We start from the raw sequence: 57,671 nt of genomic DNA on the forward strand, positions 1-57,671 counted from the left end.
TGGCAGGGTATGAGGCGGACAAGGATACCTATGTCGGCTCGGTGGTGGGACGCTACGGTAACCGCATCAGCAAGGGCACGTTCTCTATCGATGGGCACGAATATCACATTCCGCTGAACAACAATGGCAACGCGTTGCATGGCGGCACCACGGGCTTCGACCGCAAGGTTTGGACGGCCCGCGAAATCCCGGGCGGCGTCGAGTTCACGCTGGTGAGTCCGGATGGCGACATGGGCTTTCCCGGCGAGCTGACGGCCCATGTGAAGTACACGCTCGAAGGCGATGCGCTGAAGATCAACTACAGCGCGACGACGACGAAGCCGACCGTGGTGAACCTGACGAACCATGCCTACTTCAACCTTGCAGGCGAGGGGACCGGCACAATTCTCGACCAGGAGATCATGATCGCCGGGAGCCATTACACGCCTGTCGATGCCGGGCTGATTCCGCTGGGCACGACGCCGACGGTGGTGGGCACGCCGCTGGACTTCCTGAAGTCGACGGCTATCGGTAAGCGCATCAACGATGACAACGAGCAGCTGAAGCTTGCGGGCGGCTACGACCATAACTGGGTGCTGGATGCGAAGGGCACAGGGCTGCATCTGGCGGCGAAGGTCGTCGATCCGTCCAGCGGACGCACGCTGACGGTGACGACGACGCAGCCGGGGGTGCAGTTCTACTCTGGTAACTTCCTTGCCGGGCTGTATACCGGTGTTTCCGGCAAGAAGTATGAGAAGCACTTCGGCTTCTGCCTGGAGACGCAGCACTTTCCAGACAGCCCTAACCATCCGAACTTTCCTTCGACGCTGCTGAAGCCGGGCGAGACGATGCACTCGGAGACGGTGTTTACGTTTGGCGTGCAGAAGTAAGCACCAGCTCAGAACCCAAAGGATAAAAGGCAAAGGCCGCCACGGATTCCGTGGCGGCCTTTGCGTTCTCCTTGGCGTTCTTCGCGTTCAAAGCTGGTGTATGCCGAAGCTAACGCGAGCTCAAGGTTACGGCCTCATGCAGTGGCAGCTCTGCCGATGAGCCGCCGACTTCGAACCGGTAGTCGCCTGCGAGCCGCTGCCAGTCGTTCTTCTCGGTGTCGAAGATCTCCAGGTAGAGCGGATCGATGTCGACGGTGACCGTTTGCTCTGCGCCTGCCGCGAGAGCGAGGCGCTTCCAGCCGACGAGCTTGCGGAAGGGTTCGCCTGCTGCATTGGGCAGCGTCACGTACACCTGCGCGATCTCGACGCCATCGCGCGTGCCGGTGTTCTTGACTGCGAAGGTCGCGCTTTTTGCGGCGCGATCGAGCTTGAGGCCGGAGTAGGCATATGTGGTGTAGCTGAGGCCGTAGCCGAAGGGGAAAAGCGGCTGCTTGTCCTTGGCCTGGAACCACTTGTAGCCGACCATCATGCCTTCGACGTTGTAGTCGACGGGGAAGTCGTGCGGCTGGCGACGGCCTGCGTTGCCGCTCATGCCATTGTTGCGCGTGTCTGCGGTGAGGCCGGGCACCTGCGGATGTGGCAGGTCGGACTCGGTGGCTGCAAAGGTGACGGGTAGTTTGCCGGTGGCGTTCACTGTGCCGAAGAGCACGTTGGCGATGGCCTGCGCGCCGCCGATGCCGGGATACCACGTCTCGACGATGCCCTTGACGTTGTTTGCCCACGGCATGGAGACAGGTCCGCCTGTTTCGAGTACGACGATCGTATTGGGGTTGGCTGCGGCGACGTTTGCGACCAGAACATCCTGATTGTTGGGGAGACTCAGCGTGGCATTGTCCTTGCCCTCGCTCATCCACTGCGTGACGAAAACGATGGCAACCTGCGCCGACTTGGCCAGTTTGGCGGCTGCCTTGGGATCGGTGCCAGCATCGAAGCTGATCTCCGCGGTTGCGCCTGCATGTTCTTTAACGTACTTCAGAGGCGAGGAAGGAAAGTACACTGGCGTTCCCCAGGCAGAGCCGCCGGGACGACCACCCGGAGCATCCACCTGCGCGGAGCCGCCGCCGGAGAGCACGCCGCTGTCGGCATGGTCGCCGATAATCGCGATGCTCTTGATCTGCCCTGGAGCGAGCGGCAGGATGTTGTCTGCGTTCTTGAGGAGGACGATGCTCTCTTCTTCGATGTGCTGCGCATCGTCGCGTCCGCGGAATGGATCGACGACGCGGCGTACGGGCGGCTCGTCCACGACGCCGGTTGCAAACATGCTGCGCACGATGCGGTGAACCATGTCGTCAAGCCGTGTCTGCGGTACGCGGCCTTCGACGACGGCCTTCTTCAGGCCTTCGCCGAACCAGTTGGTTCCGGGTTGCTCCATATCGAGTCCAGCGAGGGCGGCCTTTTCGGTGCTGTGCGTGCCTTCCCAGTCGGAGAGGACGAAGCCTTTGAAGCCCCAGTCGCGCTTCAGGACTTCGTTTAGCGTGTAGTTGTTCTCGCAGGCGTAGTCGCCGTTCACACGGTTGTAGCTGCACATCACGCCGGCGGGCTTGGCCATCTTGATGCCGATCTGGAAGGAGAGCAGATCGGTTTCCTGCATGGAGCGTTTGTCGAGGATGGCGTTGAGGGTGTTGCGGCCGGTCTCCTGGTCGTTGAGGACGTAGTGCTTGATGTCGCCCATGATGTGGTTGTCCTGCACGCCCATGGCGAGCTGGCCGACCATGATGCCGGAGAGGATAGGGTCTTCGCTGGCGTACTCGAAGTTGCGACCGTTGCGAGGTTCGCGGATGAGGTCCATGCCTCCGCCGATGGACATGTTGTATCCCTGATCACGCAACTCTCTGCCGATCACAGACCCGTAGAGCCGCGCTGCTTCGGGGTCCCAGCTGGAGGCCATGCCGATGACGGAAGGGAGCAGCGTGGCATAGCGGCTCTCGCGGGCAGCCATGCGGGCGCCTACTGCGGAGTCAGCGAGGTTGATGTCGGGTAGCCCGAGCCTTGGAATGCCGGGAACGAAGCCTGCGCCTCCGTTATGGCCGGGCGCTACCTCTGCACCAACACGGAGGACGCCCCAGCCGTCGCCGTGGACCAGCTGGATCTTCTCATCGAGCGTCATCTCATGGACGATGAGGTCGGCGCGCTGGTCCGGGTCGAGCGCGGGGTTCAGCCACGGCTGTTTTTTGATGTCGGGCTTCGAGGTGTTCATCTCCGTCGGCCTTACCGAGGCAGCGGTCGGCTTTTGGGCGGGGCTTTGCAGCGTGAGTAAAGCGGCCATGCAAAGCGAGAAAGCGGAGGCGGGGCGGAGGACGTTCATAGGAAGATTCCTTTGGCTGGAATGCTGCGTGGTTAATCGTTTATCTGAGGTGCGAAACGGTTCCGCAAAACTATAGCAGCCCGGCATAAGACTTGCCTAAACCTATCGCCAGGGGCTTCAATACGGGTGACGTAATCCCAATGCAACGGACCCTGATGATGCCTACCCTGCTGCGCCGCTCCTTGCTGTCCCGCTCGATGTTGTTTGCCTTCGCTGCGACCTTTGCCTTCGCTCCGCACTTGCGTTCTCTCGCGCAGCAGCCCGAAGCGCAGCCACCGCTGTACCTGGGCACGGCATGGTACCCGGAGCAGTGGCCTGAGGCCCGTTGGGATGCCGACCTGAAGCTGATGGAGGACGCTCATGTGCGTTTCGTTCGCATCGGCGAGTTTGCATGGAGCCGGATAGAGCCGAGCGAAGGTAAATATGACCTGGACTGGCTGGATCATGCCGTGCGGGCGGCTGAGAAACATCACATTGCCGTGGTGCTGGGCACGCCCAGCGCAGCTCCGCCTGCGTGGCTGACGACCAAGTACCCGGAGACGCTGCGCGTAATGGAAGATGGCCGACGTGATGAGCACGGCAATCGCCAGCAGTTCGACTGGGCCGATCCGAAGTATCGGGTGCTGGCCCGGGCCGTGGCCGAGCAGATGGCGAAGCGCTTTGGCCATGATCCGAATGTCATCGGCTGGCAGATCGACAACGAGTATGCGAATGAGTCGGAGAGTCCGATTGCGAAGAAGCAGTTTCAGGATTGGGTGCATCAGCGCTACGGCACGCTCGATAATTTGAACACTCGATGGACGACGAGTTACTGGAGCGAGACATACTCCGACTGGAGCCAGATTCCGATCGAGACGACGTACGGCAACCCCGGGCTGCTACTCAGCTGGCGCCGGTTTGTGAGCGATACGTGGCGCAGCTACCAGAAGAACCAGCTCGATGTGATTCGAGCGAATGCGGACAAAAGGCAGTTCATTACGACGAATATGATGGGCTTCTTCGACGCCTACGATCACTACACCGTCTCGCAGGACCTCGACCTGGCCTCCTGGGATGACTACGTTGGCACAGGCCAGCTGGATCCTGTTCGCAACGGTGCCGCGCATGACCTGACGCGCGGATTTCTGCGCAAGAACTTCTGGGTGATGGAGACGCAGCCCGGCTTTGTGAACTGGTCGCCTGACAATAACGCGCTAAATAAGGGTGCGGTCCGCGCGATGGCGTGGCACGACATCGGTCACGGTGCCGACGCGGTCAGTTACTGGCAGTGGCGCAGCGCGCTGAACGGGCAGGAGGAGTATCACGGCACGCTCGTAGGTGCCGATGGCACGCCGGTGCCGCTGTATGCGGAGGTCGCGCAGGTGGGCAAGGAGTTCGCCAAGGCGGGGCCGGCGCTGAAGGGCACCTCCGTGCATTCCGAGGTTGCCATTCTGCACAGCTATGACAGCCGCTGGGCGATCAACTGGCAGCGCCACAACAAGGCGTTTGATCCGGTCGCGAACCTCGTCACCTACTACGGAGCTCTCCGTGCGCAGGCGCACTCGGTGGACATCGTCAGCCCGACGGCGCCTCTGTCGCAGTACAAGCTGGTCGTGGCTCCTGCGCTCAACGTCATCACGCCGGAGACCGCAAAGAACCTGCTCGACTATGTGCGGCACGGCGGACATCTCGTCTTCGGTCAGCGGTCGGCGATGAAGAACGAAGATAACGGCCTGCAGCCCGAACGGCAGCCCGGCCCCTTCGCCGCTCTATTGGGTGGGCGCGTAGAGCAGTTTTACGCGCTCGACAAGCCGGTGCCGGTTACGGGCGAGTTCGGATCTGAAGCGACGACCGTGTGGGCGGAGCAGCTTTCCACGACCGATCCCGCGACCAAGGTGCTGATGCGCTACGGCAAGAGCAACGGCTGGCTTGACGGTCAGCCTGCGGTGATCACGCATGATGTGGGCAAGGGAAGCATAACCTACATCGGGGCGGCGCTCGATGGCGAGACGCTGAACTCTGCGGTGCGCTGGATGCTGACCAAGAGCGAGGTGAAGCCGGAGTTTGGGGCGCTGCCCGAGGGCGTCGACCTGTACGTTCGCGACAATGGCGACCACGAGGTGTGGATTCTGATCAACTTTGGAGAGAAGGGTCAGCAGGTCGCTCTGCCCGGTTCGTTTACCGATGTATTGAAGGGCGGCGAGACGCGGTCGGTGTCGCTCGGACAGTACGATGTGACGATCCTGCAACGAAGTTTGCCTGCGCGATAGAAACCCGGCGGCAGCGGCTTTCGCCTGCTGCCAAAGATGGTCGTTTGATAGTACAGTCTCTATGTCAGGTAAACGGTTTCATGCCTGTAACTCTCGAAGCAGCACGCTTTCGAAACATCTCAAGCCGGTGACGCGCACTCTATGAACCCAGCCTCGCTTCTCGCCCTGTTTACCCTCAGCGGACAGCTCACGCATCTCGCTCCGGTCGACATCCTGATCCTCGTTCTCTACTTCGCCGTCGTGATCTTCATCGGCTTTTATGTGAAGGGCTCGACCAACACCAGCGAAGAGTTCTTCCTTGCGGGCCGCGAGATGTCGGCCTGGATTGCAGGCCTCAGCTTCGTCTCGGCGAACCTCGGCTCGCTGGAGCTGATGGGCTGGGCCGGGTCGGCCTACCAGTACGGCATCCTCGCGATGCACTGGTACTGGATCGGCGCGATCCCCGCGATGCTGTTCCTCGGCATTGTGATGATGCCGTTCTATTACATCTCGAAGACTCACTCGGTGCCCGGCTACCTGCAGCTGCGCTTCGGCGAAGCGGCACGCGGGCTTTCGGCCGTCAGCTTTGGCCTGATGACCATCTTGATGTCGGGCGTGAATATGTACGCCATGGCTGTCGTGATGCAGACGGTGCTCGGCTGGAACATGACCTTCTCGATCTGGGTGGGCGCGGCGACGGTCGCGGTCTACGTCATGCTCGGCGGACTGCGTTCGGCCATCATCAACGAGGTGCTGCAGTTCATTCTGATCTGGGCGGGCGCGGCGCTGATCCCGATCCTCGGCCTGATTGAGGCAGGCGGCTGGACAAACCTAAAGGCCAACATTGCCATCAACGTCGGCAACAGCAGCTATACACACCTCTGGTCCACGCTCGGGCATTTTCAGGACAACCCGATGGGCATCAACTGGTTCGGCATCATCTTCGGACTTGGTGCCATTGTCAGCTTCGGTTACTGGACGACCGATTTCCTTGTAGTCCAGCGCGTGCTGTCGGCGAACAACCTGCGTGCAGCGAAGATGGCTCCAGTTATCGGTGCTGCCTTCAAGATGGCGGTGCCGCTGATCGTCATTCTCCCAGGGCTCATCTGCCTCGGCCTGATGCAAGATGGTCATCCGCTGTTCCACCTGGTCCCCGCAGACATTGCGAAGGGCAATCCTGCGCTGCACTCGTACGATCAGGTGTTGCCGCTGATGCTGATTCGCTACTGCGGCCCAGGTCTGCTGGGTCTTGGCATCACGGCGCTGGTGGCGGGCTTCATGTCGGGTATGGCGGGTAACGTCTCGGCGTTCTCGACCGTGTGGACCTACGACATCTACGGTGCCTACATCAAGAAGAACGCTCCGGACAGGCACTACGTTGCGATGGGACGTTGGTCGACAGTAGTTGGTATGCTGGTCTCGATCGCAACTGCCTATCTCGTGATGAACGCGGCGTCCATCATGGACTACGTGCAGGCGCTGTTCAGCTTCTTCATTGCGCCGCTGTTTGGCACGGTCATTCTTGGCATGTTGTGGAAGCGAGCTACGGGCACCGGCGGCTTCCTCGGCCTGCTGGCGGGTACGGTTTCGTCTATCAGCATGTTCATCTACACGAGCACCGGCACCGCTGCGCATAAGGCACAGGCGCTGGCACACATTGCGCTGTCGCCCTACGCGCAGCCGCAGGCGGAGAACATGTTCCGCGCGCTGTGGAGCTGGCTGATCTGTGTGTTTGTCACCGTCATCGTGAGCTATATGACAAAGCCGAAGACCGATGCAGAACTCGATGGGCTCGTCTACGGCGCCACGGTGATTCCGCACGACGGATCAGTTGGACTTTTCCAGAAGCCGGTCTTCTGGGCCTGCGTCGTTGCGGTCGTATTCATCGGATTGAACTTACTCTTCTTCTAAAATCTTCAAACGCTCATGCGCTGGCGTGAGAGGGAGTTTTACCATGGCAGAAGGAACAGGACGCGGAGAGATGCTCTCCATTTGGTTCTTTGTCGGCATCATGACACTCGCGTACGGCGTGGTGCTGCTGCCCTACGGCGCGTGGGAGTGGTTCGCCCACCACGAGGCCAACACCGTGCTCAACCAGCTTCATCCCACGTTTTGGTGGGGAATGCTGCTCACTCTCTTCGGCGGTTTCTATACGCTGCGCTTTCGCCCGCACTCCGGCGATGCAACCAAGCCCTAACCATCACCACAGAAACAGGAGATTCAAATGGCCAGACAAATGACCATGGGAGTAATCGTCGGTAATCGCGGCTTCTTCCCCAGCCACCTTGCCGAGAGCGGTCGCCGCGAGATCATTGCAGCGCTTGAAGCTGCGGGCATCAAGCCGATCGTGCTTACCCCCGAAGAGAGCGCGTACGGCGCGGTTGAGACATACGCCGAGGCGAAGAAGTGCGCCGAGCTCTTCAAGAAGCACGCAAACGAGATCGACGGCATCATCATCACGCTGCCGAACTTCGGCGAAGAGCGCGGTCTGGCCGATGCCATCCGACTCGCGAATTTGAATGTGCCCGTGCTGATCCAGGCAACGCCCGATCACGCCGGCAAGATGGGGATTGCCTTTCGCCGCGACAGCTTCTGCGGCAAGATGTCGATCTGCAATAACCTCAAGCAGTACGGCATTCCGTACACGCTGACCACGCTGCACACCGAGGCGCCGGATTCGGATGAGTTCAAGACCGATCTCGCACAGTTTTCTGCGGTCTGTCGCATCGTGCGAGGGCTGCGCAATGTGCGCTTCGGAGCCATCGGAGCTCGGCCCACGGCGTTCAACACTGTGCGTTATTCCGAGAAGCTACTCGAGCGCAGCGGCATCACTGTCGAGACGCTCGATCTCTCCGAGGTGATGGGCCGCATCGACCGCATGAAGGACAATGACGACGCAGCGCAGGCCAAGCTCGCGGCGATCAAGAAGTACATCCCTGTGGGACAAACGCCAGAAGCGGCGCTGATGAAGATGGCGAAGCTCGGCGCGGTGATCGATGGCTGGATGACGGCGTCAGAGCTGACGGTTTCGGCTGTGCAGTGCTGGACCTCGATTGAAGAGTACCTCGGCATTGTGCCATGCACGGTGATGTCGATGATGAGCGAGCAGCTGATTCCTTCTGCGTGTGAGGTCGATGTGCTTGGGACACTCTCGATGTACGCGCTGACGCTTGCGAGCGAGACGCCGTCGGCGCTGCTGGACTGGAACAACAACTACGGCGACGACCCGAATAAGGCCGTCTGCTTCCACTGCTCGAACCTGCCGAAGCACTTCTTCAACGAAGGCGTGAAGATGGACTACCAATTGATCATCGCGGGCACGGTCGGCAAGGAAAACACGCACGGCACACTCGACGGCACGGTGAAGGCGGGAGCGATGAGTTTTGCGCGCTTCTCAACTGATGACTTTGGCGGCCGCATCACCGGCTATGTCGGCGAAGGGCGCTTTACCAACGACCCGCTGAACACCTTTGGTGGCGCTGGCGTGGTCGAGATTCCCAACATGCAGAAGCTGCTCCGCTACATCTGCGAGAATGGTTTCGAGCACCACGTTGCAGCCAACTTCGCGAACGTGGCTGGCGCTGTCGAAGAGGCCGCGAGCAAGTATCTCGGCTGGTCGATGCATCGCCACGAGTAGAGTAGACAAGCAGGTACGGCGTGTTCGCAGGAGACATCTTGCGAATACGCCGTTTCCTTTTGCGCAGCAAGTAGCGGTCGCGCCTCCACTCCGCGTAGTGAGATGATGGCGAAGGATGACTCTCACCTCCACAGACCGTAATTGGATCGAGCAGCAGTCGCTTGGCGTTGGCTTCGATCTTGCGGGTATTGCTGCTGTGCCGACGGAGGCGAGCGAAGAGCACGCCGCTACCAACGAGCGCTTCTCTGCATGGATTTCCGCTGGTCACGCTGGCGAGATGGAGTATCTCAAGCGTGAGGATGACGCGGGGCAGCTAGTGCGGGGGGATCTCCGCCGCGCGATTCCATGGGCGCGATCTGTCATCACGTGTGCGGTGAACTACAGCTCGAAGACGCCGCTGTCCATCGCGCCAGCCGCGAAGGACACCGGCTGGGTCGCGCGTTATGCGTGGAGTGGTCGTGAGCCGAACGCGAATGGCAACGCAGGCAGCGACTACCACGATGTACTGCTAAAACAGCTGCGCACGCTTGAAGCGCGACTCAAACAGCGCTTCGAGTGTGACACCAACTGCTACGTCGATACTGGCCCTATCCTCGAACGCGGCTATGCCACGCGTGCGGGCATCGGGTGGATTGGCAAGAATACCTGCGTAATCAACCAGCAGCAAGGCTCATGGCTGCTGCTCGGCGTGATTGTGACCTCGCTTGAACTCGAGACTGCATCCGCAAGCTTGCCTGCCGCAGACCGCTGTGGCAGTTGCACCCGTTGCATCGACGCCTGCCCCACGGATGCGTTGATCCCTCCCGGTCTCGACGGTCATCGCCAAATGGACGCCACCCGCTGCATTGCGTACCTGACTATCGAGAAGAAGGGAAGCATTCCCGAAGAACTTCGAGAGCCGATGGGGCGGCAGGTCTTCGGCTGCGATATCTGCCAGGACGTCTGCCCTTGGAACCGCAGGGCGCCGATCAAGACAAGCAGTGCTCTGCCACCGCGGCAGGACCTCATCAATCCGTCACTGGAATGGCTCGCCTCACTTGAAGGCCCAGAGTTTACCCGCGTCTTCCGAGGGTCGCCGGTCGAACGCACGCGGCGCCAAACCTCGCGGCGTAAGTTCTTTCGCCGCAACGTCGCCATTGCCATGGGCAACAGCGGCGAGGCTAAGTTTCTGCCAAAGCTCGATGGCTGGGCCGCTGGCGAGGATCCTACGCTTGCCGAAGCGGCTGCATGGGCGGCTGCGCGCCTTCGCGCCGCCGACAAGTAAACTATCCGTATGTCAGTCGAAGAGAGCCGCCTCTCTCCAAACGATTCTCGCGAAACCGCCGTCGTGGTGACCTCCTCCGTCGAGTCGGGTAAGGAAGCGATATCGCCGAGTCTGGTCGCTTCCCCGGCGCGGCCGGTACCCACCAGCGGCACCTTCGAGCAGGTCAAGGCGCTTGCGCATTACATGGCGCGCACCGAGGTCCACACCTATGCTTTCTCGGTGGCTGCGCAGGTCATTCTTTCGCTGTTCCCGTTTATCGTGCTGCTGCTGACGATTTCGCAGCGTGTGTTCCATTCCACGCGCATGGTTGATGTGGTCGGCCAGATGATGTCGAACTTCCTGCCGAATAATCAGGACTTCGTGATGCGCAACATGCGCGTCCTTGCCTTCGCGCATACGCAGACGCGCATCTTCTCCGTAGTGATGTTGCTAGTGACGACCACGGGTGTTTTCCTTCCGCTGGAGGTCGCACTCAACAGCGTCTGGGGCGTCACTAAGAACCGCTCGTACCTCATGAACCAGATCGTATCGCTCGGACTTGCGCTGGGAGTGGCGTTGCTGGCGATGGCCTCCGTCGCTCTCTCTGCCGCGCAACGCAGCGTGCTGGCGCTGCTGTTCATGGGGCATACGAACAATATCTTCTTCACCTTTATTGGCAACAGCTTCCTGAAGATCTGCGCGGGCATCGCCAGCGTGGGTCTTTTCTTCCTCATCTACTGGGGACTGCCTAATCGGAAGATCCCTGCACGCGCGGTGCTCCCCACGGCGATCGTCATGGGTATCCTGTGGGAGGTCGCGAAGTATCTCTACATCCTCGCGCTGCCGAAGCTCGATTTCCGTTCGGTATACGGGCCGTTCGAGGTGTCTGTAGGGCTCATGATGTGGGCTTTCATCTCCGGCCTGTTGCTGCTCGGAGGTGCCTATGTCTCAGCGACGCGCCAAGCCCTGCGCGAGACGCGCAAGGCTGACCTGGAACGCGAGTCTGAATCCTAATTGTTTGTTCTACCGGCTCGGCAGCTTCGCGTGGAAAGACTTTACGACGATGTCGTTCGGTTGACCGCCGCCCGGCAGCAGCGTGAATAGTGCTGGTCCATTCTGCGCCTGCATGCGTATCACCGACACGTCCGCCGAACCAGAATCTGCCACCAGCAACAGGTGCTCATCGGCAGAGAACGCGAGCGCATCCGGCTTTGATCCCGTGTGAACGCTTGCCTCTGGGCGGCCATCGTCGATGGAGTACAAGGTCGCAGAGTCCGAACCGAAGTCTGTGACCCACACGCTCGAATTGTCCTGGCTGATCACGGCGCGCGACGGCTTGGAGCCGACTACGTAGGTGCCGCTCACGTTGTTGTTCCACGTGTCGATCTCGGAGATGCTGTCGGAATCGAAGTTCGTCGAAAATACTTCGCCGCCGTCGGGCTTCACCGCAAGATGTGTCGGTGTCTTGCCTACGTCCAGCAGGCAGAGCATCTGGTCGTGTTGTAGGGTGGCATCCTGCTTGCCGCGCCACGAGTCTGCTGTCGCCGCCAGCCACACTACCATCACATTGTGCGCGCCGGAGCATGCGACAAAAGCCTTCGAACCCGAGTCGAGGTCCTGCGCCGAGTTCGGAATGACCGAAACATCGGTCGCGCCTTTGCAGCCCGAGAATGCCTCGCGCAGTTCCAGCGGTCGCGCTGAGTCCTCTGCATGAATCGTATAGACCGAGATGCTGCCAGCCACGCGATTGCTCACCACGAGCGTACGGTTGTCCGGGGAGACCCTCACCACGCCCGGTGCCTCGCCCGTTGCGCTGACGCTGATCTCGCGGCGCGTATCCAGATCCAGAACACTGACCGTATTCGAACCCGAGTTTGCCACGTAAGCGCGCTTGCCATCGGGCGCGACATCGATCGAGTAAGGCGTGCGATGGACGCCGATGGTCCGCACGACTTCGTTCTTCTCCGCATCAATCACCGACACGGAATCGCTGCCCATGTTCGCGACGTAGACCTCGTTGCGCACCGGATTCACGGCCATGCCCGTAGGCTGACGACCCACGGGCAATGTGCGGTCGCGGCGCAGATACACCAGGTCTAACACCGTCACGGTGTTATCCGCGCCATCCGAGACGTAAGCGAATTCGTGATAGCTAGCGGGGTACACAGGGAAACGATAGCGGTGACAGCCGCCCAGCAGCGCAGGCAGCAAAAGCGCCGCGCCTGCGAAGGCTCGTGGGCGAGAGACGAAGATAGGAAATGCTTTGGACACGCTTAATGGAGTGTAGGGAGGAACTGTCGCCTATGCAACGTTGTCGTTACTGCTTGGACTTGCGCCACGCGACCATCAGCCATGCCGCGTAGCCAAACTGCAGCACGAACACCGCGACATATGCGTAGACCAGGTGCCGTTGCGAGAGCGTATGGAAGGGAATCATAGTGCCTCCTGCGGTTCGTTGCCCAGAAAGCCGAGCGCGATGGCTGCTGCCTTTTGCTGTCGTCTGCGTTCGATCACATATCGAATGCCAAGCACGAGCCCACCCCACATAGCCCAGGCGAGCATATTCCAAAGAACGGCCGGATACATGCTGGGATCGATGCCCGAATCTGCGCCGCCGCCAAACACCGGCGCTGGATGCTGCGTGCGCCACCAATGGATCGACATGTAGCAGATGGGCACGTCCACCGCAGCAAAGATGCCGAGTACGGCTGAGATGATCGCGGTCTGTCCCGGCGCGGCGAAGCGGCGCAAGAGCACGTAGCTCACGTACAGCAGCCACAGCAGCAGATAGGTGGTCATGCGCGCATCCCACGCCCACCAGATGCCCCACGCTGCACGTCCCCACAGCGAACCGGTGGCCAGGCCAATGCTCGCGTACAGTACGGTGATCTCAGCCGAGGCCAGCGCGAACGCATCTGCGGCCTGTGCCCGCTCGATGTTGCGGCTACGCCAGTAGAGGTAGAGCAGCGACGCGATGCAGTTCAGGTAGGGCGGAATAAAGCTAAGGATCGCGTGCGGCAGGTGGTAGAAGAAGACTCGATACAGGTTGCCCATCGTCGCTTCGGTCGGCGCGGTCATCGCCTTATCAAAGCCAATCGCCATCACCGCCAGCGTCGCTGCGATATAGAGGTAAGCCCATACGGGCAGGGACCCGTTCGGCCGGGCATTCGTACTGGAAGCGTTCATCACGATACCTCGATTTTATCGCTTTAGGTGCGACACCTGCGTCGCAAAAGTCCGCTAATCGGCGTTCAGAATTGTTTCGAAGAGCAGAACGCATATGGTTGTAAACACAACCACATACGCCACCAAAACCTTAAGCCATAGCGTGGGTTCGAAGTCGCCGGTGAGCACCGCCGTCGTCGCTTGGATCATGGCCAGCAGCGAAGGCATCGTAATGGGCAGTAATACCAGCGGCAGCAGTGTCTCGCGATTGCGCGTGCGCAGGCTCAGTGCGGCAAAGAACGTGCCGTTCACTACGAGCGACCATGTGCCCAACGGCAGAATCAGCAGGAGCTTCCAGCTATCGCCCAGCGGGTGCAGGTTGTAAAAGATAATGAACACTGGGGCGAGCACCAGCTCCACCACCATCACTGATAGAAAGTTCGCAATCGCCTTGCCGACGAAAAGTGCCGACGCCGGGGAAGGTGAGAGTCGATGCGCGTCGAGCACATGGTTGTTCAGCTCGCGCGCCCAGCTCTGGTTGAGCGCCGTCATCGAAGCAAACAGTACGGCCACGCACATCAGACCACCGCTGATCTGCCGGGCAATCGTCGGGAACGACGTTGGGTCGAAGGCCAGCGCGAACACCACCACTACGAGCAGGGAAAAGAACAGCATCCCGTTGATGGAGTCCTTGGTGCGTAACTCCAGCCGCAGATCCTTGCGCAGATGCCCCCACACGATGCTCGCGTAGCTCATGCGGTCACCGATTTGGTGATGTCTGCGAGTGTCGCTTCGCCCGCAGAAGAGACTGCGCGGAGATAGTCGGCCGGCGACATGAGCAGCTGCAATCCACGTTGTCCTGCTGAGATCGAGATCACATCGAATAGCTCGATCGTCTCGTCCGCGAAAGCAGGGAAGGGCTTTTTTGCAGCGAGCACCGTCACGCCACCGCGAATGTACCCGGTCAGCGGCTCAACGTCTTTCAGCGATGCCATCTCGACTTTGCGTGCTCCAGCGGCTGCGGCGAGCTTCTTCAGGTCAAGCTCTGCATCGCCCGGCACCACGCCAAATACATGTTCGTTGTCAGAGGTCTTCGTCAGTAGCGTCTTGAAGACCTGTTCCGATGGCAGTCCAATCTTGCGAGCCACGCTAATAGCCGTCAGATCGTCGGGGTCGACCTCGTACGCTCGCAGTTCGTAGGTGATGCCGAGTCCATCCAGCAGTCGCGCCGCGTTCGTCTTGCTTACCTTCGCGTGGCTCATGCCGTTACCTCTGTGCCCGCAACGACGGCATCGTCGCCTTCGATCAAAGATATCTGCCCACCACTTAACGTCACGGTTGTTTTTGCCAGCGGCCGCGCCAGTTCGTGCTGGTGCGTCGTCAGCAGCAGCGTCCGAGCCAAGCCGTCTTCTCCCGGCTCTGACAAGTATGCAATCAATCGCTCGACCATCCCGCGCGCCGAACCGATATCGAGGTTCGAGAACGGCTCGTCCAGCAGCAGCAGTTGGGGCTTCGCCATCAGCACACGAGCGAGTGAGGCGCGCTGCCGCATTCCTTGCGAAAACTCGCTCACGTGGCGCGTCAGTGCAGGGTCAAGCCCAACCTCGCGCATCGCGCTGGCAGCTATATGCTCAAGTTCGCTGCGGCTCTCGCCCAGGCCATTCATCTGCGCGAAGTAGGTAAGGTTCTCCATAGCCGTCAGCTCGTCGTACAGCATCGTTGCATGGCCCATGGTTCCGATGGCGCCACGCTGGCTCTGTGGCCGTTCTCCAAATACGGTCACCCCACCATAGGTGGGTGATGCCAGCCCGGACACCAGCTTCAGCACCGTCGATTTGCCTGCGCCGTTTTCGCCCAGCAACACCACGCTGCTGCCTGCGGGCAAGGTGAGCGAAACATTGCGCAGCGCCACGAAGCTTCCATATAGCTTCGACACACGGTGCAGCCGCACAGCTATCGCCGCATCGGTACCAGCCACCTCTTCGCGCATCTCAGAAACCGTCATCATTCCAAGGACTCTTCCGCAAGTATAGTTCGCGGCCATCCTTCGCGACCCTTTGCGTCACCTCTGCGCCCTCCGCGTTCTGCCTCTGTGTGGCGATGTGCCGGAGGAACGAGCGTAGACGCATCTCGATACCGCTCTCTCTTGCACCCCACCATCAACGGTGCTAGTGTTAATCCATTCCTCTCGCTTCGGCGGGTCGGATTTCATGCAGAGTGGTTGAGGGACGAGCCCTGTGACGCCACGACAACCGGACAAAACACAGTACCGGTGTCAACTCTCTCCTGGAAGTCGCAGGGTACATGAGATTCAGTGGAAGCAGAGCCGTATCTATCCAGGCTAGGCCTCATCCGCGTGACTCTCCGTATCCTGAGACCCCCAGACAACTAGAGAGTGGCTCTCACAGAGCAGGACCCCGCAACCATCGGAGTTGATCGATGGCGTCTTCCGTTTCTGAGAACTTGTCCCAAACCGTGTATGAGCTGCGCTGTAACGAGTGCGGCAAGAGCTTTGGCAACCGCCCCCTTTCGGCGTGCGAGGATTGCCTGGCTCCCCTCGAAGTCCACTACGACCTCGAGTCCGTCCGTGGCCGCTTTACCCGTGAATCCATCGCCGCAGGCCCGGCAAACATCTGGCGTTACAAGGAACTGCTGCCCATTCCGGCCGGCTATCAGCCCGATCTTCCCGTAGGCTTCACGCCGCTCATACGCGCGAAGAACCTCGGCAAGCGCATCGGTGCAAACAATCTCTTCATCAAGAATGACTCCGTGTGCTTCCCCACGCTTTCCTTCAAGGACCGCGTCGTCTCGGTCGCCCTTGCCAACGCGCAGGCCTTCGGATTTGCGACGGTCGGCTGCTCCTCGACTGGCAACCTCGCGAACTCAGTTGCCGCGCAGGCCGCTCGCCTCGGCCTCAAGGCCACGATCCTCGTGCCCGCCGATCTTGAAGCCGCGAAGATCCTCAACACGCAGGTCTACGGCGCGCGCCTCGTGCGCATCGACGGCAACTACGACCACGTCAACCGCCTTTGCACGCAGATCGCCGATGAGTACAACTGGGGCTTCGTCAACGTAAACCTCCGCCCCTACTACGCGGAAGGCTCGAAGACCGTGGGCTATGAGATCGCTGAACAGCTTGGCTGGAAGCTCCCCGACAACATCGTCTGCCCCATGGCCGGCGGCTCGCTGATTCGCAAGATCCGCAAGGCCTTCAAGGAGCTCATCGCGCTCGGCCTCGTCGAGCCAAAAGAAGTGCGCTTCTTCGGAGCGCAGGCTACCGGTTGCTCGCCGATCTCGCAGGCTGTAAAAAATGGCTGGGACTACATTGAGCCGCAGAAGCCCAACACCATCGCCCGCTCGCTCGCTATCGGCAATCCCGCTGATGGCCCGGCTGCAGCCAAGATGATTCAGGAAACAGGCGGCTGGGCTGAGGATGTGTCCGACATCGAAATCGTCTCCGGCATCCAGGAGCTTGCCGAGACCGAAGGCATCTTCACCGAGACTGCTGGCGGCGTCACCACCTCCGTCACTGCGCGGCTCTACGCACACGGCCGCATCTCGCCCGATGAGCTCACCGTAACGGTCATCACCGGCAACGGCCTCAAGACCACGGATGCTCTCGAAGGTCGCTTTATCGCTGAGCCAGCCGTGAAGCCCAAGCTCGCCGCGTTCGACGAATACCTCCGCTCGCTCGACGGCACCCCTGAAATCGCTGCTGAAGAAGAGCTCGCCACGGTTTAGATAGGGCATGGCTTTAGCCATACCCTTGGAATCACCTGAAAGACGGAGGGGCTTTAGCCCCGGAACAAGCAGGAGCAAGACCTTGAGCGTAAAAGTAGTCATCCCCACCGCACTCGCCCGCCACACCGACGGACAGAAGACCTTCCACTCCGAAGCAGCCAATCTCACTGCGCTGCTCACGGAGTTCGACGCAAAGTTCCCCGCACTCTCTGAGAACGTGAAGGATGAGCATGGCAAGTTGCGCAAGTTCATCAACGTCTACGTCAACGATGAAGACATCCGCTTCCTCGGCGGCGACACACACGCCTTTGAAGATGGTGACGAAGTCATGCTGATCCCCTCTATCGCAGGCGGGTCGCGCTAGATCTAGTGCTGCTGAGGTAGCTGCGCGTGCGCGACCCGCGCAGCTACCTGGGCAGGATCGAACACAGGCGAGGAACAAGAGGTCGCCGTACACAGAAACATCGCCGCTCGCGGTAGCTGCGGATACTGCACACTCGTCGGCAGCGGATGCGGATCGCTCGGATCGCGCCACTCGATCACCTCGTGCTGCGTGAATGCTCGCAGCGCAGCTGTATGCAGGCCCATCGCGGCGGCATCGTTCTTCCCGCCGAGAATCGTGACATGCAGCGGTGCCGTCTGCAGATCGTCGTGCGCCAGCAGCGTACCCGCCGATAGCCACTGCTTCGCCACGCTGGGAGCAGCGAGATAGCGCATCGCCTCTTCCGCGAGCTTGCGATCCCCATCATTGCCGTTCGCCGCACTCAGCAGAGACGCAAACTGCACCAGCGCCACATTCTCTTCGCGATCGGCGTGGGGCTTGAACGCCGTATCGGTCGCCGTCGCTGACGTGATGAATCCTGTCCCGGCAGCCAGCGGCTTGAAGTGTCCCGCGATAAAGCTTGCCGCTCCTTGCGCTCGATCCAGGTCGCGCCGGTCGCCATCGACCAGGTACAGTGTGAGGAACGCCTGCCCCATGGATAGCGTGTCAGCGAGATACGGCCCGGCGGGGTCACGATCGTCATGCCGATAGCCTCCGCCCGGAAGGCTGCGATGCATCACGATCCAGTCCGCGGCTCTGCGCGCATCCTTCAACGCAGACGCATCGCCGCTGACTGCATACATTTCAGCTAGCGCCTGAATCGTCCACCCGTTCTCGCGTGCATACACGTGCTTGTCTACGCGCGGCACGCCCTGTGCCATGCGGCCAGCATCATTCAGCGCGAAGTAGGGAGCATTCTCCGTGCCATCGTCATGCAGGTCGGCATCCTGCGATACAAACACCGCGCCTGTCGCCTCATCGGTTAGAAACCTGCGCACGTATTTATGTACAGCCTGCGCCGTCGCCAGCAGGGAAGCATCGTGCGTCTGCCCATAGGCCAGCGCATACGCTCGCAGGTAGGAGTCTTGAATAAAGATCAGCTTCTCAAAATGAGGCTCATTCCAGACCCCATCGACCGAGTATTGATACGCCCCACCCCATGCAGGATCAATGAGCGCCTGCCCCTGCTTTAGGCTCAGCGCCATGCGCTGTTTGTACGTCGCATCACCAGCCGCCGCGAACCTCAGCCCCAGCAGGTAGCTATCCACATCGAGGTACTTATGCCCGAAGGCCCACCCAGCTTCTTGCTTGTCGTACTGCGCTTCGAAGTTCTTCTTCACCACAGCCAGTAGAGCAGGGGAGATCGTAGCATCCGCCGCTGTCTGCAGCCGCGTCTCTCTCTCGATGCTCGGCCCCGGCGATGGGTCCTTGATGATCGCCCGCAGCATCGAAGCCATCTGCTTCGGCTCAATGTATCCCTGCCGCTTCACAATCTCGCTGCCATCCGCAGCAAAGACCACCGTTGCTGGCCAGCCGTAGTCCTGGTAGCGATTGGAGATGTCCGGTCGCGCATCCTGATCTACGCGGATCAACAGGTACTTGTCATTCAACAGCTTGATTACCGCAGGGTTGCTGTAGGTTTCGGCATCCATCACGTGGCACCAGTGGCACCACACGGCTTCAAGATCGAGTAGCACAAACTTGTGCTGCTGCTTTGCCTGCGTAAAGACATCCTGCGACCATGGCTGCCATTTCAACGCCTCGTTCACAGCCGTTTTCTGCGCGAGACACGCAGGGCCCGCAACCGCCAGCGTTATCCACAACCCGAGTCTCTTGAGGTGTCTCATCATAAGGAGTACGAGCCCCTGAGCCTCTCTGGATGTCAGATACGGAAAGCCGCAATCCGTTGCGCTGCCTCGGCCAGTTCTGCGTCCTTCTTCGCGAAGCAGAACCGCAGAAGATCTTCGCCCCGATTCACGCCGCTGGCATCACTCCCAAAGAACGCGGATCCCGCCACGGCAGCTACGCCCGTCTCCTTCAACAAGCGTCTCGCTCGCTCGCGTCCATCCTTACCTGGAATATTCTTCGTATCAGCCAGCACGTAGTACGCGCCAGTCGGAACCGAGGGCGTCAGCCCAGCCGTCCGCAGGGCCCCGCACAACACGTCACGCTTCTTCTGATGATCCGCCGCCACGCTCGTATAGAAGTCCCCCGGTAGCGCGAGCAGCCCCGTCGTCACGCCATGCTGCAGCGGAGCGGGCGCACACACGTACACCAGGTCATGGAAGTAGCTGATCGCTGGCATCCAGCGCTCGCTCGCTGCTAGATACCCGAGCCGCCATCCCGTCACCGAAAACGTCTTCGAAAATCCAGAGATGGTGATCGTCCGTTCCGCCATCCCCGGCAGCCGCGCTATGCTGAAATGCTCCACGCCGTCGTAGACGAAGTATTCGTACATCTCGTCGGTAATCACAAACAGATCATGCTCGATCGCAAACGCCGCAAGTGCTTCCAGTTCATTCTGCGAGAACACCTTACCCGATGGATTCGACGGTGAGTTCAGAATGATCGCCCGTGTCCGCGGCGTAATCGCAGTTCGCAGTCTGTCCGCGTCGAAGGCCCACTCCGGCGCCTCCAGCGGCACAATTACCGGCGTAATTCGCATCGACCGCAGCGTGCTCAGGTGATAGCCGTAGAACGGCTCGAACACGATGCACTCATCCCCTGCGTTCAGCAGCGCCATGCAGGTCGCCTGCATCGCCCCCGTCGCTCCGCTGGTCACCAGCACCTGTGTATCGGGATCTACCTCGAGCTGATTAAAGCGCGCAAACTTCTGCGCAATCGCCTCTCGCAGCGATTCAATCCCATCCGCCCGGGTGTAGATGTTGTGCCCCGCATGGATCGCCTCAATCGCCGCCTCAACAACTGGATGCGGGGTGTCCGTATCGCAGACTCCCTGCGCAAGGTTGATGCCGTTGACCGCGGCACACGCGACGCTCATGGCGCGGATTTCCGACTGCACCTGATTGGGCGCAAGGTCACTCACACGAAGATTACTGGCAATAGCTGTCGTCATAGTCATAAATCAAGGTGCCTATAGCAGAAAACGTCTGTCTGCGCTGTGTCCCATAGTGTATGCGAACAGCCTCAACTCTTGATATTCCAACCTGGGCGCGACATATTTTGAGATCCATACAACGCAGGCAGCCCCGAAGGTCTCTCATGTGATGGTTTACGTATTTCCAATTTTTCGCACAGGTGATCGTTATGTGGCTTTTGCTCGCGTTGATTCTGCTTCTCGTTTGGGGCGGTTCTTTCTTTGCCTTTCACGTCACAGGCTTCCTCATTCACATCCTGATCGTCTTCGCGGTGATCTCGCTGATCATGAATTTCGTCAGCGGCCGCAGAGCTTGATCAGGTCCAATCGACAAAAGGCCGAGCCATTGCTGGCTCGGCCTCGTCGTTTTAATACCCATGTGTCCTTACTGATGGGCTACGTTCGTCGCAGCTGGCTGCGCCACTGGGGGAATCGTCGCGGAAGCTAGAACCTCAGGCGTCTCCTCCGCCAGCTTGGGCAGCTTCCGGACCAGCGCAATCTCCAGCACCTCATCCATCTGCTCCACCCAGTTCAGCTTCATCTCGTTCTTGATCAGGTCGGGAAGATCGGCAAGATCCTTCTTGTTGTCCGCTGGCAGAATCGCCTCGCGGATTCCGGCGCGATGAGCCGCCAGCAGCTTTTCCTTCAAGCCCCCGATCGGTAGCACCTTGCCGCGTAGCGTGATCTCACCCGTCATCGCGATATCGCGACGAACCTCGATGCGCGTCAAAGCACTCGCCAGCGCCGTCGCCATCGTGATGCCAGCAGAAGGTCCGTCCTTCGGGATCGCTCCCTCCGGCACATGGATATGGATGTCGATGTTGCGGTAGAAGTCCTTGGGAAGTCCCAGGTGCTGCGACCGCGAACGAATCCAAGTCAGCGCCGCCTGCGCGCTCTCCTGCATCACATCACCCAGCTGCCCGGTCGGCGTCATCTTGCCCTTGCCGTCCAGCACCTGCACTTCGGTCTGCAGGATCGATCCGCCCATCTCCGTCCAGGCCAGCCCGGTGACGAGGCCGATCTCGCTCTTCTCCTGCACCTGGCTGTCGCGATACCGTGCCACACCCAGAAGTCCTTCAAGCGATTCACTGGTGACGGCTTCAACGTACTTGCCGTCTTTCACCACCTTGCGCGCGATCTTGCGGCAGAGGTTCCCGATCTCGCGCTCGAGGTTACGAACGCCAGCCTCACGCGTGTAGTAGCGGATCACGTCGCGCAGCGCATCGTCGGTAAAGCTGATCTGCTCGCCGTTCAGGCCTGTGCCTTCCAGCTGCTTCTTCACCAGATACTGCTTCGCTATCTCGAGCTTCTCGACTTCGGTATAGCCGGTCAGGCGCAGAATCTCCATGCGGTCCTGCAGGGGGCCGGGGATCGTGTGCAGCACGTTCGCTGTCGCCACAAACAACACCTGACTCAGGTCGTACTCCACATCGAGATAGTGGTCCTGGAAACTGTTATTTTGCTCCGGGTCCAGCACCTCCAACAGCGCGCTCGCAGGGTCGCCACGGAAGTCCGAGGCCATCTTGTCGATCTCGTCCAGCATGATCACCGGATTCTTCGTGCCGGCCTTCTTCATGCTTTGGATAATCTGGCCAGGCAGTGCTCCGATGTATGTACGGCGATGTCCGCGAATCTCAGCCTCGTCACGCACGCCGCCCAGCGACATGCGCACAAACTTGCGGCCCGTCGCCTTCGCGATGCTCATGCCCAGCGAGGTCTTACCAACGCCCGGAGGTCCGACAAAGCAGAGAATCGAACCCTTGGGATTCTTCACGAGCTGGCGCACCGCGAGAAATTCGAGGATGCGGTCCTTGATCTTCTCCAGCCCGTAGTGGTCTTCGTTCAACACCGTTTCGGCGTTCTCGATCGAACGAATCTCCTTCGACTTCTTCTTCCACGGCACGGCCAGCAGCCAGTCGAGGTAGTTGCGGCTCACTGTCGATTCGGCCGACATCGGGGGCATCGCTTCGAGCTTCTTCAGCTCCTGCAAAGCCTTCTCCTTCACCTCGGCCGTCATCCCGGCCTCTTCAATCTTCTTTTTCAGATCGTCGAACTCGCTGCGCTCACCGCGACCAAGCTCCTTCTGGATCGCCTTGATCTTCTCGTTGAGGTAGTACTCCTTCTGCGCGCGCTCCATCTGCCGCTTCACGCGGCTCTGGATGCTGCGGTCCATGTTCAGCTTCTCAATGGCAATGTCCAGCGTGTCCGCAATCCGCGATAGGCGAATCTCGGGATCGAACACTTCGAGTATCTGCTGCTTCTCTTCGATCGACAGTGGCAGGTTGGCGGCGATCACATCGGCCAGCTTCGCCGGGTCATCCGTACGCAAGGCCGCTGCACTCTCCTGATTCAGGCTCTGCTGAAGCTTGCCGTACTGCTCAAATAACTGGTGCACGCGCGCGACCAGCTGGTCGGTCTGTGGCGTCGATACGAGCTCCACCTGCGACACCCGCACCGTAGCGACAAAGAAGCCATCGTCGTCGTTAATGTCGGTCGCACTTGCGCGCTCCACACCTTCCACCAGCACCTTGATGTTGCCGTCGGGCATACGCACAGACTGCACAATGTTGCCGATCACACCGACCGTGTAGATGTCGTCCCCCGTCGGCTCGTCGACAGACGCATCGTGCTGAGCTGCGAGGAAGATCTTGCGGTCGCCGTTCAGCGCCTCTTCCAGCGCGCGGACGCTCGATTCTCGACCCACCACAAACGGGGCCATCATGTGCGGAAAGATCACCATCTCGCGGATGGGCATCATCGGGAGCTTGCGCTGGGCGCCAGTCAGTAGATCGCGTTCGTCGTTGGTCATTATGTCTCCCAAGATTAGACGCGCGTTACAGCTCTACGATGCGCGGTCATGGCTTGAACGAAATTGTACCCGTCGCAGGGCAGGGAAACGCGCCGCAGACTGCACTGTTTTGCGCGCAACGAAAAACGGGTGACCATTTCAGGCCACCCGCTTTACTCTCACTGCTTTGCGCTAACGTTTGTCTTAGCCGGCCTTTTCGAGAACCACCGGAATCGTGATCTCGCGGTTCTTCACCATCTCTTCGGTGATCACCAGTTCCTTCACCTTCTTCGTGTTCCCAGGGATGGTGTACATCAAATCCAGCATCAGCTCTTCCAGAATCATGCGCAGGCCGCGAGCGCCAACCTTGCGCAGCAGAGCCTCACGAGCAATCTCACGAGCCGCGTCATCGGTCCACGTAACCTTAACACCCTCATATTCGAACAGCCGGGCGTACTGCTTCAGCAGCGCATTCTTAGGTCGCGTTAGAATGTCGATCAGCGCAGCCTCATCCAGCTCATCGAGGATACCCAGCACCGGAAGACGTCCCACGAACTCCGGGATCAGACCGTACTTCAGCAGGTCCTGAGGTTCAGCCTTGCGCAGCAGTTCGGTATCGCGCTGGGCACGGATCGGGGTAACGGTCTCGCCCTCCTGCACCTCGCCGATGGCCTTGAAGCCCATCGCCTTCTTGCCGACGCGACGTCCAATTACCTTTTCGAGTCCCACAAACGCTCCGCCACAGATGAACAGAATGTTCGTCGTGTCGACGATCGTGAACTCCTGGTGCGGGTGCTTGCGTCCACCCTGCGGCGGAACATTCGCAATCGTGCCTTCCAGCAGCTTCAGCAGCGCCTGCTGTACGCCTTCACCGCTCACATCGCGGGTAATCGACGGGTTCTCGTCCTTGCGGCCGATCTTGTCGATCTCGTCGATGTAGATAATTCCCGATTGGGCACGTGTCACGTCGCCATCCGCAGCCTGCAGCAGCTTCAGGATGATGTTTTCCACATCTTCGCCTACGTAGCCGGCCTCAGTCAGCGTCGTCGCATCCACAATCGCAAACGGCACATCGAGCATCTTAGCCAGCGTCTGCGCCAACAATGTCTTGCCCGAACCGGTCGGCCCAACGAGCAGGATGTTCGACTTCGCCATCTCCACGTCGTTACCGCGTGTGCGGTTCATCTGGATCCGCTTGTAGTGGTTGTACACCGCCACCGCGAGCTTCTTCTTGGTCTGGTCCTGCCCAATGACGTACTCATCGAGAAACGTCTTTACCTCAGCAGGCTTCGGCAGATGCGCGGGAGCTGCTCCTGGCTGCGAGTCTCCCTTGTCATCTTCAAGGATCGAATTACAGACGGCAACGCACTCGTCGCAGATATACGCGCGTGGGTAATCTGAGGGTGACGAGATCAGCTTCGCGACCGCATCTTGAGACTTGTGGCAGAACGAGCAGCGGAGAGATTCTTCCGGGCCCCTGGAGGTCTTCATAGACAATTGAACTCCTTTGTGGCCGCTGCCGCATAAACGGAGTCATACGGCAGAAACAAGACAAGTTTACACCCGCAGTCAACCCTTACGGATGTACGAAAGTAATGCGGCACAGATCAAGGCAGTACCGTATCGCGGGTGATACCTGGCTCGAAAATGGCAGCAAAAAGCCCTGCACCGATCCGCCAGAGCGGTCGATGCAGGGCCCGTGGGTTACTAAACGCGCGGCCGATCGATAATGTCGTCGATAATGCCGTACTCCTTGGCCTGCGGAGCGGTCATGATGAAATCGCGTTCCACATCGCGCTCTATGCGCTCGAGCGGCTGGCCGGTGCTTTGGCTCATCAACTTGTTGGTCAGCTCACGAATACGCAGAATCTCGCGCGCGTGAATGTCGATGTCCGTCGCCTGTCCGCCAAGGCCGCCCATCGACGGCTGGTGGATCAGGATGCGCGAGTTCGGCAGCGTGAACCGCTTGCCCTTCTTGCCCGCCATCAGCAGGAACGCGCCCATCGACGCCGCCTGTCCGATGCAGAACGTCACCACATCGTTCTTGATGTAGTTCATCGTGTCGTAGATCGCAAGTCCGGCGCTGATCGATCCGCCCGGCGAGTTGATGTACAGCTGGATGTCCTTCTCTGGGTCTTCGCCAGAGAGAAAGAGCATCTGCGCGATGATCAGGTTCGCGACGTTATCGTCGATCGGCGTTCCCAGGAAGATGATGTTGTCGCGCAGCAGACGGCTGTAGATGTCGTACGACCGCTCGCCACGGCTCGTCTGCTCCAGCACCATCGGTATCAGTCCCATTGGCTCTCTCTTTCTTGCAACGCTGTTGCCGTTGTCTTTCTTGTTGTCATTCCCGCAGGGAATCTGCTTTGCACCTGCTTGAAGGGGCACGGCTTCAGCCGTGCCATATATGCCTGCCACAAGAATACGGCTTAAGCCGCTGAGGGCAATTTCTCCGCGGTGGATAAATTGCCCTCAGGTCTTCAGTTTTCGTGTCGTACCTAGCCAGCCAGCTTCTCGTACAGCGCCGCGCCGGTCTTCTCGCGCAGCAGCTGCTCACGAATCCGCGGCAGCGAGCCCTCATCCTTTAGCCGCTTGTACAGCTGCTCCATCGGCTCGCGGGCCTGCAGCGAAATCATCAGCAGCTCCTGCTCGAACTCCTCGTCCGACAGCTCGATGTTCTCGGCCTTCGCCACCTTGTCCAGAATCATCGAGATCTTCACCTCGTTGACGGCCTGATCGCGCTGCGCCTCGCGCAGACGTCCGAAGTCCAACTGACGCATCGCATCCGAGCTCATGCCCTGCTGTGCCAGCGCACGCAGACCGCGCTCCAGGCGAGCATCCACCTGCTGCTGCACAAACGTCTCGGGAACCGGGAAGCTGTACTTCGCCACCAGCTCGTCGAGCATCTTGTCGCGGGCCTGCGACTTGATCGCGTCGGCCTTGCGGCTCTGGGCGCGCTCACGCAGCTTCGTTTCGAAGTCGTTCCAGTCGCTGTACGGTCCAAGCTGCTTGGCAAACTCCTCGTCGCGCTCCGGGAAGCTCTTCGACTTGATCGCCTTCACTGTCACGTCGTAGGCCACGGTCTTGCCAGCCAGGCGGTCATCGCCGAACTCAGCGGGGTAGGTCGCCTCGAAGCTCAGCTCCTGGCCAACCTTCGCTCCGCGCAGAGCTTCCGTGAACGCCTGCAGCGTGTTCTTGCCGCCGACCTGGATCATGACATCCTCGCCGGTGATCTCGTTTTCGGGCTTCGGTGCCTGCTCTTCGCCGACAACCGATGCCAGCTCCTGGAGCTGGCCCTTGAAGCCGATCTCTGCCCAGTCGCCATCGACCAGCGGGCGGTCCTCTTCTACCGTCTCCACTGTCGCGTGGTGGTCGAGCACATTGTTCAACTCGGCTTCAAAATCCTCATCGGTCAGCGCGGTATCCGGCTTCTCGACCGAAATTGTGTCATAGCCCGGAACCTCGAACGTTGGCAGCACTTCGAACGTCGCCGTAAACTTCAGTGGCAGACCCTCTGCCAGTTGCAGCTCGCTCAGCTGGGGCTCGCTCACCGGCTGCACGTTCTGCTCCTGCAGGGCCTTGCGGAACTTCTCGCTCACCAGCGACTCGAGAACCTCCTGGCGAAGCTCGCGCGCAAAGCGGCTCTTGATCAACGTCGGGGGAACCTTGCCAGCGCGGAAACCCGGAATGCGGGCCATCTTCGTATAGCGCTTGGTCACCTGCTGGAAGGCCTTGGCGACCTCTTCCTCGGGAGCCTCGACGCTGATGGTCTTCGTCAGCTCAGGGTTCAGCACTGGTCCATGGTGATGGTGCTCGTGGTCATGCCCGGCGTGGTCGTGATCGTGACCGGCATGGTCATGGTCCTGCGTGTGCTCGGTCGTCGTTGCCAAAGTCTCTTCGTTAACTGTCTCGGTGGGGGTCAATGTGATGCCTTCCAAAGGTCGTGGGCGACTAGGAATTTGCGCCGATCCCTGTCCGCTGAGGCTCTCCTCTTCAGAAGAAGCCAGCCAGGGTCTGCACTGCGCCAACAATAAGGATACGAGGCCATGAGGCATGGGTCAAACGGAGCCCGATGGTGACTAAATGCAGATTCCTCCGCTTCGCTGCAGAATGACAAACTCTAATCTTGTCATTCCGTAGCGAAGCGGAGGAATCTGCATCTTTCGCAGGATGCTTACCTACCGACCACCCTTGATATAAACCCAGCCAGCTTCCTGCTTCTCCACCACCTCAACGATCCCGGCAGGCACCGGAACCATATCAGGCAGCAGGTCCTTCAACTCCAGCTTGTGAGCCCGCATCGCGTTCTGGCAGGCCATGAACTTCACGCCCATCTCCTGCAGCTTCTTGATGTCCTCGGCCACGGCGGAATCGCCCTTGATCATGTTGATCCCCGGCCCAAATGCCACGATCTCCACCTCGGTCGCGTCCGGCTTCACGCCATTGATCAGGTTGCGCGCGTTCCCCAGCGTCAGGTTCCAGTCAGCCACATCCCCGGAGGTCACGCCAAACACCACCTTGTGCGTCTTGCCGGTGCTCTGTGCCTTCAACGAGGGCACCAGGCCGACCACCAACATCATGCAAACCGCGAGCAGCAAACTCCGTCTCTTCATCGTCGTTCTCCTTGGAAACCTTCGGCTGGAATCCCACTAGCCTACATCACGCGACCACACCGCACTCTGGGTGCCCTATGTCCGGATTCTCGGACGTGGATTCGCAGGATGCACCCTCATCCACCGAACCTAGAACTTCGCATACGCCTCATTGAACTTCGGTCGCTGCTGCGCCTTGATAAACGCTGCCACATCCGTAGCCTCCTGCGCGCTCAGCGTTCCCTTGCGCGTCTCCGGCATATTGGCATGAACAAACGCCGCCAGCTTCGGAACCGTATCCATCCCCGCGCCGTCATTGAACGAGTCCGCTCCCCACAGTGGAGGATACGGTCTGCTTGCGCCTTCGCCATTCGCTCCATGGCACCCCGCGCATTGCACGGCATAGATCTCCGCTCCATGCTCCGGATCGGGCGTCAGCACGGGCAGCAACCACAGTCCGCGTCCCGAAAACTTTGCCTCGTCCACATGCGGTTCGGACAGCCAGCGAATATATGCCAGCAACCCCTTCATCTCCGCGCTATCAGCCGGCAGCGGCGTCCCATCCTCGCTCCGCGTCATGCACTCTTCTATGCGATCCTGCAGCGTCACCTTCCGCCCGGCCCGCTTGCTGAACTGCGGATACGCCTGTTCCGATCCCACCACTGGTGCCGCATACGGGGCAGTTCCGCCGCCCAGGTGGCAACTCCCGCAGGCAATCCGCGACTTCGTGTAGGCCGCGCCGTACACCGGTGTCTCATTGAACAGCCGTCGCCCATACTCAACATCCGCACGCTGCCCGTCGTCGAGATCACCCAGTCTGCCCATCCGCCACGCTCGCCCCTTCACCGCGTCCGGTCGCGTCCACGGCAGCGTCTGGTTGCGCAACAGCAGCCCGAGCCCGATCGCTCCCATGTAGATCAGCAGGATCAGCGCAGCAACCGTGATGGGCAAAGCTCGTTTCATTGTCGAAGCAGGGAAGTCTTACCAATTGTAGCGATCTCCGCCCGGATTCACGCGCAGATCCGGTCAGACCGCTCTCAGCACTTGTCATCCATTGCAGCCCGGTGCTATAAGTTGCCGCCAGCAAATTGTTCGAACTTCGAGCAGCCCGATTGCGGCTACCTCCCACGGAGACCCCACCATGGCACCCGAACCAACCAATCGTCGCGAGTTCCTGAAGACCTCCACCGCCGCGCTCGCTGCCACCGCCATCTCTGCCAGCACGCTCTGGACCGCCCGCAGCTACGCCGCCATCCCCGGCGCCAACGATCGCGTCCGCACCGCCGTCGTCGGCTGCGGCGACCGCATGAAGCAGTCCCTCATTCCCGCCTTCGCCGAGCACGCCAAAGCCCAGAACTTCGAGTTCGTCGCCGTCTGCGACATCTGGAACAAGCGCCGCGAAGAAGGCAAGGACTACATCAAGAAGGTCGCGGGCTTTGACGTAGAACCTGTCGAAAACACCGACAAGCTCTACGCACGCAAAGACATCGACGCCGTCGTCATTGCTACTGCCGACTTCCAGCACGCCCGCTGCGGCATCGAAGCCGTCAACGCCGGTCGCGATGCCTACGTTGAAAAGCCGACCGCGCACTTTATGGAAGACGCCCGCAACTTCCGCGCCGCCGTACACAAGACCGGCAAGATCGTGCAGGTGGGCACCCAGCGCCGCTCCACGCCCAGCTACATGAAGGCAGCCGAGTACATCAAGTCCGGCGCGTTCGGCGATATCGTCATGGTCGAGATGTGCTGGAACGTCAACCAGCCCGGCCGCTGGCGTCGCCCCGACGTCGTGCCGCTCCTCAAAGAACAGGATACCGACTGGCACCGTTACTGCATGGGCGTCATCAAGGACAAGTTCGATGCCCGCAAGTACCTAGAGTTCCGCCTCTTCTGGCCCTACTCCTCCGGTATCCCCGACCAGTGGCTCGTCCACCAGATCGACACCGTCCACTGGTTCACTGGCCTGCCACACCCGCGCTCGGTCGTCGCCAACGGCGGCATCTACCACTGGAAGGACGGACGCACCAACTGGGACACGATGACCGCTGTCTTCGACTACGGCCCGCTCGACGATCTCACCAAGGGGTTCCAGGTGCAGTACACCTCGCGCTTCACCAACTCGGCGAACGGCGTCAAGGAGCTCTACTACTCCAACGGCGGCATGATCGACATGGACAAGCAGACCGTCACTGACACAGGTGGCCTCTCCGCCAAGGAAGCCGCCGCCATGGGCATGAAGGAGAACAAACTCAAGAGCATGTCGCTCGGCGAAGCTGCTGCCACCTCCAACGATGCCAACACCGGCAAGGACCCGCAGACCGGCGCCAACATGTTGAACTGGATGGAGTGCGTCCGCAGCCGCAAAACGCCCAACGCCAGCATCGAAGCAGGCTACAGCCACTCCATCGCGCTGTGCATGAACGTGGCTGCCATCCAGACTGGCCAGAAGGTCACCTTCGACGATAAAACGCAGCAGGTGATGGTCGGAGGCAAGGTCTATGCCTGATCTCGCCACGTCCCTCAGCAGTTGTCATCCTGAGCGCAGCGAAGGACCTGCTTCTGAAACTACCCCGCATTTGTCCTCTCGACCGAACCCCGAGCAAGCGAAGCGCCACGAAGCGGCAGGGGAGAGACCCCTGTCTTCGCCTGCTCGTACTCTGAACGAAGCTTCCTTCACGCCCAACCCTGAGCGCAGCCGACGCGAACTGGAACGCGCTGCGCTCTGGCTTTTCGCCGCAGCCACTCTCCTCGTCCTGACTGCGACCATCGCCACAGCTCAGTCCGTCAAGCTCACCGAAGACAAATCTCACCGCCGCGTCGACATCACCGTCGATGGCAAACCTTTCACCAGCTACCTCTGGCCCGATCTCTCCGATCCCAAGGCGCTGAAGAAGCCCGTTCTCTACCCGCTTATCGACTCCGACGGCGTCACCGTCACCCGCGGCTATCCGCTGCAGCCGCGGCCCAACGAGCGCGTCGATCATCCTCACCACGCTGGCCTCTGGTTCAACTACGGCAACGCCAACGGCTTCGACTTCTGGAATAACTCCGACGCCATCCCCGCCGCCAACGTAGAGAAGATGGGCACCGTCATCCCTGACGAGATCGTCTCGGCCAAATCCGGCAAGAAGGGCGACCTTATCGCCACCTCGCACTGGACGACCGGCAAGGGCACCCGCATCCTCGACGAAACAGCGCACTACGTCTTCTCGGCAAATAAGGGTGTCCGTACTATCGACCTTCTCATCACGCTGAAGGCGCTTGAAGATGTCACCTTCAACGACGACAAGGAAGGCCTGCTCGGCATGCGCGTCGCTAGCTGGCTCGAGTCGCCGGAAGAAAAGTCCGGCACCTTCATGGACGCCAACGGCGTTCCCACCAACACCAAGGCCGCCAGCCCCGACGCCACCGGCGTCTACCTCACCAGCGAAGGCATCGAAGGGCCCAAGGTCTGGGCTACCCGAGGCCGTTGGTGCATCCTCTCCGGCCACAATCCCGCGAACCACACCGACACCATCGCCGTCATCGACAACCCAAAGAATCCCGGCTACCCCACCTATTGGCACGCCCGTGGCTACGGCCTCTTTGCAGCCAATCCGCTGGGCCGCAGCATCTTCGACCCCAAGCAGCAGCCCTTCAAACTCTCGATCGCGAAAGGGAACTCCATCACCTTCCGCTACCGCATTGAGATCTTCGACCACACCGTAGACGCCGCCACCATGAACCATGAAGCCGACGCCTTCGCCGCCGAATACAAGTAGCGAAATCTTTCCGCTGTGTGCCCCATCTTCGCCGACAGTTTTATCGTCGGTTAAGGTGGGTATCACGCGTTAAGACGCGCGACCGTTTCAGCCTCTCCGCACCTTTCGGTGGAAATATCTCCTCAATCCCCGCCTCGCTCTGCTACACTCACCATCTTCCCGGGCCCCTGATCACAGTGCGAGGCCCCTATGTCCATCCCCTACACCCCCACCCGCATCGACCTCATCTATCCCTGCCAGCGCGGCAACTTTTTCCCCCTCGGCTACCCCGCGACCGAAGCCGCTCTCTGCGCCGAGATGACCCGCCTCGCCTACTGCCACACCCCGCCCGACTACGCCCTGCCGCAAGCCAGCATCACTCAGATTCTCACCCGCATCGGCTTCTCTCACGTCAGCTTCTTCGAAACCCAGGGGCTGCCCAACAATCGCGGAACCCACTGCTTCCTCGCCATCAAGGACGACCACAGCCTCGCCATCCTGTCCTTCCGTGGCACCGACGCCCTCGACCCCTCCGACATCCTCACCGACATCAAATTCCACCTCACCCCCTGGCCTCGCGGCGGTCACGTCCACAGCGGCTTTTCAGAGGCCCTCGCCAACGTGCGCCCCGCGATTGACGCAGCCCTCGCCAGCGTCAACTGCCGACTCCTCCTCACCGGCCACAGCCTCGGAGCAGGCCTCGCCACCCTGCTCGCCAGCGACCTAGCTGTCACCCGCCCCAACACCGAGCTGTACACCTTCGGCTCGCCCCGCTGCGGAGACGCCGCCTTCGCCGCCACCATCCCCATCGCCCTCAGCCATCGCTATGTCGACTGCTGCGACGTGATCACCCGCATCCCCCTCGGGCTCATGGACTACCAGCACATCGGCGACCCGCTCTACATCGACCGCCACGGAAGCATCGCACCCAACCCCTCAGCCACCGTCATCGAAGCGGACCGCCTCGCCGCCGTAGCCGACTACCTCAAGCGCTACTTTGGCCATCCCGGCACCGTCCCCACCCGCGATCTCGCCGATCACACCTGCCTCAACTACGTCTCCGCCGTCTCCGGTCTCCGCACCTGATATCCAATCTTTGTCTTGTCCTCCTGACTTTGCCTTGTCCTCCTGAGCGCAGCGAAGGATCTGCATCTCGGGGTCAGCACAGTTTCATCCACGGTCCGCTTCCCATTCTCGCTTCGGCACACTAGGCTGGATCGACATGAAAAATCTCTTCGACTTAACCCACGTAGAAGAGCTTAAGCCGCGCCTCGACCATCTGCAGCCCGACATGCCGCGTCTCTGGGGAAAGATGAACGCGGCACAGATGCTCGCCCACTGCGCCGCCAGCATGGAACTCGCGCTCGGCGACCGCAAGCCGAAGCGTATGGCCATCGGTCGACTCCTCGGCCGGTTCATTAAGTCCAAAGCCTTCTTCGACGAAGTCCCGATGCGCCGCAATTCACCGACGATCCCCGGCCTCGCCATCGAGGACCCTCGCGACTTCAACGCCGAGCGCGCGCAGCTCCTCCAGCTTATTGACCGCTTCGCCGCAGCCGGCCCTGCTGGCTGCACCGACCATCCTCATGCCTTCTTCGGTGCGCTCACCCCCGAAGAGTGGTCAGCATGGATGTACAAACACCTTGACCACCACCTCCGCCAGTTTGGCGTCTAATCGAAGTCATGGGTCCACGTACGTTCTTTGCTCTCGCTATTCTCGCTCTGCCACTCTCCGCGCAGCAGCCCACAATCCCCGCGACCGGTTCGCACGTCAACATCCAGGACGCGCAACAAGCTCTCGCCTTCCACAACGCCAAGCGCCAAGACGTTGGCGCGCCACCGCTCACCTGGTCCACCGATCTCGCCGCAGTGGCCCAGCGCTGGGCCGACCACCTCGCCGCTGATCAGGATTGCGACCTCGTCCACACCGTCGGTGGCCACTACGGCGAAAACCTCTTCGGCGGCTCCGGTCGCGCCTTCACCGCTGTCGACGCCTCGCAGGACTGGTACAGCGAAATCTCCAAGTTCCACTACGGTCCGCTCGCCGAAAACTCTTGGTACGACGCAGGTCACTACACCCAGATGGTCTGGCGTAACACCACAAAGATCGGCATGGGCCGAGCCACCTGCCCCAGCGGCCGCGTCGTCATCGTTGCCGAGTACGACCCACCCGGCAACTACATGGGCCAGAAGCCCTATTAGTCTCGCTCTACCCTGACCTCCTACCCGTCAAACCTTTTCTTCATCGCATCAATATTCGCGTGAGAAAATAATCTGTTATGTCCTCCGGCCCTCTCTTCGGTGTGAGCGAAGCCACCCTCTCGCCCGAAAGCGAAGAGCAACGTCTCCGTGCGCTCCACGAATACCAAATCCTCGATACGCTCCCTGAGCAGAACTACGACGACATCACTGAGCTTGCCTCGTTTATCTGTGGCACCCCCATGTCTCTCATCGCTCTTGTAGATCGCGATCGGCAGTGGTTCAAATCTGTACGCGGCCTCGGAGTCAGCGAAACCCCCATCTCGCAGAGCTTCTGCGCCAACACCTTGGTCACAGGGCAGACGCTCGTCGTCGAAGACGCTACCCAGGACGACCGCTTTCGCGATAATCCGCTCGTCCTCGGCGATCCCAACATCCGCTTCTACGCAGGCGCTCCGATCATCGAGCGGGATGGCCATGTCCTCGGCACCGTCTGCGTCATCGATACGGAGCCTCGTCATATTTCGGCAGCCCAGGTCTCCGCGCTCGAAGCCCTGGCCCGCCAGGTCCTCATTCTTCTCGACCAGCGCAAGACCATCTCCCGCCTCGAATCCTCCATCGCGCAGACAGAGACCGCCGATCGGTTGCGTCGCGAAGGCGAACACCTGCTCCAGAGCTTCGTCGACACGTTTCCAGCCCTTGCCTGGATCGCCAACGCCGACGGTTACATCACCTGGTATAACCGCCGCTGGTATGAGTACACCGGTACCACACACGAAGACATGCAGGGCTGGGGCTGGCAGTCCGTCCACGACCCCGCCGTTCTTCCCACTGTCGTCGAGCGCTGGACCTACTCCATCAAGACACACATGCCCTTCGAAATGGTCTTTCCTCTTCGCGGCGCGGACGGCATCTTTCGCTCCTTCATGACCCGTGTCGTCCCCATTCGCGACGAAGCTGGCACCGTTCTCCATTGGTCCGGCACCAACACCGAAATCGACGAACTCGAGCGCACCCGCATCTCCCTGCAGTCGAATGAGGCCATCCTCAATCGCGTACTCACCGCCACCAGCGATGCCGTCGTCAGCGTCAATCGCGACTGGGTCTTCAGCTATCTCAACCCCGTCGCCGAGCGCCTCTTCGGCTCCTCAAAGGATCTCCTCGGTCGCAATCTGTGGGAGGCCTTTCCCGATGCCGTCTACGAAGGCTCGCCCTTCGTCGAGTACTATAACCGCGCCATGTATGAAGGCATCTCCGGCGCCTTTGAGGCCGACTACCCGGACCCGCTCAACTTCACCATCGGGATCGAGGTATACCCCAGCGCCGACGGCATCGTCACCTTCGCTCGTGATGTCACCAAGCTCAGACACGCCAAGGCTGCCGTCCTGCAGAATGAAAAGCTTGCCGCTGTCGGTCGCCTCGCCTCCTCCATCGCGCACGAGATAAACAACCCACTCGAAGCCGTCACGAATCTACTTTACCTCGCGCGCCATACCTCAGAGCCCAGCTGTCTCGACAGCTATCTGCAGCAGGCCGAACGCGAACTTAGACGTGTCTCCGCCATCACGAATCAGACGCTCCGCTTCCATCGTCAGACCACGCGACCTTCGCTCGTCACCTGCACGGAGCTCTTCAGCGAAACCCTCATGCTCTATCAGGGCAAGCTCATCAACTCCAACATCCAGGTCGAAAAGCGTAAACGTGCCGACCGCCCCACTATCTGTTTCGAAGGCGAAATCCGCCAGGTGCTCAGCAATCTCGTCGCCAATGCCATCGATGCCATGCATCCCGACGGTGGTCGCCTCCTCCTGCGCAGCCGCGAGGCCACACGGTGGAAGACCGGCCAGCACGGCCTCCTCCTCACCGTCGCCGATACCGGCTCCGGCATTTCCCCCCAGGTCCTCAAGCGCCTCTTCGAAGCCTTTTTCAGCACCAAGGGTATCAACGGCACCGGCCTCGGTCTCTGGCTCAGCAAAGAAATCATCGACCGCCACAACGGCACCATCCACGTTCGCAGCTCGCAGAACCCGACCGCTCACGGCACCGTCTTCACCCTCTTCCTCCCCTTCGACGCCGCCAGCTGATACGCCGCGATGCGACAATGCTTGCGGAGAAATCTCGCATGAATCGCCGCACCTTCGCGCAGCTCCTCACCGCCGCCGCGCTCGCCCCCACAACCTTCGCGCAATCACCAAAGCCGCGCTTCTCTGTCATGCTTTGGGCCTTGGCCCGCCAGCTGCCCTTCGATCGCTGCCTTGAGATCGTCTCCCAGGCTGGCTATCAGAGCGTCGAACTAGTCGGCGAGTTCCACAAGTGGTCACCCACCGATACGCAACGCTTCAACGCCCGCCTCCAGGAACTCCACCTCACCGTCGACTCCATGAGCGGCGTCGACACCGGCTTCGCTCTCCCCGACCAGTCCACTCTCTTTCTGCAGCAGTTCACCGAGCAGCTGCGCTGGGCGCGCGCACTCAATTGCCCGCAGATCATCCTGCTCTCCGGCAAACTCCTCGATTCGGTATCGCCAGCCGCGCAACGCCAGGCCTCGATCGATAATCTCAAACGAGCCTCCGAGCTCGCCGCCGAACACAACATCGAGATCGTCATCGAACCCATCGACCGGCTCGAAAACCCCACCATCTACCTCAGCACCGTCGCCGACGCCTTCGATATCGTCCGCTCTGCCGCCCGCCCCAATCTCAAGGTCCTCTACGACCTATTTCACGAGCAGCGCGATCACGGTAACCTCCTCGAAAAGCTTACGAAGAACATCGACCTCATCGGCCTCATCCACATCGCCGACGTCCCCGGCCGCAACGAACCCGGCACCGGCGAGATCAACTTCGCCAACATCTATCGTGAACTCGCCCGCCTCCACTACAGCCGCTATCTAGCGATGGAGTTCTACCCCACGCACGATCCCGTCGCCACACTCCGCAATGCTCGCGAAGAGGCTCAGCGCTACCTCTGAAACAGAAAGCCCCTCGCGTCCACGAGGGGCTTTCTATTTTGAATGATACGAACTTACCCCGCAGGATTCAGCTGCACCAACACCGGCTGAGCCTTCGCTCGCGGTGTCCACTCCGGATACATCAACTCGGGCATCGGCTTTGCCTGGAAGATCCTCCGCGTCTGCTTCGCCAGCCAGCGTGCCGAAACCTTCGCCTTCTTGCGGCGTGCGCTATCCGTCGAAATGCCTGTGCCTGCATACATCTGCCGGTACAGCTTCGACAGCAGCACAAATGCCAATCGTGCCTTCAACGTCGGCGTACAGGCTGACCGCTTCCAGATCGCTCCAAACTCATAGAAGCGGTCCCACACAGCCTGCGTGCGACGGCTGATGTCCGCCGCCTCCATCGTCGGGTGCGGCGTAAACATCTTCGGTCGCACCGCTGTCGGAATGAGCCAGTAGCGCGTCAGTGGCACACCGCCGACACCCTCGATGACTTCCTTCTCTTCCTGCGCCTTCTCCCATCGGCCGAAGTCCACAGTGCCTGGGAAAGGCGTCATCATCACAAACTGCGCGAACGTGACATCCGCCTTCATCGCCAGCTCCACCGTGGCATCGAAGGTGCTCGGCTTGTCTGTCGGCAGTCCAAAGATGAATGATCCAAGCACATGCAGCCCGTGTTTGCGGAACATCTGCAACTGCTCGATCAGGCGGTCGCCGGAATAATTGAAGTCCTTATAAACAGCCTTCAATCCCTCTGGCGTCACGGCCTCCACACCCACCAACGCACCCTTGATGTTAGCGCGGCGCATCGCATCCAGGTACTCGCCATCCTCGGCCGACTCCATCGTGATCTGCGTAAAGAACACCATGTCCTTCGGTAGTTTTGCCAGCTCCGCCATCAGGAGAAAGCGCTCGTTGCGCGTAGCCATCAGGCTTTCGAGCTTCTCTGCATTGCCTTGCTCCCGCGCCAGCCGCAGGTCCGTCAGCGTCACCGGATAGAAGTTGTCATCCGCCAGTGCGATAAACCGAAACCCCTTGCGCCGCAGGTCGATGATCTCGTCGATCACCCGCTCAAACGAACGCTGCCTCGGCTTCTGCCCATCCGTTCGCCACACCGAGCAGAACGAACAGTGCTTCGGACATCCGCGAATCGTCTGCACGGAAGCCCACATGTACTTGTCCGACTGCATCAGGTCCCAGCGCGCAGAAAGAAACTCATCGCCCTCGATCTTGCCGCCCTCATAGATCCGTTCCGCCATGCCGCCCTGCAAGTCGACCAGCAGCCGGCCCCACGCGATATCGCCATCGCCCTTCACCACATGGTCCGCAAAGCCACGATCGAACGGCTCCTCTGGAAACAACGTCGCATGGATGCCGCCATACGCAACGGTAGCTCCACGTTCATGCGCCAGCCGTCCGACCTCGTACCCTCGAAGGGCATTGCCTGTGTGGACACTGATGCCCACCACATCGCCCGGAGCGATCGTCGCAGGATCGAGCGCCTCGATCGATTCATCCACCAGGATCGGATCGCCAAAGGACGCAGGCGTAGCCGCCGCCAGCACGAAAAGCCACCGCGGCGTAATCACCGCTGTTCCAAAAGAATTATCGCTAGGATTAATGAGATGTACAGCCATGGAATGCCCAGGCTCCTTATGCAGGATCACTGGGCCCATTGACGGGCGATCTCCCAGAGGGATGAAAGCTATGTCTGTGCGTATCAGATCTGAAAACCGCAGACAGCCTGATCATACGCTCGTCCGCTACCGGACAGAGTTACGGATCTCCCTCGTTTCAGCCCATCACCAACGTCGTCACCCGAGCCACTGCTGCTCGTTCCCGCTCAAAACAGCGACGGCCGCGTAGAAACCCCCAGCAGGTTCGGATCAATCCCCACAATCGTGTGATGCCCTTCCTTCCCACCCCACGCAAACAGCAGGTTCACCACCGGCAGCCCGCCCGCGTGCAGTGTAATCCCCGCAGAATAACTGTGCCGCAGGTGCGTAAAGCTGATGTCGTTCCGTTGCAGGCCGACTTTTCCTTCATCCACCGCCAGCAGCACACCCACAGGAACGCGCCCCAAACTATGCTCGAAGGCCCCATGGATCAGCAGCAGATTCGGAGCGCGAAACCGATAGTCCGGATAGCTCGCAAGCAGCGACTGCCCATTTAAATCCGACCCCCCAATCGTCGGATCGAAGTAGAAGGGAACCACGTGCCCCGCGTTCGCCACCGAGCCCTCAATCAGCAGCCGCGCTGTAATCGAGCCCGTCACATCCCGCGTCGGCGCAATCGGCGGTATCGTCCGCATCGGCCCCATCCCCGGCAGCGGCGGCCTCGGCGGTTTGCCGACATCCTTGCTATACAAAGTCAGCCGGTGGTTCAGGTCCGCCGTGTACCGCCGCAACGTATACCGCGAATCCGAAGCCGCCACGAACTGCTGAAACTTCGTCAGGTAGTCGATCTTGAGCGGAAACGCAGCCGGAAACGGAGGGATCAGATGCATACCCTCCTCGGTCTGCACAAACCCATCCGCCGACGCAATCCCCGGTGCGTTGGCCGGGGTATAGAGCGTTTCAATGGACGGACTCGTCTGGCCGTATCCACCGCGTGTCGCCACATAGCGTCCGTTCACCGCGCCCTGCAGCGTCACGCCACAATCGCCCAGCCATCCCGAAGAGATCGGAATCACTGCATCGATCCCCGTGACATTCTCCGTCAATCCAAACACCGTCTGCCCTGCGGGAAGCGTTCCCGGTCCCAGCCCGTAGAAGTACACCCGGTTAAGCGAGTCACCCTCCGAGTACAGCCCGACCGTCGGCGAAGGCCGCGTAAACAGGCGCGGCACCCCGCAGAGTCCGCGCTGCGGTCCGCCTGCCGTCGCCACCGGCCGATGACTCGAGATACGCGCAGCCGTCACATACCCGCCTGCCCGCCACGACCCGTTCCCGCTCGCGCTCCCCTGCGCGCTCATATTTAACGACCAATGACACGCGTTGCGCGTACCAGCAGCGGGCGGATCGGTGAAGTCAAGCAACGACGCGCAATAGGTCGGGTGATACACATCACCAAACGCCAGCCCCGCCGCAATCCCGTTCTGAGGAGCCAGGCTGCCCACAGCAATGTGAAACGGTGTCCCCGTCAGCAGCGTCTCTCCGCAACCTGAAATCCCCTTCAATCCCTCCTTGCACGCGCCCAGGTTCACGCGCTCCTGCACCCAGTCGCGCTGGAGGTTATGCCATAAATTGGGATTGCGGTTATCCGCAGCGACCGGCTGCGGCGCGTCGGGCAGCGGGACAGTCTGCGCATACACGCACGGCAGCAAACAGAGGTATAAGCTCGCGGCAATGCGACGGGCATACGGGAGCATCTTCATCGCGTCTGGCTCCTTACCTTGACTTGGGCCCCTTCAGCTTCGCGGCAGGCTTCACAACCTTCTTCGCGGCCTTCTTCGCTTTGCTCTTTGTCCCGGCTGCCGCAAGTGCGAGCCCGGCCGCCGGCTTTGGTTTCTGCTTCTGCTTCTGAAGCATCACGATCGGTTTAGCCGGCTTCTTTTGTGCCGCCAGAATCCGCGTCGTGATCTCCGCGATAAACCGGCTCGAAGCCATGCCATCCTCCGGCGAAGGTTCGACAAGCCCGGCACGCTGGCTCTCCGGCATTCGGCTGAACACATGCACGAAGTGCCTCAACTGGTCGCGCCCCAGATCGTTGAGAGGTCGGTCTGGGTCGTAAAACTCGGGAGGAACTGGGTGCCGCAGAATTGTCGCCATCGATATGTGCCTCCTTTTACGTCGCTGCCTTGATCACCCGAAGTCCGGGCAGTCCGTGCGCATCGTATCCAGCGTCAGGTATTGCAGAAACGTGTTCGCCGTGGCCTCCCGCACGGAACGCTGCGAGTTGTCGAACCCGGGAAGCAATCGCTCCGTCAGCGTCGCTGGAATCGAAGCATGTTCGAAGATCTCGTTGCAGACCGAACCTGCCTGCACCCACGGGCTTACCAAAATCGCAGGCACCCGCACTCCCAGCCGATCGAAGTGGAACGGCTCCGGCGTGCCGGTCGCATCCGGCTGCGCGGTGAACTCTTTATCCACTCGCGAAGGGTCAAGGTTCGGTGGCGGCACATGATCGTAGATCCCACCATGCTCGTCGTACACCACCAGCAGCGCCGTGTTGGGCCATAGCTTGGGGTTGGAGCGGATGCGGTTATAAACATCAGCGATAAAGCTCTCGCCTGCACGCACGTCATTGTCAGGATGTTGGTCCGTCGCCAGGATCTGGCCTGTGCCATCAGCTGACGGATGGTCCTTGTAGTTCGGCTCGATGAAGCTGTAATCCGGCAGCGTGTTCGTGTCGCAGGCGTTGAGAAAATCGTCGAAGGTCCCAAACAGAATCTGCTCATTCTGCAGCAGGTTCACCACCTCCAGCGTGGAACTGTTCGCGTCGAAATAAAACAGCTTCGAGGTGCGTCCGCCTGCCACCAACCGCTCATAGATGCTCTTGAACTTCGGGTTCACATAGAAGACGTTCATCGCCACGTTGTTGAACGACGACCCATAGTGCGCGAACGCCCGATTGCAGAGCGTCGGCCCTGGGATCGATGCGAACCAGCGGTTGAACACCATGAACTCTCGCGCCAGCGTGTGCAGCACTGGCAGGTTGTTCGCTCCATCCTCACTGAACGTATACACAATCCGGTGCGACGAAGGCACATCCGGCTGCTGCTGCTTCTGGTAGATCCGTATAAAGCCGTCCATCGTGGGCGTACGATTCGTCCCCCGCACCCCATTGAACAGCTGAGCGTCCACGGAGGCGAAATCATGATGCGGGTCCGGTAGCAGCTGGCCGCGAAACTCGGCAAGCTCCTGCACCGGGATCATCGCTCCCGTCGAGTCCGGAATGGCTTCGTTCCCGTTCAGACCATCGATGTTCGGATGCTTCGCCTTCAGGCATCCGAGCATGTGGTCGAAGGAACGGTTCTCGAGCATCAGCACGACGACATGCTTCAAAGCGTCGATTCCAGGGGGCATGGGGACCGCCTTCTCAGAATTGAAAAGTGTCTGAAATTGAAATCTGGCCCGAAGATCGATCACCGGAGCTCACCTCGTTCGGGAGCCTTCTAAGCCACGCCCGGAGCAAACACACGCTCGAGAGCTTCCTGAAACATGCCCGGAGCAAACACACGTTCGGGGCGTCAGCCACGCAGCAAATCGATGCCCGAACTATACCACCGCGCTCGCATTTTTTCTTTGTCATTCCGTAGCGCAGCGAAGGAATCTGCATTCGCTCTCGCCCTTGCCTCTTTTTCTTTGTCATTCCCGCAGGGAATCTGCTTCTGTCTTTGTCTTTGTCTTTGTCTTTGCCATTGCTTTTGTCTTTGCCTCTCTTGTTTGTCATTCCCGCAGGGAATCTGCTTCTGTCTTCGCCTTTGCCTTTGCCTTCTCCTTCGCCTTCGCCTTTCCCCTTGCCTCTTCTATCTATCCTTCCCGCAGGGAACCTGCCCTACCCCCTTCAAATCCCGTCCCCTCCACTCCGTCGTGCAGGGACCGCGTTCCCCGTATCATCGTTCTCAGGAACCTATGGCTTCGACCCTCCAGACCAAAAGACCCAGCAAACGCACCGAACCCGCAAAACTTGCTCTCCCCGTCCTCCAGCAGGTCCACGAGAACATCGTCGCCTGCACCCGCTGCCCGCGTCTCCGCGCCTACGGCGAGAACCTTGGCGTGGTGAAACGTGCCTCCTACCGCGATCAGGAGTATTGGTCCAAACCCGTCCCTGGCTTCGGCGACCCCCGCGCTCGTATCCGCATCGTCGGCCTCGCGCCGGGAGCCCATGGAGCCAACCGAACCGGCCGCCCCTTCACCGGCGATGCCGCTGGCAACTTCATGTACGACGTCCTCCACGAACTGGGCCTCGCCTCCCAACCCAAAGCCATCAGCCGCGACGACGGCCTCAAGCTGCGCAAAGCCTGGATCGGCTCCGTCGTTCGCTGCGCTCCTCCTGGCGACAAGCCTACCCCCGAGGAGATCCGCAACTGTGCCTCGCACCTCACGGCTGAGATCGCCGCCATGCCCCACATCCGCGTCATCGTCTGCCTCGGCAAGATCGCCTGGGACGGCTTTCTCGCTCACCTGGTCGCCGCTGGAACGATTGAGCGTCGCTCGGCCTACCACTTCACCCACGGCGCGGAATACAGACTCCCCGACGGCACCTTCCTGCTGGGCAGCTATCATCCCTCCGCCCGCAACACGAACACCGGGCGGCTGAATCGGCCCATGTTTGCGAAGATCTTCGTCCGCGCTTTGGAACTCGCCGGTCTTGGTTAACCCCTCATCTCGCCGACTTGTTTTATCTCAATCAAAGTCGGACGACTCCATCGTGCGATAGCATATTCGGCATGATAAGAGCCTTGAAGGTGGTGTGGGGCGTCCTTGCCCTGTTGCTATCCCTCTTGATGGTTAGCTGCGCAGCGTACCTCCTGATGATCCGGCATATCAACAAAGAGAAAGGCTGGGAAGGAATTGCTGTTTTTGGAGTTTGCTCGGTTCTGTGTCTACTTAGTCTCCGGAAGGGGCTGGGTCACAGGAGGCGATAGTATCGACTTGTCAATTAATACCGCAGGGCTGACCTATGGGTGAATTGGGGAACTCGGTCCGGATTTCTGCGTCCCCTCAGAAAACCTCAACGCTCCCATCTGAGTCCTATGTCATGAAAGCGAAGGAGGAAAGTTCTATGCGAAGCAAGCACTTTTGGACAGCGTTGGCGATTGGAGCAGCAGCAGGTGGTGCGATCGCGTTGCTTTATGCCCCGCAAACCGGAACCGTAACCCGCAAGAAGCTCAAGCGCAACTTCGAAGACTTCGGCGATACGCTAGAGGACGCAGCGGAGTATCTCAAGGATCAGGCTGAGCGCCTCGGCAAGGAAGCAGAACGCTTTATCGAAGCCAGCAAGGACCAGTTCGACGGCGTCGTCGACGTAGCCAATGGCGTAGTAAAAAGCGCCACCAAGGCAACTCGCCAAGTATCCAAACTCATCTGACATTCCAGAACCGACAAACAGGTTCATGGAATTTCCAAGAAGCCCGCTACGGAAGTAGCGGGTTTATTTTTGCTCCGGTGGTCCAACCGTCACCACGAAATAGCTGCATTGTGTGTCTCCTGCGTTGCGAATGTAATGCAGATCGCCCGCGCAGCAGATGCCGACATCTCCCGGATGCATCATTCGCGATACGCCGTTCGTCGTTAGCTCGCAGAGTCCTTCGCGCACCAGCCAGATCTCGTTGTGCAGATGCTTTCCGACCGGCTCATGGACGGCTCCGGGCTCTTGCGTCGACTCATGCATCTCCAGCTGAATATTCCCAGCCTTCAACATCCCCGCGAGATAGCGGTGCGAAGTATGTCCGTTCGATCCGCTCTGCTTTCCCGGCGGATAAACGCCGGAGACGATCTCAGGCAGGCTTGTTTCTTGAGCTGCAGCACCTTCAGGCAAGAGAGCAGCAAACAACGCAGGCAGCAGGACAGAGAACTCACGACGATCCATAAGCAGAACAACCTCCGCTCAAAACGATACGCCCCGACGAAGATCATCGGGGCGTATCTGCTGTGAATCGTTTTCCTGCTAGACCGTGGTGAGCTGGAGACCTGCAAGCTTCTCTTCGCCCTCGGCTGCAACAGGGCGATAGAAGAGCTGGTTGTTATCGAGATAGACCTCAAGGAATGCAGGCCGCTCGGCGATCTGACCGGCGATCAAAGCCTCTGACAGAGGATCTTCGATAAACCGTTGCAGAGCGCGACGCAGCGGTCGCGCGCCGTAGCTGCGATCGGTGAGCGTCTTTTCGAGAATCCAGCGCTTGGCATCGTCCTGAACCGAGAGCGTGATGGCCTTGTGTACCAGGTTCGTATTCAGGCCCTGAACGAGCAGTTCGAGGATCTGCATCAGGTCTGCATCCGACAGCGCCGTGAAGACGATGACCTCGTCGAGACGGTTGAGGAACTCGGGGTTAAAGGTCCGCTTCACCTCGCTCATCACCATCTCCTGCATCTTCTCGAGCACAACTTCGTCCTTGCTCGATTGGAAGCCGAGACCTTCGCGCTTCATCAGGTGCTTGGCACCGATGTTCGAGGTCATGATGATGATCGTGTTCTTGAAGTCGACCGTGTTGCCGAGACCATCGGTGAGCTGGCCGTCTTCAAAGACCTGCAGCAGCAGGTTGAATACATCGGGATGAGCCTTTTCAACCTCGTCCAGCAGAACAACCGAGTACGGCGAACGCTTGACGCGCTCGGTGAGCTGGCCGCCCTCCTCATAACCGACATAGCCCGGAGGCGAACCGATCAGCTTGCTGACGGAGTGCTTCTCCATGAACTCCGACATATCGAAGCGGATCAGTGACTTCTCCGAGCCGAAGAGGAACTGCGCCAAGGTGCGCGCCATCTCCGTCTTGCCGACGCCGGTAGGTCCAAGGAACAGGAAGCTGCCGATAGGACGAGCCGGGTTCTTGAGGCCAGCTCGCGAGCGGCGAATCGCACGGGACAAAGCAGAGATCGCCTTATCCTGCGAGATGACACGCTTGTGGAGCTCTTCTTCCACGCGCAGTAGCTTTTGCGTCTCTTCTTCCTTGATGGACGTGATCGGAACGCCAGTCCAGCGCGAGACGACGTCTTCGATGTCCTCACGAGTGACGATGCCCGAGCTCGACTCGTCGAGGTGGTACTTGTCGCGCAGCACGCGAAGATTCTCGCGCTCCTTGCGTTCCTCGTCGGAGTAGAAGCGCGCCTTCTCGAACTCGTGGTTCGCGATGGCGTTTTCCATGCGATGCACGATGAACTTGATGCGCTTCTGGACCTCGGTCAGTTCCTCGGGCAGAGTCGTCTGCCGCAGCTTCACGCGGGCGCCAGCCTCGTCGATCAGATCAATAGCCTTGTCCGGTAGGAAGCGGTCCGGAATGTAGCGGTTAGAGTGCGAGACGGAGAAGGTGATCGCGTCGTCGGTGTAGCTGACGGCGTGAAATTTCTCGTACTTCTCGCGGATGCCCATCATGATCTTGATGGCATCTTCCTCGTTCGGCGGCGGAACCTTCACAGCCTGAAAACGACGCTCGAGCGAACGGTCCTTCTCGATCGACTTGCGGAACTCCGCAGGTGTGGTTGCGCCGATGCACTGGATCTCGCCGCGGCTCAGGGCTGGCTTAAGGATGTTCGCAGCATCGAGCGAGCCTTCCGCCGAACCAGCGCCCACCAGCGTATGCAGCTCGTCGATGAAGACGATGCAGTTCTGGTTCTCCTGCAACTCCTTCATGATGGTCTTCAACCGCTCTTCGAACTGGCCACGGTACTTGGTGCCAGCGACGATAAGGCTGAGGTCGAGCGAGAGGACGCGCTTATCGGCGAGGAAGCTCGGGACTTCACCGTCGGCGATCTTCTGCGCGAGGCCTTCAACGATTGCCGTCTTACCAACACCGGGTTCACCGATGAGCACAGGGTTGTTTTTAGTGCGGCGGCAGAGGATCTGGATGACGCGCTCGACCTCGAAGTCGCGGCCGACGAGCGGATCGAGCTGCTGATCGGTAGCTGCCTGGGTGAGATCGCGGGAAAACTCGGCCAGCATGGACTGCTCCTGCTGGTTGCCGCGCTGCTTGCCGCCGGTGCTACCGCTCTGCTGGGCAGGCTTTTCCTGCGTGGTGCGCTGCAGCTCCTCGCGGATCGCGGTGAGGCGCAGGCCGCGTTCGGTCAGGATCTCTGCGGCGAAGCACTTTTCTTCGCGCAGCAGGCCGAGCAGCAGGTGCTCGGTGCCGATGTGCTTGTGCGAGAGCCGCTCGGCTTCTTCGGCCGCGTAGGCGAGCACACGCTTGCACTCGTTCGAGAGCGGCAGGTCGACGGAGGTCGAGACCTTCTCTCGGACGGTGGTGTGCTGCTCAATCTGTTTGCGGATGGATTCGACTGAAGCGTGCGAGCGCAGAAAGCGATTGGTGAGTGCTTTATCTTCGCGCAGCAGGCCCAGCAAGAGATGTTCGGTTTCGATGTAGGGCGAGCCAAACTGACTCGCCTCGTAGCGCGCAAAGAATATGACGCGCCGCGCCTTTTCTGTATAGCGTTCGAACATGCTCCCCCTTCGAACCGTCGCCCGCGCTTTGGGGTTTGTTACCTGGGAAACGAGGGCGCGGTCTGCGATGACGATTAGTAGCCACCGTCGCGGTCAGTTGCGACGGAGAGGACTGATTGAGATCTTCTTCAAACCAGTGAGTTGGAGATAGTGTAGTCCGTCTCCTGCCGGTTGCACAGAGGTTCGTGCAGCTCCGGTTCAATCTGATTGGATGAGGCTGTGGGAAATCGGTCGCAAATGGCGGTTTTACGAACAGGTCAGGACGCGGGAACCAAGCGACCCTCGCGGAGGCGGAGCGTGCGATCACATCGTGCGGCGAACTCAAGGTTGTGCGTGACCATGACGCCGGCGAGCTGATTTTCGCGGTGCAGCGTCTGGAGTAGTTCGAAGACGCGCTCAGCTGTGCCGGTGTCGAGGTCTCCGGTTGGCTCGTCTGCGAGCAGCAGCTTGGGTTTGGTGATCAAAGCGCGAGCAATAGAAAGCCGCTGCTGCTCGCCGCCGGAGAGTTCGCCCGAGCGGTTTTCGGCGCGGTCTGCGAGGCCGACGCGCTGGAGCCAAATAGCGGCCTCGGCCAGCGCAGTCGCGTTAGCGACACCGCGGGCGAGCAGGGGCATGGCGACGTTTTCGATGGCGGTGAATTCGGGCAGCAGGTAGTGGAACTGCCATACATAGCCCATCTCGCGGTTGCGGTAGGCTCCGGCCTGCTGAGGGGTAAGTTTGGTGACGTTGGTATCACCGCACCAGACCTCGCCCGCAGTGGGGGTGTCGAGCGCGGCAAGCAGGTGGAGCAGGGAGCTCTTGCCGGCGCCGCTATCGCCGACAATGGCGACCATTTCGCCAGCTTCGACCTCGAAAGATAGGTTGTGGAAGAGGCGCAGCGATTCGCCTCCGGGCTTGAGAGGCGGGTAAGTCTTGTCGAGAGCGATGGCGCGGAGGACGGGCATCAGGCTGTTGTCGCCTTCGTGTCCGCTTGCTTCGTCTTTGGCGGAATCCATTCGGCGGCGAAGGCGATGCCGAGGCGGTTCCAGGCGTTGATCTGGGCGATGGCGAGGGTCAGGTCGACGAGGTCTTTGCCCTGAAAGAACTCGTCGACAGCGGCGTATTCCGCGTCAGGAGCGTGGCCCTGCTGAATGTTGGTGAGGACATCGGCCCAGCGAAGGGCGGCTTTCTCCCGTGGGGTGAAGGCGTCGGAGGTTTCATAGCTGGCGACGGCTTCGAGGCGGGTGTCTGGTTCGTTGTGCTTTTTCAGATCTGCTTTGTGGAGTCCGATGCAAAAACCGCAGCCGTTGACGATGGAGGCGCGGAGCTTAACCAGTTCGAGAAGAGCGAGATCCAGCCCGGTCGTCGTGTTAAGGGCGTGGCCTGCGGCGAGCATCGCCGCGTAGGCCTCAGGAGCGAGTTTTGGGTAGGGCAGACGCATGATGTCCTCCAGCTTAAATCAGTGTCGCTTCCTGGCGAAAACAAACGCAGATTCCCTGCGGGAATGACGAAAAATGAGGCGTTACTCGTAGCGGAGCGCTTCGGCGGGTAACACGCTGGCGGCTGAGCTTGAGGGATACAGCGTAGCGAGCAGTGCCATGCCGAGGGATACTCCTCCGACAATGAGGGCATCCACGATGCGTGGGGCAAAGGGCAGTGTGTCGATGGAGTAGACGCTCGCGTCGAGGTGGATGAAGTGATAGTGAGAGCCGAGGATGCTGGCGATGTATCCGATAATGAGGCCGAGCGTGGTGCCGATGGCGGAGATGAGCAAGCCTTGCAGCAGGAAGATGCGGCGAACCTGTTCGGCGGTGACGCCGAAGCTCATCATGACGGCGATGTCGCGGGTTTTCTCCATCACCATCATGGTGAGCGCGATGAGGATGTTCAGGGCGGCGACGACGACGATGAGCGCGAGCACGATGAAGGTAACGACCTGCTCGAGTTTCATAGCGCGAAAGAGCTCGCGGTTCTGCTCCATCCAGTTGGTGGCCTGGAAGCCGGGACCAGCGGCCTGTTCGAGAGCCTTGCCGACCTCCTGTGCTTTGTAGAGGTCGTCGATGCGGAAGCTCATTACGCTGATGAGGTCGGGTTCGATGAAGAGCTTTTGCGCGTCGCTGAGACGCATGAAGGCGTAGGCGGAGTCGTACTGGTAGAAGCCGGATTCGAAGATGCCGACGACGCGGAAACGCTGGTACTTGGGCACGAGGCCGAGTGGGGTGAGTTCGCCCTGCGGGCTGGTGACGAGGATGGAATCGCCGACCTGTGCGCCTAGCGTTGTGGCGAGGTCGCCGCCGATGACGATGGGTGGGATGCTGCCTTGAACCTCGAATGGTGGTAACGGAGGGTCGGCGCACTGCCAACTAGCTTGATCGCTTGGTTGTGCGCATGGTGACAATTCTTTGATGGAGCCCTTATGCACGCTCTGGAGGAGGTCGCCGATCTTCAGCTCGTCGGCTGGAACGATGCCTTTGATGAGTGCGCCGCCGCTGCGTGCTCCGCGCGAGATGAGGACCTGTCCGTAGAGTCCCGGCGAGATGGCCTGCACATGCGGCACGGTTTGCAGGCGCTGCATCAGGGGACGCCAGTCACGGATGCCGTCACCGGCGACGCGCAGCAACTCTACGTGCGCGGTCGAGCCGACGAGGCGGTCCTGCAGGTCGCGGCGCATGCCATTGGTGATGGCGAGAGCGACGATCAGGGCAGCGACTCCGGCAGCAACGCCGATGACGGAGATCGCTGTAATCAGCCCGACGACGGCCTGTCTGCGGCGGGCGCGCAGGTATCTTGCGGCGATGAATAGTTCGAAACGCATCAGCATCTACCGTACAACACGGCAGCAGACCTATTTCTCCCGGAGTGGAACGGTGAAGGCGTAGACACGATCAGGGAAAGTTTTGCTGTCTGCTGGCAGCATTAGCAGGCCGTACTCCCCAGCAGTCAGAGGCGATTGCGGCGTCACCTTCAGGACATCGTTCCCCGCGTCCGATTTGGCGACGGGCACTTCGTCGATATGGCGTTTTCTGCCTCCTCCGAAGGTGTTCGCAGTGAAAGTGATAGCGACGCGTGTGTCCTTCGACGGCTTCAGGCGGACGAGCGTGAACATTGCACGCTGATCGCTCGGATCTTCCGGATCAACGTGTACGTAGAAGGTGGGTGTCGTCGTTTGGAGAATAAGAGATGAGGTGACTCCATCGATTTCGACCGTGTTCTGCTGACCGGAGTACACCAGGCCGCGAGCGAAATTGCTACCGGTGTGGGCGTTGGAGCCAACCTTTGTGGCGTGCATGGCAGAAACGATTGGATCGCCGCTCGCGGGGTGTTCAATCACTGTGAGCGCGCTGGTCAGCCGCAGGCCGGGTTCGACCTGTTGTGGCGCAGCCAGCATCAGCGGAGAGAGAGAAAGTGCAAGAAGAATTCGCGGAAGCATAAGCGAGATTGTATGAGAGCCTCGCGCCGAACGTAAGTGAAATTGCGAAGGAGACTGGTCTCAACTTGTTTCAGCGGCAATAAAAACTGCCGGAGAATCTCCGGCAGTTCATACAGCATGTGCTGTGCGCCTATGCCTTCAGCACAGCGCGGTAACGGACCTGGTTCTTTTTGACCTTCTCGACAGCGAGGTTGCAGTCCTTCATCGCGAAAGATTCCGTGATGGCTTTGATGCCATGGCGGGCGGCTACGTCGAGCATCTCGTGCAGATCTGTGGGACTGCCGGTTGGGCTGCCTGCGACAGCTTTTTGACCTGAGAGCAGGCTGAACGCGGAGATCTGCATCGGCGACGGTGAGGCACCGAGGACGACGAGCGTGCCTTTGGGACGCAGCGCGCCTACGAAGCTCTGGAAGTCCTGATCCGCCGAGACGGTGGAAAGGATGAGGTCAAAGCTGCCTGCGAGCTTCTTCACAGCGCCGGTGTCGCGGGTGTTGACGAAGTGATGCGCGCCGAGCCCTTTGGCTTCGTCAGCTTTGTCTGCACTGGTGGAGAAGGCTGTCACTTCGCTGCCGAAGGCACGGGCGAACTGGATGCCCATGTGGCCGAGGCCACCGATGCCCACGACGCCCACTCGCGATGAGGGTCGAGCGAGCCAGTTGCGCAGGGGGCTGTAGACGGTGATGCCACCGCAAAGCAGGGGCGCGACGTTCTCGCTGTCGAGCGACTCGGGTACCGGGATGGCGAAGCGGGAGTTGACACGGATAGCCGCGGCATAGCCTCCGTTTCGACCCACGCAGGTGGGCTGTGCCTTGGGACAGAGTTGCTCTTCGCCCTTACGGCACCACTCGCAGATGCCGCAGGAGTCAGACTGCCAGCCGATACCGACGCGCTCGCCAACTTTGCGGTCCTTGACGCCTGAGCCGATAGCGGTCACCTTGCCGACGATCTCGTGACCGGGGATGAAGGGATATTTGCTGATCTGCCAATCGTTATTTATCAGGTGGACGTCGGAGTGGCAGACGCCGCAATGCGAGATTTTGACCTCGACCTCGTTGGCGCCGAGCTCATCGACCTTGTATTTGAAGTTAGAAAGCTCTGCTCCGGCCGCGTGCGCGGCCCAACCTTGAATCTCAACCATCTGTCGTTCCTCTTATCCTTGAACCCCTGCGTAAGCCCGGCCCCAAAAGTGATACTCGTCAAGCTTACAACAGGGAAAATGCCGGGCAAGTGGTGACATCAAAAGCGTTTTGGAGCGGGAAATGCGCGGTACATTTCCACGGAATTTTGATGGTCTGATAGCACGATTGTGCGATAATTTGGTTGCGCCACTGGTCGGGACAACCCCCCACCGGTTGCATCCCTTGATAGGTGGCGCGATTTGAAAGCAAAGGGCTCGCTGGCACCCCCCGGCGGCCCTTTGTGCTTAAGCCGACAGGCCAAATTCTAGAAGCGCACTTACCTGGGTAAGTTTGGGTGTTGAGCTTTTCTCCTGGATGAAAAGCCGGTGTGGCAAGTGTGAACCCTCCCGCGTCATCGCTTCCGTCTATCGTAGTAACGTCACTCTTGCAGGATCTTTGTTGGGGCTCTATCCATGATGAAGCGCATTTTCCTCACGTTCACGCTAATGACGTTGTGCGGCAGTTGTCTCTTGGCTCAGGACACGCAGCAAAAGCCTGTACCCGCGACGACCGACGATGCCGGACCGCAGAACAGCAACCAGATCGACTTGCCGAAGAAGAAGGAAGAGGCTGCACCACCGCCTGCTCCTTCGGAGGAGAAGGTTGCGAACCCCGGGGCGACGTACTCGCTGCGAGTAGATGTGCCGATTGTGAACCTTGACGTCAGCGTGGTGCTCGACAAAAACCACCAGTTTGTTCCAGGTTTGAAAGCACCAAACTTCCTGGTGGTGGAGGACGGCAAGGAGCAGGATGTCACGAGCCTGCGGATGACAAAGACTCCGATTACGGCGGTGATGCTGCTGGAGTTCGCGTCGACCTCGTGGCCGTTCATCCAGGACATGCGGAACGCTTCGCAGAGCTTTTACAGGACGCTGCAGCCAGAGGATTATGTTGCGGTGGCGACCTATGATATGCGGACGAGCATTCTTTGCGACTTTACGAATAACAAGGACGTAATTAGGGAATCACTGGACTCTCTGATGATTCCGGGTTTCAGCGAAACAAACGAGTTCGACGCCTTGTACGAGACGCTGGATCGGCTGACGCGCGTGGAGGGCCGGAAGTACATTGTGTTGATTTCGTCAGGCAGGGACACGTTCAGCAAGCTAACGTGGGACCAGATGATGAAGAAGATCGCAGCGACGCCCGATGTGACGATCTTTACGATCAGCACCGGTGGGCTTGTCCGAGCCATGTCCTCTGGCAGCGGGCCGCGGCATATGGACTATCTGCAGGCCGACAACGAGATGAAGACCATCGCGGCGATGACCGGCGGATTGCATTTTCAGCCGACGTTCCAGGGAGAACTTCCGGATATCTTCGGGCAGATCAACGAGAGCATTCGCAACCAGTATGTATTGACCTACAAGCCGACGAATACGAAGAACGATGGCAGCTATCGGAAGGTAAAGGTTTATCTCGTAGATAACGAGGGGAAGCCGCTCCGGATGCAGGACGAGAAGGGCAGGCCTGTGAAGTACTCGGTAATTGCGAAGGATGGATATAAGGCGAAGCTGCCGGTGGAGTGAGGAAGGCAGGGAATCTAAAGGACAAAGGCCCGCCACTCTATTGAGTGACGGGCCTTTGCTTGGAATTCCTAGTCTTCCTTGAACGCTGCCATCGCCAGCACGATTAACCCTGCCAGCAATACCGTTCCTTCTACATGCGTGGATTGACCATGCAGTCGGTCGAATTCGGCGTGAGCTGGGGCGTCCTTGGGCGTTTGATCCACCTCGGCGGCGAATTGTTGCTGCAGCGAGGTGCGGTCGCGCTCCATGCGGGGGATGATGCTGAGCTGCGAGTAGCCGGTGAGGGCGAGCATCAGAACGATGAGGGCGATCTCGGCGCCGTGACGCCAGTGGCGATCTCCGAGAGCCAGCAGCGTGAGTGTCAGCAACAGATAGATGAAGCCTGCATAGGTGCCGAGGGTGTGCAGCGCAAGAAGGCAGCCGCGAACGACAATGCCTGCCTCGTGCGTCGAAGGCAGGTTCCCGAACGCGACCGCGGCGACGACGACGAAGAAGACCAAGCCGCCGACCCACAAAGCGATCGCGTAGAGGCGGAGGATCCGGACGGCGGCGAGGATTGTTTTCATGGAATTAGGCGCTCTTCTTTAGCGCGCGACGAAGGATGAGCTCCAGCGCGGCTTTGGTTTCGGCGTATTCCGCGTCGGAGACCTTGCCTTGAAGCTTGTCGGTTTCGAGGGCGAACATCTCCTCTTTGAGCACCGTCAGGAGCTGCGATGCGTGGACCAGCGGGCTGCTTACGAGCACAGGGGAAGCAGGCGTTCCAAGAGCTCCGGCTCCCGTGGTCGCAGCTGGCTTCTTCAGGAGCAAAGCTGCAGCGACGGCGAGAATAAGCGCGAGCCCGGAGAGAATCCACCATTTGTACTTGCCCCAGGGATCGCGGGAGTTCTCGGGATCGAGAGGATTGTCGAGGCCCTTGCCGGGAGCGGTGTTATCGGTCGCGGCCTGGCTGCCGCCGGACTGTGCGCCTGCGGCTCCGGCTTGCCCTCCCTGTCCGTTCTGGGCTGGATCCTGAGAGTCGCGCGGAAGTTCGCCCTTGCCTGTGAGGGTGAAGGCAAGAGGCTGGCCAACGGCGACGCTGCGAGCGACGAATGTCTGAGCGTTCACCTCATCGTTGACGGCGCTGAAAGGCGAGCCGGCAGCGGGGGTGAAGGTCATAGACTTCGGCATCATGACTGCAACCGTGTCCGTCATAGCCGTGACGTGCGGATCGAACTTGAAGGTGCCGGAGTACGGGACGTGGTAGCTGACTTGAAAGCGCGTCTCGCCGGGACGGATGGGGAAAAGGAAGGTGTACTTGCCCTTATCGGCCAGAGGAACTGGCGCGGCTTGGACGGGCATACCGCCGGGTGCGAGCGCGGCGGAGCCTTCGACGACGGCGCCTTCGGGAAGATAGAAGTCGAAGGGCTCATTGGAGAACTGCGTCATCGCGGGCTTGGAGTCGTTCTTGACGAAGAAGTTTTCGACGACCTTGAGGGAGTTGCCGGAGGCGTCGGTCTGGAGGCGCATGACAATGGCCTCGGTCGACACGCCCTTCACGCTCGCCGCGGCGTTGTAAACGTCTAGATCGACGGTGGTTGTGCCGGGCTGCGCGGGCTGGAAGTAGTTCGCCTTATCGTGGGTGACGCGGACAAGGTGCAGGCCGTCGTCGGGCACGTCGAGGGAGTAGTGACCGCGGGCGTCGGTCTTGGTCTTGGTGGACTCCTGCATACCGGCGGCGAGACGGATGAGGGTCACGTCGTCGCCGGCGGACGGCTTGCCGGTGGTGCGGTTGGTCACGGTGCCGGTGATGGGCGTCGCAGCGAAGGCGGCAAGCGGCGACAGGAGCGCGAGGACGACGAACGAGCGGAGAAATTTTACGTTGGCGAGCACCCTCTAAGGATACTGCACGACTCGGCGCGTTTATCGACGTGCTTTTGGAGGGAGACTCAGGCTCCGAGTGCTTCCATCTCGGTGACGACGCGGGTGGCTTCGGCTTCGAGAGACTCGCGCTGACGGGCGTAGTCCTCTTCTGGGTATTTGCCAGCGCGGAACTCGAAGTTCAGGTCGCGGAGGTTGTCGTAGATGGAGTCTTTGCGCTCGCGAAGATAGTCGAGGCGGGTCTTCTCGGTCTGGACGGCGATCTTCTGTTGCGGCCAGAGGATATAGGCAAAGCAGCCAATCGTCAGTAAAGCAGGGGGCAGAATCGTCTGCAGGTCCATCGATGGTTTCCTTTAAACAAAGCAGCCTTCACGCTTGAGCCAACTACCGAATCAGAAAACGAATCGGGGCAGGCTCCGCGTCATCTATGAAAGATTGTATTCGTTAGCGTTGAGTTTGACACTCCGCTTTAGGGGTAGAGACGGCGTCTAAGATGGATAGATAGCGGGCGGGCTGGAGGTTTAGATTGAGGCAAGTGCTTGTAAAGGCGATGTTTATGCTGCTGGTGGCGGCCGGAACGGCCGCAGCTCAGCCGAATCCGCATACGGTGCAATTGAACCTCGATCCCGAGGTGCGGCAGGGGTTCGAGCGCTTTTACAGCCTTGATTTTGATGGCGCATACAAGGTGTTTACGCATGTTTCGCAAGAGCACCCCAATGATCCCATGGCCTGGAATTACATCCTATTCACGGTGATCTTTCGCGAGCTGTATCACCAGGACCTGTTGGACACGACCTACTACGCACGCAACAGCTTCCTGTCGACCAAGCGGAATGTCGAGGTTCCAGCGCCCACGCGAGAGCAGATCGAAGGGTTGACGAACAAGGTCGTCGGCATGTGCGACGCGGCGATCAAAGCGAACCCGAATGACAAGGATGCCTACTTCGAGCGCGGATATGCGAAGGGGATGCATGCGGCGTTCATCGTGCTAGTGGACCATTCGTTCGCGCAGGGAGCGCGGCAGGGGTTAGCTGCGAGGAACGACAGTGAGCAAGTGCTGAAGCTCGATCCGCAGTATGCAGACGCGGATATGGCGGTTGGGATTCAGCAATTTGCGGTCGCGAGTCTGCCAGGCTGGGTGCGGATGATTGTGGGGATCATGGCGGGGGTGGGTGGCAACAAGGAGAAGGGGCTGGCGATGCTGCGGAATGCTGCGGCGCATGGTGTGGTGACAGCGGTGGAGTCGCGAACGGCGTTGAGTCTGTTTCTGCGGCACGACGGGCGCTATCCAGAGGCGCTGGACGTACAACGCGGGCTGGCTCGTGAGTTTCCTCATGACTATCTGTTCCGGCTCGAGGTGGCGAACCTCACCAAGGACGAGGGGCATGGGTTGGAGGCGATCGCAGCGTATAAGCAGGTGATCGCGGATGCTCAGAAGCCAGGGTACTTCACGGATGTGCGCCTGCAGATGGCGTACTTCGGCATGGCCGATACACAACGCGGTTACAACTTCATCAAGGAAGCTGCCGAAGGATACACGCAAGCAGCACAACAGCCGAACTGCAGCGACTGGTTGAGGAAGAGGGCGTGGCTTTCAGCAGGTGAGATGCAGGACCTGCTGCACAATCGGCAGGCGGCGATTGCGGACTATCAGCAGGTGCTAAAGCCGGGTGGGGACCAATCGCAGGCTTCGGCGGCGAAGGACCACATGGAGAAGCCGTTCACAGGGAAATAGCTCAGTCGCCAAGCTTGAGGCTGCCCATATACGATCGTCATCGACGATTGTCCTACCAATTTCTCTGCGCGAAGGATCTTATTTATGCCCTGTTCGAATCTGCGGAAGCCCCTGCTGCTGGCAGCCTTGTTTGCCTCAACTCTTCCCGCCACGTTGTTAAAGGCACAGACGCCAACGCATACGTTTGCGGTGAGTGGCAATCAGTTCCTGATGGACGGTAAGCCGTACCAGATCCTCTCTGGCGAGATGCACTATCCGCGCGTGCCACGGGCATACTGGCGGGATCGCTTTCAGAAGGCGCGGGCGATGGGCCTGAATACGATTACGGTATATGTCTTCTGGAACGCGCATGAGGCGAAGAAGGGCGTGTACGACTTCAGTGGGCAGAACGATATTGCTGAGTACATACGCGAGGCGCAGCAGGAGGGTTTGAACGTGATCCTGCGACCGGGCCCGTACATCTGCGGCGAGTGGGAGCTGGGTGGTTATCCGTCGTGGCTGCTGAAGGATCCAAACCTTGTGCTGCGCTCGGATGATCCGAAGTACACGGCTGAGGTGCACACCTGGCTGATGCGGCTGGGGAAGGAGATCAAGCCGCTGCTGCTGAAGAACGGCGGGCCGATCATCGCGGTCCAGCTCGAGAACGAGTATGGCTCGTTTGGCGACGACAAGGCGTATCTCGAAGAGTTGAAGAAGGAGCTGCATGAGAGCGGCATGGGCGATTCGCTGATCTATACGGCGGACGGTCCGGAGCAGTTGCCAAAGGGCTCGTTGCCGGAATTGCCGGCGGTGATCAACTTTGGGACGGGTGATGCGGAGAAGGCTTTTGCGACACTCGCAAAGGAACGCCCGGACGGGCCGAAGATGTCAGGCGAGTACTGGGCAGGATGGTTCGATCACTGGGGTGAGAAGCACCAGGTGACGGA

Annotated in this window: 50 protein-coding genes and 1 riboswitch (2 of these 51 only partly in view); of the genes, 22 read left to right on the forward strand and 28 right to left on the reverse strand. The window is 60.1% G+C overall.

What is annotated here, in order from left to right; translation table 11 throughout:
• Positions 1-869, forward strand: partial view of an aldose epimerase family protein gene (locus OHL14_RS10130; RefSeq protein WP_317890409.1) — the 3' portion only. It extends 205 nt beyond the left edge of the window; only the last 869 of its 1,074 coding nucleotides appear in the window; the start codon falls outside the window, past its left edge; it ends in the stop codon at positions 867-869.
• Between the two features lie 109 nt (positions 870-978).
• Here OHL14_RS10130 and OHL14_RS10135 read toward each other — a convergent pair whose 3' ends face one another.
• A complete protein-coding gene (locus tag OHL14_RS10135) occupies positions 979-3,234 on the reverse strand; it encodes a beta-glucosidase (RefSeq protein ID WP_263379226.1) in 2,256 nt (751 codons plus the stop codon).
• A gap of 140 nt (positions 3,235-3,374) precedes the next feature.
• Between OHL14_RS10135 and OHL14_RS10140 the strand changes: the two genes are divergently transcribed.
• From OHL14_RS10140 to OHL14_RS10165, 6 genes are all read left to right on the forward strand, one after another.
• On the forward strand, positions 3,375-5,483 hold the full coding sequence (locus OHL14_RS10140) for a beta-galactosidase (RefSeq protein WP_263379227.1): 2,109 nt from the start codon (positions 3,375-3,377) through the stop codon (positions 5,481-5,483).
• A 141-nt stretch (positions 5,484-5,624) separates the two neighbouring features.
• On the forward strand, positions 5,625-7,373 hold the full coding sequence (locus OHL14_RS10145; RefSeq protein ID WP_263379228.1) for a sodium:solute symporter family protein: 1,749 nt from the start codon (positions 5,625-5,627) through the stop codon (positions 7,371-7,373).
• Positions 7,374-7,416: 43 nt separating this feature from the next.
• Positions 7,417-7,659 (forward strand): hypothetical protein, encoded by a 243-nt coding sequence (locus OHL14_RS10150; protein ID WP_263379229.1) that lies wholly within the window; start codon positions 7,417-7,419, stop codon positions 7,657-7,659.
• A 27-nt stretch (positions 7,660-7,686) separates the two neighbouring features.
• Positions 7,687-9,099, forward strand: a complete 1,413-nt coding sequence (locus OHL14_RS10155; RefSeq protein ID WP_263379230.1) for an L-fucose/L-arabinose isomerase family protein — start codon at positions 7,687-7,689, stop codon at positions 9,097-9,099.
• A 115-nt stretch (positions 9,100-9,214) separates the two neighbouring features.
• Positions 9,215-10,363, forward strand: coding sequence for a tRNA epoxyqueuosine(34) reductase QueG (gene queG / locus OHL14_RS10160; protein WP_263379231.1), 1,149 nt, complete (start codon positions 9,215-9,217; stop codon positions 10,361-10,363).
• Positions 10,364-10,372: 9 nt separating this feature from the next.
• Positions 10,373-11,356 (forward strand): YihY/virulence factor BrkB family protein, encoded by a 984-nt coding sequence (locus OHL14_RS10165; RefSeq protein ID WP_263379232.1) that lies wholly within the window; start codon positions 10,373-10,375, stop codon positions 11,354-11,356.
• Between the two features lie 9 nt (positions 11,357-11,365).
• Here the strand turns inward: OHL14_RS10165 and OHL14_RS10170 are convergent, their stop codons facing one another.
• The 5 genes from OHL14_RS10170 to OHL14_RS10190 form a co-directional block, all read right to left on the reverse strand.
• Positions 11,366-12,613 carry a beta-propeller fold lactonase family protein gene (locus OHL14_RS10170; protein ID WP_263379233.1) on the reverse strand — a complete coding sequence of 416 codons (1,248 nt, stop codon included), beginning with the start codon at positions 12,611-12,613 and terminating at the stop codon, positions 11,366-11,368.
• A 162-nt stretch (positions 12,614-12,775) separates the two neighbouring features.
• Entirely contained in the window at positions 12,776-13,528 is a 753-nt protein-coding gene (locus tag OHL14_RS10175; protein ID WP_263379234.1) for a cytochrome c biogenesis protein, read from the reverse strand.
• A gap of 54 nt (positions 13,529-13,582) precedes the next feature.
• The gene (locus tag OHL14_RS10180) at positions 13,583-14,263 is read right to left on the reverse strand and encodes a heme exporter protein CcmB (RefSeq protein ID WP_263379235.1); all 681 of its coding nucleotides are present in this window, start codon (positions 14,261-14,263) and stop codon (positions 13,583-13,585) included.
• Complete coding sequence (gene ybaK / locus OHL14_RS10185; protein ID WP_263379236.1) at positions 14,260-14,769, reverse strand: Cys-tRNA(Pro) deacylase; 510 nt, start codon at positions 14,767-14,769, stop codon at positions 14,260-14,262. The genes OHL14_RS10180 and ybaK overlap by 4 nt, the downstream gene beginning before the upstream one ends.
• Positions 14,766-15,515: an ABC transporter ATP-binding protein gene (locus OHL14_RS10190; protein ID WP_263379237.1), complete on the reverse strand. Its 750-nt coding sequence runs from the start codon at positions 15,513-15,515 to the stop codon at positions 14,766-14,768. Before OHL14_RS10190 ends, ybaK begins: the two co-directional genes overlap by 4 nt.
• 197 nt (positions 15,516-15,712) lie before the next feature.
• Positions 15,713-15,818: riboswitch (SAM riboswitch) on the forward strand.
• 128 nt (positions 15,819-15,946) lie between these two features.
• On the opposite strand from OHL14_RS10190, the gene thrC reads away from it, so the two are divergent.
• Positions 15,947-17,248, forward strand: coding sequence for a threonine synthase (thrC, locus tag OHL14_RS10195; RefSeq protein WP_263379238.1), 1,302 nt, complete (start codon positions 15,947-15,949; stop codon positions 17,246-17,248).
• An 82-nt stretch (positions 17,249-17,330) separates the two neighbouring features.
• Entirely contained in the window at positions 17,331-17,612 is a 282-nt protein-coding gene (locus OHL14_RS10200) for a MoaD/ThiS family protein (RefSeq protein WP_263379239.1), read from the forward strand.
• Positions 17,613-17,614: 2 nt separating this feature from the next.
• Here OHL14_RS10200 and OHL14_RS10205 read toward each other — a convergent pair whose 3' ends face one another.
• Both OHL14_RS10205 and OHL14_RS10210 read right to left on the reverse strand, forming a co-directional pair.
• Positions 17,615-19,420: a DUF255 domain-containing protein gene (locus tag OHL14_RS10205; protein WP_263379240.1), complete on the reverse strand. Its 1,806-nt coding sequence runs from the start codon at positions 19,418-19,420 to the stop codon at positions 17,615-17,617.
• A gap of 32 nt (positions 19,421-19,452) precedes the next feature.
• Complete coding sequence (locus OHL14_RS10210) at positions 19,453-20,652, reverse strand: pyridoxal phosphate-dependent aminotransferase (RefSeq protein WP_317890410.1); 1,200 nt, start codon at positions 20,650-20,652, stop codon at positions 19,453-19,455.
• A gap of 185 nt (positions 20,653-20,837) precedes the next feature.
• Between OHL14_RS10210 and OHL14_RS10215 the strand changes: the two genes are divergently transcribed.
• Positions 20,838-20,984, forward strand: a complete 147-nt coding sequence (locus OHL14_RS10215; protein WP_263379241.1) for a lmo0937 family membrane protein — start codon at positions 20,838-20,840, stop codon at positions 20,982-20,984.
• A 68-nt stretch (positions 20,985-21,052) separates the two neighbouring features.
• Here the strand turns inward: OHL14_RS10215 and lon are convergent, their stop codons facing one another.
• From lon to OHL14_RS10245, 6 genes are all read right to left on the reverse strand, one after another.
• Positions 21,053-23,476: an endopeptidase La gene (gene lon / locus OHL14_RS10220; protein ID WP_263379242.1), complete on the reverse strand. Its 2,424-nt coding sequence runs from the start codon at positions 23,474-23,476 to the stop codon at positions 21,053-21,055.
• A gap of 183 nt (positions 23,477-23,659) precedes the next feature.
• Entirely contained in the window at positions 23,660-24,946 is a 1,287-nt protein-coding gene (clpX, locus tag OHL14_RS10225; RefSeq protein ID WP_263379243.1) for an ATP-dependent Clp protease ATP-binding subunit ClpX, read from the reverse strand.
• 216 nt (positions 24,947-25,162) lie between these two features.
• On the reverse strand, positions 25,163-25,753 hold the full coding sequence (gene clpP, locus OHL14_RS10230) for an ATP-dependent Clp endopeptidase proteolytic subunit ClpP (RefSeq protein ID WP_263379244.1): 591 nt from the start codon (positions 25,751-25,753) through the stop codon (positions 25,163-25,165).
• A 200-nt stretch (positions 25,754-25,953) separates the two neighbouring features.
• Positions 25,954-27,345 (reverse strand): trigger factor, encoded by a 1,392-nt coding sequence (gene tig / locus OHL14_RS10235; RefSeq protein ID WP_263379245.1) that lies wholly within the window; start codon positions 27,343-27,345, stop codon positions 25,954-25,956.
• 288 nt (positions 27,346-27,633) lie between these two features.
• A complete protein-coding gene (locus OHL14_RS10240) occupies positions 27,634-28,068 on the reverse strand; it encodes a DsrE family protein (RefSeq protein ID WP_263379246.1) in 435 nt (144 codons plus the stop codon).
• Between the two features lie 129 nt (positions 28,069-28,197).
• Entirely contained in the window at positions 28,198-29,010 is an 813-nt protein-coding gene (locus OHL14_RS10245; protein ID WP_263379247.1) for a c-type cytochrome, read from the reverse strand.
• Between the two features lie 178 nt (positions 29,011-29,188).
• Here OHL14_RS10245 and OHL14_RS10250 point away from each other — a divergent pair, with 178 nt between their 5' ends.
• The 7 genes from OHL14_RS10250 to OHL14_RS10280 all read left to right on the forward strand — a co-directional run bounded on the left by OHL14_RS10250 (position 29,189) and on the right by OHL14_RS10280 (position 36,957).
• Positions 29,189-30,553, forward strand: coding sequence for a Gfo/Idh/MocA family protein (locus tag OHL14_RS10250; RefSeq protein WP_263379248.1), 1,365 nt, complete (start codon positions 29,189-29,191; stop codon positions 30,551-30,553).
• Complete coding sequence (locus OHL14_RS10255) at positions 30,546-31,808, forward strand: DUF6807 domain-containing protein (RefSeq protein WP_263379249.1); 1,263 nt, start codon at positions 30,546-30,548, stop codon at positions 31,806-31,808. Before OHL14_RS10250 ends, OHL14_RS10255 begins: the two co-directional genes overlap by 8 nt.
• Positions 31,809-31,997: 189 nt before the next feature.
• Positions 31,998-32,873: a lipase family protein gene (locus tag OHL14_RS10260; protein ID WP_263379250.1), complete on the forward strand. Its 876-nt coding sequence runs from the start codon at positions 31,998-32,000 to the stop codon at positions 32,871-32,873.
• Between the two features lie 136 nt (positions 32,874-33,009).
• The gene (locus OHL14_RS10265; protein ID WP_263379251.1) at positions 33,010-33,462 is read left to right on the forward strand and encodes a DUF1569 domain-containing protein; all 453 of its coding nucleotides are present in this window, start codon (positions 33,010-33,012) and stop codon (positions 33,460-33,462) included.
• A gap of 8 nt (positions 33,463-33,470) precedes the next feature.
• Positions 33,471-33,989: a CAP family protein gene (locus tag OHL14_RS10270; protein WP_263379252.1), complete on the forward strand. Its 519-nt coding sequence runs from the start codon at positions 33,471-33,473 to the stop codon at positions 33,987-33,989.
• Positions 33,990-34,066: 77 nt separating this feature from the next.
• A complete protein-coding gene (locus OHL14_RS10275) occupies positions 34,067-36,070 on the forward strand; it encodes an ATP-binding protein (RefSeq protein ID WP_263379253.1) in 2,004 nt (667 codons plus the stop codon).
• A 38-nt stretch (positions 36,071-36,108) separates the two neighbouring features.
• On the forward strand, positions 36,109-36,957 hold the full coding sequence (locus OHL14_RS10280) for a hydroxypyruvate isomerase family protein (RefSeq protein WP_263379254.1): 849 nt from the start codon (positions 36,109-36,111) through the stop codon (positions 36,955-36,957).
• Positions 36,958-37,010: 53 nt separating this feature from the next.
• Here the strand turns inward: OHL14_RS10280 and OHL14_RS10285 are convergent, their stop codons facing one another.
• The 4 genes from OHL14_RS10285 to OHL14_RS10300 all read right to left on the reverse strand — a co-directional run bounded on the left by OHL14_RS10285 (position 37,011) and on the right by OHL14_RS10300 (position 41,966).
• Positions 37,011-38,576, reverse strand: coding sequence for a B12-binding domain-containing radical SAM protein (locus tag OHL14_RS10285; protein WP_263379255.1), 1,566 nt, complete (start codon positions 38,574-38,576; stop codon positions 37,011-37,013).
• A 206-nt stretch (positions 38,577-38,782) separates the two neighbouring features.
• Entirely contained in the window at positions 38,783-40,315 is a 1,533-nt protein-coding gene (locus OHL14_RS10290; RefSeq protein ID WP_263379256.1) for a hypothetical protein, read from the reverse strand.
• A gap of 13 nt (positions 40,316-40,328) precedes the next feature.
• Positions 40,329-40,709 (reverse strand): hypothetical protein, encoded by a 381-nt coding sequence (locus OHL14_RS10295; protein WP_263379257.1) that lies wholly within the window; start codon positions 40,707-40,709, stop codon positions 40,329-40,331.
• Positions 40,710-40,742: 33 nt separating this feature from the next.
• Entirely contained in the window at positions 40,743-41,966 is a 1,224-nt protein-coding gene (locus OHL14_RS10300; protein ID WP_263379258.1) for an alkaline phosphatase family protein, read from the reverse strand.
• A 549-nt stretch (positions 41,967-42,515) separates the two neighbouring features.
• On the opposite strand from OHL14_RS10300, the gene OHL14_RS10305 reads away from it, so the two are divergent.
• Entirely contained in the window at positions 42,516-43,262 is a 747-nt protein-coding gene (locus tag OHL14_RS10305) for a uracil-DNA glycosylase (RefSeq protein WP_263379259.1), read from the forward strand.
• Between the two features lie 406 nt (positions 43,263-43,668).
• Entirely contained in the window at positions 43,669-43,974 is a 306-nt protein-coding gene (locus OHL14_RS10310) for a YtxH domain-containing protein (protein WP_263379260.1), read from the forward strand.
• Between the two features lie 63 nt (positions 43,975-44,037).
• On the opposite strand, the gene OHL14_RS10315 is transcribed toward OHL14_RS10310, so the two are convergent.
• From OHL14_RS10315 to OHL14_RS10345, 7 genes are all read right to left on the reverse strand, one after another.
• Positions 44,038-44,475, reverse strand: a complete 438-nt coding sequence (locus tag OHL14_RS10315) for a cupin domain-containing protein (protein ID WP_263379261.1) — start codon at positions 44,473-44,475, stop codon at positions 44,038-44,040.
• Between the two features lie 78 nt (positions 44,476-44,553).
• Positions 44,554-47,037, reverse strand: a complete 2,484-nt coding sequence (locus OHL14_RS10320; RefSeq protein WP_263379262.1) for an ATP-dependent Clp protease ATP-binding subunit — start codon at positions 47,035-47,037, stop codon at positions 44,554-44,556.
• A 257-nt stretch (positions 47,038-47,294) separates the two neighbouring features.
• Entirely contained in the window at positions 47,295-48,032 is a 738-nt protein-coding gene (locus OHL14_RS10325) for an ABC transporter ATP-binding protein (protein ID WP_263379263.1), read from the reverse strand.
• Entirely contained in the window at positions 47,981-48,457 is a 477-nt protein-coding gene (locus tag OHL14_RS10330) for a carboxymuconolactone decarboxylase family protein (protein WP_263379264.1), read from the reverse strand. The genes OHL14_RS10325 and OHL14_RS10330 overlap by 52 nt, the downstream gene beginning before the upstream one ends.
• Before the next feature lie 81 nt (positions 48,458-48,538).
• Positions 48,539-49,831, reverse strand: coding sequence for an ABC transporter permease (locus OHL14_RS10335; protein ID WP_263379265.1), 1,293 nt, complete (start codon positions 49,829-49,831; stop codon positions 48,539-48,541).
• Positions 49,832-49,861: 30 nt separating this feature from the next.
• Positions 49,862-50,446 carry a hypothetical protein gene (locus OHL14_RS10340; RefSeq protein WP_263379266.1) on the reverse strand — a complete coding sequence of 195 codons (585 nt, stop codon included), beginning with the start codon at positions 50,444-50,446 and terminating at the stop codon, positions 49,862-49,864.
• 130 nt (positions 50,447-50,576) lie between these two features.
• Positions 50,577-51,584, reverse strand: coding sequence for an NAD(P)-dependent alcohol dehydrogenase (locus OHL14_RS10345; protein ID WP_263379267.1), 1,008 nt, complete (start codon positions 51,582-51,584; stop codon positions 50,577-50,579).
• Positions 51,585-52,037: 453 nt separating this feature from the next.
• On the opposite strand from OHL14_RS10345, the gene OHL14_RS10350 reads away from it, so the two are divergent.
• Entirely contained in the window at positions 52,038-53,153 is a 1,116-nt protein-coding gene (locus OHL14_RS10350) for a VWA domain-containing protein (protein WP_263379268.1), read from the forward strand.
• A 68-nt stretch (positions 53,154-53,221) separates the two neighbouring features.
• On the opposite strand, the gene OHL14_RS10355 is transcribed toward OHL14_RS10350, so the two are convergent.
• From OHL14_RS10355 to OHL14_RS10365, 3 genes are read right to left on the reverse strand one after another with little or no spacing between them, the layout of a single operon-like run.
• Positions 53,222-53,719 carry a DUF4149 domain-containing protein gene (locus OHL14_RS10355; protein WP_263379269.1) on the reverse strand — a complete coding sequence of 166 codons (498 nt, stop codon included), beginning with the start codon at positions 53,717-53,719 and terminating at the stop codon, positions 53,222-53,224.
• Positions 53,720-53,723: 4 nt separating this feature from the next.
• Positions 53,724-55,022 carry a carboxypeptidase-like regulatory domain-containing protein gene (locus OHL14_RS10360; RefSeq protein WP_263379270.1) on the reverse strand — a complete coding sequence of 433 codons (1,299 nt, stop codon included), beginning with the start codon at positions 55,020-55,022 and terminating at the stop codon, positions 53,724-53,726.
• Positions 55,023-55,078: 56 nt separating this feature from the next.
• Positions 55,079-55,351: a hypothetical protein gene (locus OHL14_RS10365; protein WP_263379271.1), complete on the reverse strand. Its 273-nt coding sequence runs from the start codon at positions 55,349-55,351 to the stop codon at positions 55,079-55,081.
• Positions 55,352-55,545: 194 nt separating this feature from the next.
• Here OHL14_RS10365 and OHL14_RS10370 point away from each other — a divergent pair, with 194 nt between their 5' ends.
• Together OHL14_RS10370 and OHL14_RS10375 are read left to right on the forward strand one after the other, a co-directional pair.
• Complete coding sequence (locus OHL14_RS10370) at positions 55,546-56,745, forward strand: hypothetical protein (protein WP_263379568.1); 1,200 nt, start codon at positions 55,546-55,548, stop codon at positions 56,743-56,745.
• Positions 56,746-56,829: 84 nt separating this feature from the next.
• Positions 56,830-57,671: the beginning of a glycoside hydrolase family 35 protein gene (locus OHL14_RS10375; protein ID WP_263379272.1), read on the forward strand. 994 nt of this gene lie beyond the right edge of the window; the window shows 842 of its 1,836 coding nt (coding positions 1-842); the start codon lies at positions 56,830-56,832; its stop codon lies beyond the right edge, outside the window.

The organism is Granulicella paludicola, from assembly GCF_025685545.1.
GTDB classification, from domain to species: domain Bacteria; phylum Acidobacteriota; class Terriglobia; order Terriglobales; family Acidobacteriaceae; genus Granulicella; species Granulicella paludicola.

Coding starts and splice junctions, on each gene's coding strand:
- OHL14_RS10135 (WP_263379226.1), bottom strand. CDS start 3,234: ATGAACGTCCTCCGCCCCGCCTCCGCTTTCTCGCTTTGCATGGCCGCT.
- OHL14_RS10140 (WP_263379227.1), top strand. CDS start 3,375: ATGCAACGGACCCTGATGATGCCTACCCTGCTGCGCCGCTCCTTGCTG.
- OHL14_RS10145 (WP_263379228.1), top strand. CDS start 5,625: ATGAACCCAGCCTCGCTTCTCGCCCTGTTTACCCTCAGCGGACAGCTC.
- OHL14_RS10150 (WP_263379229.1), top strand. CDS start 7,417: ATGGCAGAAGGAACAGGACGCGGAGAGATGCTCTCCATTTGGTTCTTT.
- OHL14_RS10155 (WP_263379230.1), top strand. CDS start 7,687: ATGGCCAGACAAATGACCATGGGAGTAATCGTCGGTAATCGCGGCTTC.
- queG (WP_263379231.1), top strand. CDS start 9,215: ATGACTCTCACCTCCACAGACCGTAATTGGATCGAGCAGCAGTCGCTT.
- OHL14_RS10165 (WP_263379232.1), top strand. CDS start 10,373: ATGTCAGTCGAAGAGAGCCGCCTCTCTCCAAACGATTCTCGCGAAACC.
- OHL14_RS10175 (WP_263379234.1), bottom strand. CDS start 13,528: ATGAACGCTTCCAGTACGAATGCCCGGCCGAACGGGTCCCTGCCCGTA.
- OHL14_RS10180 (WP_263379235.1), bottom strand. CDS start 14,263: ATGAGCTACGCGAGCATCGTGTGGGGGCATCTGCGCAAGGATCTGCGG.
- ybaK (WP_263379236.1), bottom strand. CDS start 14,769: ATGAGCCACGCGAAGGTAAGCAAGACGAACGCGGCGCGACTGCTGGAT.
- OHL14_RS10190 (WP_263379237.1), bottom strand. CDS start 15,515: ATGATGACGGTTTCTGAGATGCGCGAAGAGGTGGCTGGTACCGATGCG.
- thrC (WP_263379238.1), top strand. CDS start 15,947: ATGGCGTCTTCCGTTTCTGAGAACTTGTCCCAAACCGTGTATGAGCTG.
- OHL14_RS10205 (WP_263379240.1), bottom strand. CDS start 19,420: ATGATGAGACACCTCAAGAGACTCGGGTTGTGGATAACGCTGGCGGTT.
- OHL14_RS10210 (WP_317890410.1), bottom strand. CDS start 20,652: ATGACTATGACGACAGCTATTGCCAGTAATCTTCGTGTGAGTGACCTT.
- OHL14_RS10215 (WP_263379241.1), top strand. CDS start 20,838: ATGTGGCTTTTGCTCGCGTTGATTCTGCTTCTCGTTTGGGGCGGTTCT.
- lon (WP_263379242.1), bottom strand. CDS start 23,476: ATGACCAACGACGAACGCGATCTACTGACTGGCGCCCAGCGCAAGCTC.
- clpX (WP_263379243.1), bottom strand. CDS start 24,946: ATGAAGACCTCCAGGGGCCCGGAAGAATCTCTCCGCTGCTCGTTCTGC.
- clpP (WP_263379244.1), bottom strand. CDS start 25,753: ATGGGACTGATACCGATGGTGCTGGAGCAGACGAGCCGTGGCGAGCGG.
- OHL14_RS10240 (WP_263379246.1), bottom strand. CDS start 28,068: ATGAAGAGACGGAGTTTGCTGCTCGCGGTTTGCATGATGTTGGTGGTC.
- OHL14_RS10245 (WP_263379247.1), bottom strand. CDS start 29,010: ATGAAACGAGCTTTGCCCATCACGGTTGCTGCGCTGATCCTGCTGATC.
- OHL14_RS10250 (WP_263379248.1), top strand. CDS start 29,189: ATGGCACCCGAACCAACCAATCGTCGCGAGTTCCTGAAGACCTCCACC.
- OHL14_RS10255 (WP_263379249.1), top strand. CDS start 30,546: ATGCCTGATCTCGCCACGTCCCTCAGCAGTTGTCATCCTGAGCGCAGC.
- OHL14_RS10260 (WP_263379250.1), top strand. CDS start 31,998: ATGTCCATCCCCTACACCCCCACCCGCATCGACCTCATCTATCCCTGC.
- OHL14_RS10265 (WP_263379251.1), top strand. CDS start 33,010: ATGAAAAATCTCTTCGACTTAACCCACGTAGAAGAGCTTAAGCCGCGC.
- OHL14_RS10270 (WP_263379252.1), top strand. CDS start 33,471: ATGGGTCCACGTACGTTCTTTGCTCTCGCTATTCTCGCTCTGCCACTC.
- OHL14_RS10275 (WP_263379253.1), top strand. CDS start 34,067: ATGTCCTCCGGCCCTCTCTTCGGTGTGAGCGAAGCCACCCTCTCGCCC.
- OHL14_RS10280 (WP_263379254.1), top strand. CDS start 36,109: ATGAATCGCCGCACCTTCGCGCAGCTCCTCACCGCCGCCGCGCTCGCC.
- OHL14_RS10285 (WP_263379255.1), bottom strand. CDS start 38,576: ATGGCTGTACATCTCATTAATCCTAGCGATAATTCTTTTGGAACAGCG.
- OHL14_RS10290 (WP_263379256.1), bottom strand. CDS start 40,315: ATGAAGATGCTCCCGTATGCCCGTCGCATTGCCGCGAGCTTATACCTC.
- OHL14_RS10295 (WP_263379257.1), bottom strand. CDS start 40,709: ATGGCGACAATTCTGCGGCACCCAGTTCCTCCCGAGTTTTACGACCCA.
- OHL14_RS10300 (WP_263379258.1), bottom strand. CDS start 41,966: ATGCCCCCTGGAATCGACGCTTTGAAGCATGTCGTCGTGCTGATGCTC.
- OHL14_RS10305 (WP_263379259.1), top strand. CDS start 42,516: ATGGCTTCGACCCTCCAGACCAAAAGACCCAGCAAACGCACCGAACCC.
- OHL14_RS10310 (WP_263379260.1), top strand. CDS start 43,669: ATGCGAAGCAAGCACTTTTGGACAGCGTTGGCGATTGGAGCAGCAGCA.
- OHL14_RS10315 (WP_263379261.1), bottom strand. CDS start 44,475: ATGGATCGTCGTGAGTTCTCTGTCCTGCTGCCTGCGTTGTTTGCTGCT.
- OHL14_RS10320 (WP_263379262.1), bottom strand. CDS start 47,037: ATGTTCGAACGCTATACAGAAAAGGCGCGGCGCGTCATATTCTTTGCG.
- OHL14_RS10325 (WP_263379263.1), bottom strand. CDS start 48,032: ATGGATTCCGCCAAAGACGAAGCAAGCGGACACGAAGGCGACAACAGC.
- OHL14_RS10330 (WP_263379264.1), bottom strand. CDS start 48,457: ATGCGTCTGCCCTACCCAAAACTCGCTCCTGAGGCCTACGCGGCGATG.
- OHL14_RS10335 (WP_263379265.1), bottom strand. CDS start 49,831: ATGCGTTTCGAACTATTCATCGCCGCAAGATACCTGCGCGCCCGCCGC.
- OHL14_RS10340 (WP_263379266.1), bottom strand. CDS start 50,446: ATGCTTCCGCGAATTCTTCTTGCACTTTCTCTCTCTCCGCTGATGCTG.
- OHL14_RS10345 (WP_263379267.1), bottom strand. CDS start 51,584: ATGGTTGAGATTCAAGGTTGGGCCGCGCACGCGGCCGGAGCAGAGCTT.
- OHL14_RS10350 (WP_263379268.1), top strand. CDS start 52,038: ATGATGAAGCGCATTTTCCTCACGTTCACGCTAATGACGTTGTGCGGC.
- OHL14_RS10355 (WP_263379269.1), bottom strand. CDS start 53,719: ATGAAAACAATCCTCGCCGCCGTCCGGATCCTCCGCCTCTACGCGATC.
- OHL14_RS10365 (WP_263379271.1), bottom strand. CDS start 55,351: ATGGACCTGCAGACGATTCTGCCCCCTGCTTTACTGACGATTGGCTGC.